The sequence below is a fragment of the Arthrobacter sp. YAF34 genome, from assembly GCF_052113245.1.
In the GTDB taxonomy this organism is placed as follows: domain Bacteria; phylum Actinomycetota; class Actinomycetes; order Actinomycetales; family Micrococcaceae; genus Arthrobacter.
The window spans coordinates 393,880-451,550 of the sequence record NZ_JBFRCV010000001.1; the positions used below are offsets into that span (position 1 = coordinate 393,880).

Here is a 57,671-nt window from a genome sequence, read left to right on the forward strand (position 1 = left end):
CGGCTGGGCTGAGGGCGCGCCGATGCGGGCCTTTTCAGTAGTGATGTCAGTCATTAACCGACCGATCCTTCCATCTGCAGTTCAATCAGGCGGTTCAGCTCGAGGGCGTATTCCATCGGCAGTTCGCGGGCAATCGGCTCGATGAAGCCGCGGACGATCATCGCCATGGCCTCGTCTTCGCGCATGCCGCGGGACATCAGGTAGAACAGCTGTTCTTCGCTGACGCGCGAGACCGTGGCCTCGTGGCCCATGGTGACGTCGTCTTCGCGGATGTCGATGTACGGGTAGGTGTCCGAGCGGCTGATCGTGTCCACCAGGAGGGCGTCACAACGGACCGTGTTGGCCGAGTGCTTGGCGCCTTCGCGGACCTGGACCAGGCCCCGGTAGGCGGCGCGGCCGCCGCCGCGGGCCACCGACTTGGAAACAATCGAGCTCTTGGTGTTGGGCGCGATGTGGACCATCTTGGAGCCGGTGTCCTGGTGCTGGCCTTCGCCGGCGAATGCGATGGACAGGGTCTCACCCTTGGCACCTTCACCGACGAGGTAGACGGCCGGGTACTTCATGGTGACCTTGGAGCCGATGTTGCCATCGATCCACTCCATGGTGGCGCCCTCTTCGCAGATGGCGCGCTTGGTGACCAGGTTGTACACGTTCGTGGACCAGTTCTGGATGGTCGTGTAGCGGACGCGGGCGCCCTTCTTCACGATGATCTCCACGACGGCGGAGTGCAGCGAGTCCGAGGTATAGATCGGCGCGGTGCAGCCTTCGATGTAGTGGACGTAAGAGTCCTCGTCGGCGATGATCAGGGTGCGCTCGAACTGGCCCATGTTTTCCGTGTTGATACGGAAGTAGGCCTGCAGCGGGATGTCCACGTGGACGCCCTTGGGCACGTACACGAAGGACCCGCCGGACCAGACGGCCGTGTTGAGCGAGGCGAACTTGTTATCGCCCACCGGGATGATGGTGCCGAAGTACTCCTGGAAGATCTCCGGGTGTTCGCGCAAAGCGGTGTCGGTGTCCAGGAAGATGACGCCCTGGGCTTCGAGGTCCTCGCGGATCTGGTGGTACACCACCTCGGACTCGTACTGGGCCGCCACGCCGGAAACCAGGCGGCTGCGCTCGGCTTCCGGGATGCCCAGCTTCTCGTACGTGTTACGGATGTCCTCGGGAAGGTCCTCCCACGTGGCGGCCTGCTTCTCGGTGGACCGCACGAAGTACTTGATGTTGTCGAAGTCGATGCCGGAGAGGTCCGCACCCCAGGTGGGCATGGGCTTGCGGTCGAAGTACTTCAGGCCCTTGAGACGGAGGTCCAGCATCCATTCCGGCTCGCTCTTCTTGGCCGAGATGTCGCGGACAACGTCCTCGTCGATGCCCCGGCGGGCGTTGGCGCCGACGTCGTTCTTGTCGGCCCAGCCGTACTCGTAGGTGCCGATTCCGTGGAGCTCGGGATTCTTCTCGAGAATCTCCGAAATCACAGTAGAGTCAGCAACCTTCTTCTCTGATAGTTGGTCCGTCATCACGGCCTTTCTTGCAGATGGTTGGATACTTCGTCCGGGTTGCCCGGGGCTGCGGGACGGGGAGTCCCGACGGCCGGACGGCCCGTAGGTATGTGGGTGGTGCAGACATGGCCGCCGCGGGCGAGGGTGGACAGCCGGCGCACGTCGACGCCCACCAGCCGGGAGAAAACTTCCGTCTCCACCTCGCAGAACACCGGGAACTGGGCGGCCAGGTGCTGGATGGGGCAGTGGCCTTGGCAGAGCTGGACGCTGGAGAGCGCGGCCGGAAGCAGCGCCTTGGCTTCAATCGACTGCGCCGAGGCGACGAAGCCGTCGCGGCTTAGCGCCTCGGACAGGACCTGCGCCCGGGCCGCGATGTCCGGTCCGGCCTGCTCGATCTCGGGCGCGTAGCGGCGTTCCATGTCGGCGAACCGCTCGACGGCGAACTGCCGGACCGCCTCGGCGCCGGCCGCCTCGCCCAGGCGGCGCAACGCGACGGTGGCGATGTCGAGATAGTCGTTGCCCAGGGTCGACTGACCCTGGGAGCTGAGGACGTAGCGGCGGGCCGGGCGTCCGGCGCCGGCGCCGGCGCGGGCGGCGCGCTTGACCTCGATCACGCCGGTGCGTGAGAGGTGGTCGAGGTGGCGGCGGACGGCAGCCGGGGTGAAGCCGAGAAGGTCGCCGAGTTCGGCGGCGCTGATGGGTCCATGCTCCAGAACGGCGTTGAGGACGCGGTCACGGGTGCGTTCCTCGGCGTCTTGGGGGTGGCTGCCACCGGGGGCGGGAACGACGGCGGGAACCTCATCCGGCACGAGGGCCACGTGCGCCCGGGGCGACCCGACGCGCGCGGAACCGCGGCCGGAGCGGGCAGCGGAGGCAGCGGCACCAGGCACAGCAGCACCAGACACAAGGGGGCTCATGGAATACACAACACAATCATGTCGTAATTTACTCCGCCGATCCAGTAAGGCATGGCTTTCCTGCGGGCGCGGCCCGCACCGGGGGAACGCCGTACTACATCGCGTAGAATGCTGTGGTGCGATCTCCCGAATCCCCCGTTCTGACCATCAGCGGGCTCGTCAAGGATGTTGGTCCACTGCCCACCCTCGACGGCAAGATGCTGCGGGTGGTCAGTGGACTGTCCCTCGTTGCCGAACGCGGCCAGGTCACCGCCCTGCTGGGTGCCAACGGCGCCGGCAAGACCACCACCATCGAATGCGCCCAGGGCCTGCAGAGGCGCACCGCCGGCAGCATCAGCCTGCTGGGCCAGGATCCCGACTCGGCCGGGGCTGAGCTCCGGGCGCGCGTCGGAGTCATGCTGCAGGACGGAGGCCTGCCGCCGTCGGCCCGTCCCATCCCCCTGCTGCGGCACATCGCCGGCATGTACCAGGACCCGTGGCCGGTGGATGAGCTGATTGCGCGCCTGGGCATTGACTCGTTCAGCCGGACCTCGGTGCGGCGCCTCTCCGGCGGGCAGAAACAGCGCCTGGCCCTGGCCGCCGCCTTGGTCGGCAACCCGGAGGTGCTCTTCCTGGACGAGCCGAGCGCCGGTCTGGACCCCCAGTCCCGCCAGATGGTCTTCGACCTCATCTCCGAGCTGCGCAACGGCGGGATGGGAATCATCCTGACCACCCACCTGATGGACGACGCCCAGCGCCTGGCCGACTACGTCTACATCATCGACGCCGGCCGCAATGTCGCCGAGGGCACCGTAGCCCAGCTCCTCCGGCACGAGCTTCCCGCCGGCGACGAGGGACAGCACGTCCGCACCCTGCTGTTCGAGACCGAGCCGGGGCTGGACTTCACCGGCGTGCTGCCCGACGGCGTCGACGTCACCGAGGCGCGGGCCGGCAGCTACGCCGTCACCGGCGCCCTCACCCCCGCCGACCTCGCCGCGATCACCGCGTGGTGGGCCGCCCGGGGGATCATGCCCAGCTCACTGAGCCTGGAGGCACGCAGCCTCGAGGACGTCTTCCTGGACATCTCCGGAAGGGAGATCCGATGACCCGCGTTTCCGGCAGCGCACCCCTGGGCAGCGCAGCGCCTACGCCGGGCGGCAGCGCACCGGCTCCGCTGCTGCGCCGAATCATGCTGCAGGGGCAGTACGAAACCATCACCATGCTCCGCAACGGCGAGCAGCTGATCCTCGCGATCGTGCTGCCGCTGCTGGCCATGGTCGGCCTGACCGTGACCCCGCTGCTGGACGGACTCGGCTCAAGCCGGATCAACGTCGCCGTCCCCGGCATCCTGGCCCTGTGCGCCATGTCCACCGCCTTCACCGGGCAGGGCATCGCCACCGGCTTCGACCGCCGATACGGTGTCCTGCGTTTCCTGTCCACCACTCCCCTGGGCCGCACCGGACTCATTGCCGGGAAGATCCTGGCCGTCCTGGCCGTCCTGTTCCTGCAGGTGCTCGTGGTGACCGCCGTGGCCCTGATGCTCGGCTGGCAGCCCAACCCCGCCGGCTGGCTCCCCGGCCTGGCCATCCTGGTCCTCGGGGCCGCATGCTTCACCGCGCTGGGACTGCTGGTCGCCGGCACGGTCCGGCCGGAGGCGACCCTGGCCATCACCAACCTGCTCTGGATCCTGCTCGGCGCGCTGGGCGGGATCGTCATCCCGGCCGAACGGCTCCCTGCCCTGGCACAGGCTGTGGTGCATTTCCTTCCCTCCGGCGCGCTGGGCCAGGCGCTGCGGGATGCTTTCCTGTACGGCAGCGTCAACGCTGACGCCGTCCTTGTCCTGCTGCTCTGGACGGCGATCGCCGGCGGCGCAGCAATCCGTTGGTTCAAGTGGAATTGAGAAAACTGTGAGCACGGCGTCACGCACTCCCCGGATCATCTCCGGGTTCACCTCCCGGCTGCCCGTCACGGTCGACAAGAGGATCCGGCGGCTGGCCGTCTTGTCCCTCGTCGGCCAGATCGTCCTGGTGGTGACCGGCGGCGCCGTCCGGCTGACGGCGTCGGGTCTCGGCTGCCCCACCTGGCCGCGCTGCACGGAGGGGTCCCTCGCGACGACGCCGGAAATGGGTTACCACGGCATCATCGAATTCGGCAACCGGCTCCTGACGTTCGCGCTGGCCGCCGTCGCCGTGATGATGCTCGTCTACCTCTGGAACCTCCGCAAGGAACGCCGCGACCTCTTCCTGCTGGCCCTCGGCCTGCTCGCGAGTATTCCGGCGCAGGCCATCATCGGCGGCATCACGGTGCTCACTCAGCTGAACCCGTGGGTCGTGGGCCTGCACTTCCTCGTGTCGATGGCCCTCGTGGTCCTCTCGACCCTCCTGGTGAACCGCGCCTACGGCCGCACCGGCAAAGCCAGGACGGTGCAGCTCCCCGTCCTGCCCGGCGCCGCCCGCCCGGTGATGGCCGCCGTCGCATTCTTCTCCGCCCTGGCCGTCTGCCTGGGCGTGGTGGTCACCGGAGCCGGCCCGCACGCCGGCGACGCCAATGCCCCGCGGAATAACCTCGACTGGGACCTCTTCGCGCACATCCACGCCATGCCCGCCTACCTCGTGACCGCCGGCGCCCTGTTCGGCGTGTTCCTCGTGGTCCGCGGACGGATCCCGGGGCCGTTCCGCTCCGCAGTGTTCATGCTGCTGGGTGTCACAGTGCTCCAGGCGGTCATCGGCTTCACGCAGTACTACAACGGCATCCCGGCGCTGCTGGTCGGCGCGCACATGCTGGCGGCTGCCCTGCTCATGAGCGCGGCCACCAACGCCGCGGACCTGGCCCGCTCCAGCCCGGTGGAGTAACACCAGGCCCCCATTAGCTCCGCCAAGTAGCAACGCGGGGTCATTTACCGCCCATGCCGGAGCTTCGGATGGGCTGTAAGTGACCCCGCGTTGTGGTTTGCGCGCCGGGCTGGCCTTGACGGGGCCACCGGGAGGACTATGAGATGGCATGGAGATGGATCGTCTCGGCAGTGGACTTCTCGTTCGCTCCGTAACGCCGACCGGAAGGCCTTCGCAGATGCAAGAGATCGAACCGGCATCGCCCCATTCCGCCTCCGCCCGCCAGCGCGCGGCGAGCCTCAAAGAGCGCGTCTACATCATTTTTACGAGCCTGGCGGTCGTGTTGGCGCTGCGGAGCCACGCGGACGAGACGACGCCCGCGGCTGCCGCGGCCACGCTCAGCATTGTGGTGATCGGGTCCCTGCTGGGGATCTTCGTTGCCGACATGCTGAGCCACCTGACGGTTCATTCGCAGCTCCCCACCGGGGAAGAACTGCACCATATGATCGCGGTCAGCGCCGAAGGCCTCGGCGTCCTGGTGACCCCGCTACTCCTGCTCGCGGCCGCCGGCCTCGGGATCTGGTCCACAGCTGTTGCCCTCGGGTGGGCGGTCGTCGTCCTAGTGGTCTCCCTCGCCGTCGTCGGCTTCCTCGCCATCCGAAACCTGGAGATCCCGCTCCGCCACAAGGCCGCCATCATGTTCGCGGAAGTGGTCCTGAGCCTGCTGGTGATCGGGCTCGAACTTGTCGCTCACAACCTCTGACCAGGACGCGAGACTTCCCCCACATTCGCGAACGGGTTACCGCCCGGCCGCTTGTCCAAACGGGAAGGTCTTCGCAATACTGGGAGGCGTAGCCCCTTTCGGGCCCGCCCCTGCCCGGGCAGCCGCACAGCCGGCGTCAGGATTCGTCCAGCCAAGGCGGGGATACTGGGATACGGCGCCGGACAGGCGCCGCAATCGCATCCATGGACAGAAGGACGGCTCGGTTTTGCCTTGATGCAGCTGGAATCGGAACCGTCCAGACAGAGGCACCGGAGGATATGTGGCGTTACTAGTCGGCGAAAGGCCCGCAACAACGGCCCCCCACACTGAAAAGCGCCAACGGCTCGATGGCCTGGACGTTCTTCGTGGCGCCGCCGTTGGCGCGGTCCTGCTGGGACATTCGTGGCCGGGGATCTTTCAGGGTGCCGGCATTGTCGGCGTGATCGTCTTCTTCGTGCTGAGCGGGTACCTGATCACCAACGTGCTGGTCCGGGACATCGAACGGCACCGAAAGATCCGGTATGGGCGGTTTTATGCGCATCGGGCGTTCCGGCTGGTCCCGGCGCTCATCTCGCTTTTGGGCGTCTACGCCGCCGTTGAAATGGCCACGGACGTCCTCGGGGACCGGTCCAAGGGAATCGTCGGTTACACCATCCTCGCGGGGCTCGGCTACCTCAAAGACCTTCCCCTGCCTTTTGACGTCAGCATGGCCATCGGTCCGCTGTGGACGCTGGCGGTGGAAGAACAGTTCTATCTGCTCTGGCCCGCGCTGCTGGTGTTCGCCCTGCGCCGCAGCCGCCAAGGGCGGCTGATTGGCTGGTCCACCGCCGTCGCCCTGTTCCTCATGTCGGCCAGTGTGCTGGCCATGATGACCATGGCGCCGCAACTTCACGCCCTGGTCTACGCGCTGCCGACCACGTGGGGGCTGGGCCTGATCATCGGCTCGGCCCTGCGCCTGTACCGGCTCCGGGTGTTCCGCTGGTTCTCCGACCGCCGGCTCCGGCAGGCGGCCCTGCTCGCGTCGGTGGGGATCCTGGCGGGCCTGATCTATTTCCCGAAAGCCAACGAAACTCCCTCCTTCATGTTTATTGGCGGCCCGCTGGCCATGCTCGCCTCCGCCGTCCTGGTCACCCTGGCCGCCTCCCGCACCGCAGTGATGCCGCATTGGACACGCCCGCTACAGCTGCTCGGGGGCGTTTCCTACGCCGCGTACCTCTGGAACTACGTCGTCATTCTCTGGCTCAACGGCGGGTCGACGGCCGACCTGCCGCCGCTCGTGGCCGTGTCGGCGATCGTGCTGACCCTGGTCATCGCGGCCGTCAGCTGGCACACGGTCGAGCGGCTGGGACGCATCGCGCGGGCCCGCTTCGACGAGCGCTATCCGGACCGGCGCCCGGCTGCCGGCAAGGTTGATGCCGGGGTTCAGTCCGCAGCGTGATCTCTGGCCGGCCTGACCCGGTTCCGTTAAACTGCGAACGCTCCCCCACCACAGGTGAGGGAGCGTTCGGAGCAAGATCCGGCAGTCGTCAGCCGCCCATGACGGCGGAGCCGACGAACGGGTCCACTGCCAGGGCAATGAAGAGCAGCGTCAGGTAGCTGATGGAGCCGTGGAAGACCTTCATGGCCCCCTTGTTGGAGACGTCGCCGGCCTGGGCGCGGTTGTAGAGGGCGTGCGACTCGTACAGGAACCACGCGCCGGCTGCGACGGCGGTCACCGTGTAGACCCAGCCCGCACCGCCGGCAGGGATCATCAGCAGCGAACACGCCACCATGGCCCACGCGTACAGCACCACCTGTACCGAGACCACCTTGGCGCCGGCGATCGCCCCCAGCATCGGCACGTTCGCGTTGCGGTAGTCCTCGCCGTAGCGCATGGACAGCGGCCAGTAGTGCGGCGGAGTCCAGAGGAAGATCACCATGAACAGCACGACGGCGGGCCACTGGACCGTGTTGGTGACGGCGGCCCAAGCGATCAGGACGGGAAAGCAGCCGGCGGCGCCGCCCCAGACAATGTTCTGGGCCGTACGCCGTTTGAGGATCATGGTGTAGATCACGACGTAGAAGACGATGGCGCCGAGCCCCAGCCATGCCGAGAGCGGGTTGGCCCCGAACCAGAGGATGGCGATCGCGGCAGCGCCGAGCAGCCAGGAGAAGATGAGTGCCTCGCGAGGGGTGACCTCGCCGGTAACCAGCGGCCGGTTCTCCGTGCGGTGCATGAGCTTGTCAATGTCACGGTCGATGTAACAGTTGAACGCACCCGCGGAGCCTGCCGCGAAGGCCCCGCCCACCAGCGTCGCCAGGATCAGGCCGATCGACGGGAATCCCCGTTCGGCGTAGATCATGGTGGGCAGCGTGCTGACGAGCAGGAGCTCGATGACACGGGGTTTCGTGAGCGCCAGGTAGGCCTTCGCTTTGCGGCCGAAGCCCATTCTTCCCGAGGCCCGGGAGGCGTTCAGCGGCGTATTTGTTGTGCTCACGGTGGCAGTCACTCTGTTCTGTCTGGCTGGGCAGTTCTGTCTGGCTGGGCAGCCCCGGGTGCATTTCGCAATGCGTATTGCTGCGGAGCTCTTGCTGCGGAACGGGCTTCGCGGTCAGCGCAGACCCGTGTCCTTGCCCGGTCGAAGGCCACCACCCATCATACCGTGACGCTGCCGGCGGCCGGGCCGCCGCGGGGTCCGCATGATTCCAGGGCGTTAACGCGTGCTCACAGAGCCGACGGCGGACGGTGATTCATCTAAGCGAAATCAAGTCCATTTGGTGAGATATACGCTGACCACCAACTGGAATGGGACTAGGCTGTCTTTAGATCAGCGCACACGGGCACGCCACCGGCAGTTGCCGAAAAGCCGCCCCGCACCTGCGTCTGAATGATAGATCAACGTTTCGATGGTGAACGGCTGGTACGAACCGCAGCGGGCACCACACTGTGCCCGAGGCAGAACCGAGCGTACCGCCGGCCGTCAGCACAGAGAGGGGCCCGGTTTTCGTGCCACATTTGGAAGAGCAAGAACTGTCATGGACTACCTTGGATCAGCGTGCCGTGGACACTGTCCGCGTGCTGGCCGCGGACGCGGTGGAGAAGGTCGGCAACGGCCACCCCGGTACCGCGATGAGCCTGGCGCCGGCTGCCTACCTTCTCTTCCAGAAGCTGATGCGCCACGACCCGAAGAATCCGGACTGGCTGGGCCGTGACCGGTTCGTCCTGTCCCCGGGCCACACCTCCCTGACCCTGTACATCCAGCTGTTCCTGTCCGGTTACGGCCTCGAGCTGAAGGACCTGGAGGCGCTGCGCACCTGGGGCTCCCTGACCCCGGGCCACCCGGAGTACAAGCACACCGCCGGCGTGGAAATCACCACCGGCCCCCTGGGCCAGGGCCTGGCTTCCGCTGTGGGCTTTGCCTACTCGCAGCGACGGATGCGCGGCCTCTTCGACGCGGACGCCCCGGCCGGGACCAGCCCGTTCGACCACACCGTCTGGGTCATCGCGTCCGACGGCGACCTCCAGGAAGGCGTCACCTCCGAGGCGTCCTCGCTCGCCGGACACCAGGAGCTCGGCAACCTCGTGGTGATCTACGACGAGAACCACATCTCGATCGAAGACGACACCGACGTCGCCTTCACCGAAAACGTCCTGGGCCGCTACGAGGCCTACGGCTGGCACACCCAGCGGGTCGACTGGACCCGCACCGGCGACTACGTCGAAGACGTGCAGGAGCTGCATGCCGCGTTGCTCGCCGCGAAGGCTGAAACCACCAAGCCGTCGATCATTTCGCTGCGCACCATCATCGGCTACCCGGCGCCGAAGAAGCAGAACACCGGCAAGATCCACGGTTCGGCCCTGGGCGCCGAGGAAGTCGCGGCCCTGAAAAAGATCCTCGGCTTCGACCCGGAGCGCGCCTTCCAGGTCGACGAGGACGTCCTCTCCCACACCCGCGAGGCTCAGGCCCGCGGCGCCGAGGCCCGCACCGCCTGGCAGAGCAGCTTCGAGGCGTGGCAGTCGGCCAACCCGGAAAAGGCGTCGCTGCTCGAGCGCGTCGAAGCCAAGAAGCTCCCCGTGGAACTCGACGCCGCCCTGCCCGTCTTCGAAGCCGGGAAGGACGTCTCCACCCGCGCCGCATCCGGCAAGGTCCTGAACGCGATCGGCCCGGTCATGCCCGAGCTCTGGGGCGGCTCCGCCGACCTGGCCGAGTCCAACAACACCACGATCGAAGGCTCGCCCTCCTTCATCCCGACCTCCCGCTCCACCGCGGCCTGGAAGGGCAACCCGTACGGACGGGTCCTGCACTTCGGCATCCGCGAACACGCCGCCGCCTCGATCGTGAACGGCATCTCCCTGCACGGCCGGACCCGGGCGTTCTCCGGCACCTTCCTGATCTTCTCGGACTACCAGCGCCCCGCGATCCGCCTCGGCGCCCTCATGGGCGTCCCGTCCCTGTACGTGTGGACGCACGACTCGATCGGCCTCGGCGAGGACGGTCCCACCCACCAGCCCGTGGAACAGCTCGCTTCCCTGCGCGCCATTCCGGGACTGGACGTGGTCCGCCCGGGAGATGCGAACGAGGTTGCCGCGGCCTGGAAGGTCATGCTGGAGAACCATGACAACCCGGCCGGGATCGTGCTGACCCGCCAGAACATCCCCACCTGGGAGCGCGGCGACGGCGACGCCGCCGGCGACACGTTCGGCTCCACCGCCGGCGTCGCGAAGGGCGGCTACGTCCTGGCCGAAGCCTCGAAGGACGGCGCCACCGTCCCGGCGCAGGTCATCCTGATCGGCACCGGCTCCGAGGTCCAGCTGGCCGTGGCCGCCCGCGAAGCCCTGCAGGCCGACGGCATCCCCACCCGGGTCGTGTCCATGCCGTGCGTGGAATGGTTCAACAAGCAGGAAGCCGCCTACCGCGAAGCCGTGCTCCCCGCCGCGGTAAAGGCCCGCGTTTCTGTCGAGGCCGGGCTTGCCCTGGGCTGGAAGGAATTCGTTGGCGACGCCGGGCGTTCCATCAGCCTCGAGCACTTCGGCGCCTCGGCGGACTACAAGCGCCTCTTCCAGGAGTTCGGCATCACCGCGGAAGCCGTCACCGCCGCCGCGAAGGACTCCCTCGCCAGCGTCACAAACTGACCCACCCCCGCGGTTCCGGGGACTTCGCGCCCCCGGAACCCCTCATTTCCAGGAGTTATGACATGACTACCCCCACCCAGCAGCTGTCCGACGCCGGCGTCTCAATCTGGCTCGACGACCTTTCCCGCGGCCGCCTGCAGACCGGCACCCTGCGTAAGCTCATCGAAGAGAAGAACGTCGTTGGCGTCACCACTAACCCGTCCATCTTCCACGCGGCCATCACCGCGGGCACGGACTACGACGCCGTCATCGCGGCCCAGGCCGCGGCCGGCGCCACCGTTGAAGAGACGGTCTTCGAAATCACCACCACCGACGTCGCCGACGCCTGCGACCTCTTCGCCCCGGTTGCCGCCGCCACCAAGGGCGTCGACGGCCGCGTGTCCATCGAGGTAGATCCCCGCCTCGCCTGGGACACCGCCGGCACCATCGCCGAAGCGAAGCACCTGTACAAGAAGGTCAACAAGGACAACGTCCTGATCAAGATCCCGGCAACCCTCGAAGGCCTCGAGGCCATCACGGCCACCCTGGCCGAGGGCATCAGCGTCAACGTGACCCTGATCTTCTCGCTGGAACGCTACCGCGCCGTCATCAACGCCTTCCAGTCCGGACTCGAGCAGGCCAAGGGCAACGGCCACGACCTCTCGACGATCCACTCCGTGGCGTCCTTCTTCGTCTCCCGCGTCGACGCAGAAATCGACAAGCGCCTCGACGCCATCGGCACCGACGAAGCCAAGGCACTCAAGGGCAAGGCTGGCCTGGCCAACGCCCGCCTGGCCTACCAGGTCTACGAGGAGCTGTTCGCCACCGAACGCTGGGCGCTTCTGGCCGAGGCCGGCGCCCTGCCGCAGCGCCCGCTGTGGGCCTCCACCGGCGTGAAGGACCCGGCCTACCCGGACACCCTCTACGTCACCGAACTCGTCGCGCCGGGCGTGGTCAACACCATGCCGGAAAAGACCCTCGACGCCACGTTCGACCACGGCGCGATCACGGGTGACACCGTCACCCGCGGCTACGACGACGCCAACGCGACGCTGAACTCCCTCGACGCGCTGGGGATCTCCTACAACGATGTCGTGGCCCTGCTTGAGTCCGAGGGCCTGGACAAGTTCGTGTCCAGCTGGAAGGAACTGCTCGGGGACGTCGAGGGCGCCCTGGCCTCTGCACGGAAGGCTTCCTAACCCATCATGAGCACACTTAGCTACGACGCCACCGGCGCAGCCCGCCAGGCACACGATCAGCACCTGCCCGCACTGCTCGAAGACCGCATCGCGTCCCGGATCTTCGCGAAGGACCCCACACTCTGGGGTCCCGACGCCGAGGCCGAATCCGCTGTCCGCCTGGGCTGGGTCGAGGCGGCCACCGTCTCCCAGCCGCTGGTGGGCGGCATCCTGGAACTCCGCGACGCGCTGAGGGCCGACGGCGTGACGCGCATCGTCCTGTGCGGCATGGGCGGGTCCTCCCTGGCACCTGAAGTCATTGCGGGCACCGCTGGCGTCGAGCTGACTGTGCTTGACAGCACCGATCCGGAACAGGTCGGCGCGGCCCTGGCGGACCGCCTGGCCGAAACGGCCATCGTGGTGTCGTCGAAGTCCGGCTCCACCGTCGAGACCGATTCGCAGCGCCGGATCTTCGAGCAGGCGTTCACCGACGCCGGCATCGACGCGAAGAGCCGGATCATCATCGTCACCGACCCGGGTTCGCCGCTGGACAAGGCCGCGCGTGAGGCCGGCTACCGCGCCGTCTTCAACGCCGATCCGAACGTCGGCGGCCGGTTCTCGGCGCTGACCGCGTTCGGGCTGGTCCCGTGCGGACTGGCCGGCGTGGACATCCAGGCTTTCCTGGACGAGGCCGAGGAAGCCGCCGAAATCCTCAATGACGACTCGGAAGACAACATCGGACTGGCCCTGGGCAGCGCCCTGGGCGGCACCAGCCCGCTGCGCAACAAGATCGTCATCGCCGAGGACGGCTCCGGGATCGCCGGCTTCGCCGACTGGGCCGAACAGCTCATCGCCGAGTCCACGGGCAAGCTGGGCACCGGCGTGCTGCCGGTGGTGGCCGGGCCCGCCTCCCCGGAAGCGACACTTGGGGCTCCGGATGTCCTGGTGGTCCGGCTCGTCGCGGCTGACGCCGACGACGTGCAGCTCGGCGCCAACGAGGTCGCCATCGCCGGCGGCCTCCCGACCCAGATGATGGTCTGGGAATTCGCCACCGCCGTGGCCGGCCGGCTGTTGGGCATCAACCCGTTTGACCAGCCCGACGTCGAGGCCGCCAAGGTGGCCGCACGCGGCCTGCTGGACGCGCAGCCCGAGCCGACGCCGGCCAACTTCACCGACGGCGCCATCGAGGTCCGCGGCGGTGCGTGGCTTGGCACCGCAGCCACCGCGGCTGAGGCCTTCAGCGCCCTGCTGGCCGAGCTGGGCCCGGACAGCTACCTCAGCGTCCAGGCCTATTTCGACCGGATCGCCTACGCAGGCTTCGAAGGCGTCCGGGACCAACTGGCTGCGGTAAGCCGCCGCCCGGTCACGTTCGGCTGGGGCCCGCGCTTCCTGCACTCCACGGGCCAGTTCCACAAGGGCGGACCCGCGATCGGTGTCTTCCTGCAGGTCACGGCCGCCTCCGCCACGGACCTCGCCATCCCGGACCGCCCGTTTTCGTTCGGCGAGCTGATCTCGGCGCAGGCCGCGGGTGACGCCCAGGTCCTGTCCGAGCACGGCCGTCCGGTCCTCCGGCTGCACCTGACCGACCGCGCTGCAGGTGTGCTGCAGCTGCAGGAGCTCGTCACCTCTCTTGCCGGCCAGCCAGCATCCTCTACTGAAAGCTAAGGCACCCAAGCAACCATGCCAGAAACCTACATCGGCGGCAGGAACACGGCCGGCCGGGGGCGCAATCCGCTCCGGGACCCCCGTGACCGCCGTCTGAACCGTATTGCCGGACCGTCATCGCTGGTCCTGTTCGGCGTGACCGGGGATCTCGCCCGCAAGAAGCTCATGCCGGCCGTGTATGACCTCGCCAACCGGGGCCTGCTGCCGCCGAGTTTCGCCCTTGTGGGTTTTGCCCGCCGTCAATGGGAGAACGAGGACTTCGCCGCGGAAGTCAAGGAATCGGTCAAGACCTACGCCCGGACCCCCTTCGATGAAACGGTCTGGAAGCAGCTCTCGGAGGGCATCCGGTTCGTGCAGGGCGAGTTCGACGACGACGAGGCGTTCAAGCGGCTCAGCGACACGATCGACGAGCTCGACGAGCAGCGCGGGACGCGGGGCAACCACGCGTTCTACCTTTCCATCCCGCCGAAGGCCTTCGAGCAGGTCTGCCGCCAGCTCTCCAAGCACGGACTGGCCCAGGCCGAGGGCGACAAATGGCGCCGCGTCGTGATCGAAAAGCCGTTCGGGCACGACCTTGAATCGGCGCGGCAGCTCAACGACATTGTGGAGTCGGTCTTCCCGCCGGACGCGGTCTTCCGGATTGATCACTACCTGGGCAAGGAGACGGTGCAGAACATCCTGGCGCTGCGCTTCGCCAACCAGCTCTTCGAGCCGCTCTGGAACGCCAACTACGTCGACCACGTCCAAATCACCATGGCCGAGGACATCGGCACCGGCGGCCGGGCAGGCTACTACGACGGCGTCGGCGCGGCCCGCGACGTCATTCAGAACCACCTGCTGCAGCTCCTGGCCCTGACGGCCATGGAGGAACCGATCTCCTTTAACGCCGATGACCTGCGGGCCGAGAAGGAAAAGGTCCTCGCCGCCGTGCGGCTCCCCGAGGACCTCTCCACCCACTCCGCCCGCGGACAGTTCACCGGCGGTTGGCAGGGCGGCGAGGAAGTCCTGGGCTACCTGGAGGAAGAGGGCATCCCGGCCGATTCGAAGACCGAGACGTTCGCGGCGATCCGGGTGGACATCAACACCCGGCGCTGGTCCGGAGCGCCGTTCTACCTGCGCGCCGGCAAGCGGCTGGGCCGCAGGGTGACGGAAATCGCCGTCGTGTTCAAGCGTGCGCCGAACCTGCTGTTCACCGACCACGGCGAGGACGACTTCGGCCAGAACGCCGTGGTCATCCGGGTCCAGCCCGACGAGGGCGCCACCATCCGGTTCGGATCCAAGGTCCCGGGCACCCAGATGGAGGTCCGCGACGTCACCATGGACTTCGGCTACGGACACTCCTTCACCGAGTCCAGCCCCGAAGCCTACGAACGCCTCATCCTCGACGTGCTCCTGGGGGAACCCCCGCTGTTCCCCCGGCACGCCGAAGTCGAACTCTCCTGGAAGATCCTTGACCCCTTCGAGGACTACTGGGCGGGCCTGGCCGAACAGCCCGAGCCCTATGCGCCCGGCAGCTGGGGCCCCGCCTCAGCCGACGAACTCCTTGCCCGCGACGGACGAACCTGGAGAAGGCCATGATCGTAGATCTTCCCGACACCACCACCTCCAAGATTTCCAAGAAGATCATGGCACTGCGTGAGCAGGGCGGCGTGATCGCCCTCGGCCGGGTGCTGACCCTCGTGGTGGTTACCCGCTCCGGGCTTGAAGAGGAGGCCATCGAGGCCGCCAACGAGGCCAGCCGGGAACACCCGTGCCGGATCATTGTCCTCGCCGACGCCGGGGCCTCCGCCCCGACCCGGTTGGACGCCCAGATCCGGGTCGGCGGCGACGCCGGTGCCTCCGAAGTCATTCTGCTGCGCGGCTACGGTGAACTCGCCGAGGAAAGCGAGTCCCTCGTTGCGGCGCTGCTGCTCCCGGATGCCCCGATCGTGGCCTGGTGGCCGCACGGCGCCCCGAGAAACGCCTGCCAGACCTCGATCGGCGGCATCGCGCACCGGCGGATCACCGACTCGGCCAACGAGGCGGACCCGGTGGCGGCGCTGGAGAACATCCGTCGCACCTACAAGGCCGGAGACACCGACCTCGCCTGGACCCGTCTGACCAACTGGCGCATCCAGCTGGCCGCGGTTCTGGACCAGGTGGACGATGCGCCGGTGACGGCCGTCGCCGTCGAAGGCGCCTCGGACTCCCCCAGCACCATCCTGCTCGCGGCGTGGCTCACCCTGGCCCTGGAAGTCCCCGTGACGATCGTCGCGGACCCGGCCGGCACCGGCATCCGCCGGGTCCGCATGACTCGGGCCAGCGGTGACATCCAGCTCTTCCGGCCGGGGCTGACCGTCGCGGAGCTGACCCAGCCGGGCCAGCCCGCGCAGCGGATCTCCCTCCCCCGGCGCAGCCTCAAGGACTGCCTGGCCGAAGAGCTCCGCCGCCTGGATCCCGACGAAGTCTTCGGCGAAGTGATTACTATGGGACTGCCACGTACCAACCTAAGGAGTGTCCGTCCCAGTGAGCGCTGACCCCAGAGTAAGCATCCATCCTGACTCGACTGTCCTGATGGCTGCAATCGCCGCCCGCCTGATCACCAAGCTGGTCGATATCCAGGACCGGCACGGCGAGGCAACGGTGGTGCTTACCGGGGGCACGATGGGCATCGGCTCGCTCAAGGCCGTGGCCGAATCGCCGGCTGCGCCTGCAGTCGACTGGTCCAAGGTCAACTTCTGGTGGGGAGACGAGCGGTTCCTGCCGGCGGACGACGCCGAGCGCAACGCCCGCCAGGCCCATGAGGCTTTGCTGTCCCGCATTGCCGTCGATCCGGCGCGTGTCCACGTGCCGGGTTCCTCCGATGACTTTGGCAGTCCCGATGAGGCTGCGGCCGACTACGCGCGCCGGCTGGCCGTTGCGGCCGCTGCCGAGCACGCCGCGGACATGTCCGATGACCGGCCGGAACGCCCGGGGCAACTCCCCCGCCTGGACATCGTCCTGCTCGGCGTCGGCCCGGACGCGCACATCGCCTCGCTCTTCCCGGAGCAGGCCGGCATTCGGGAGAAGGAACTGACTGTCGTGGGGGTGCGCAACTCCCCGAAGCCGCCGCCGGGCCGGGTGTCCCTGACCTTGCCGGCCATCAATACGGCCTCTGAGGTGTGGATGGTGGTGGCCGGTGAGGACAAGGCCGGCGCCGTCGGCCTGGCCCTGGCGGGCGCCAATCCGGTGCAGGTTCCCGCGGCCGGGCCTCGCGGCCGCCGCCAGACCCTTTGGCTGATTGACGAAAACGCAGCCTCACGGGTCCCGGAGCAGCTCGTCCGGAAGGGCCCGTCGGGCGCGTAGCCGTTCGAGCGCTCCGGCCAGGACGTCTTCGGCGTCCTGGCTGGAGCGCCGCTCTTTAACGTATTCCAGGTGCGTCTTGAACCCTTCGGCCGGCACGTCCTCCAAAGCGAACTTTGATTCGTCACGGGTGGCGGTGCCGCCGCAGCGCCGGCAGTCCCAGACTCCCGGGATTTGTTCCTCGGGCAGTTGCGCGAACACGAGCGGGGTTTCATGGCCCTTGGCGCACCGGTAGGAAACACGAATACGGGGCTGGCGTACGCCGGCCCCGTTGAGTGGTTCGTGGCGGGGCGTGGCCCCTTCGGTAGCGCCCACACGGATTCCCTTGAATCCGGAAGCAGAATGCAGCATCGGGAACTCCTGGCTACTCAGCTGGTGGAATGGTGCCTGCCTCCAGCAGTGTAGTTCGTGAGTTCCCGATGCCGGGAGGGCCGCATGGCCCCTTATGAAGTTGTCGAAAAGGACGTATTTAGGAGTCGGCTCCGGTGCTGAACCGCATCAGCAGGCCCAGGGCGATGATCACGACGCCCCAGGTGATCCCGAGGATGATGGTGAAGCGGTTGAGGTTCCGTTCCGCGACGCCGGAGGAACTAAGTCCAGAACTCATGCCGCCGCCGAACATGTCCGACAGGCCGCCTCCGCGTCCTTTGTGGAGCAGGATGAGCAACGTCAGCAGGAGGCTGGTGATGCCCAGGAGGACCTGCAGAATGACATGAAGAACGTCCACGACGGCCTTTCAGAAGATTTGGATTGCGGGGGTCAAAGCTGTGTCCGGACTAATCCGTCAACAGGTGACTCTCGAACCTGACAATATTAGCAAACTCGGCAGCGTCCAGGCTGGCACCGCCGACCAGCAAGCCGTCCACGTCGCGCTCGTTCAGGATCGAGGCCGCGTTGTTCGCCTTGACCGAGCCGCCGTAGAGCAGCCGGGTCTTGGCGGCGACGTCTGCTCCGAAGAGCGTGGACAGTTCGGCGCGGATGGCTGCGCACATTTCCTGCGCATCGTCCGGACCGGCGACCTCGCCGGTGCCAATGGCCCAGACGGGCTCGTAGGCGACGACGAGCTCGGCGGCCTGCTCCGGCGTCAGACCTTCGACGCCGGCGCGAAGCTGTGCCAGCGTGTGGTCGACGTGGGTGCCGGCCTGCCGGACCTCGAGTCCTTCACCGACGCACAGGACGGGGGTGATGCCGTGCCGGAAGGCGGCCTTGGTCTTGGCATTGAGTACAGAATCCGACTCGTTGTGGATGGTGCGGCGTTCACTGTGGCCGACCAGCACATAGCTGCAGCCGAGCTTGGCCAGGAACTGCCCGGAGATATCCCCGGTGTAGGCGCCGGAATCGAACTGGGAGAGGTCCTGGCCGCCATATGCGACGGCGAGTTCGTCGCCCTGGACGAGGGTTTGGACGCCCCGGAGGTCCGTGAACGGCGGGAAGACGGCAACCTCCACCCGGCTGAAGTCGTGCTTGGCGTCGGACAGGGTCCACGCAAGCTTCTGCAGGAGGGTGATGCCCTGGACGTGGTCCATGTTCATCTTCCAGTTGCCGGCGATGAAGGGCTTGCGGTCGAATTTTCCGTTGGTTGACGTGGTCACGTGAACTCCAAGTGCTTGTCGTGTGGACGGCGGGCAGGGCGCCCGAATCCTTGCGGAGGGGCACCCTGCCGGCTGAAGGTTTTAGCGGTCGAGGACGCTGAGGCCCGGAAGTTCCTTGCCTTCAAGGTATTCCAGGCTCGCCCCGCCGCCGGTGGAGATGTGGCCGAACTGGTCATCGGCGAAGCCGAGCGTCCGGACCGCGGCGGCGGAATCTCCGCCGCCCACCACCGTGAAGGCATCGGTCTCGGTCAGTGCCTGGGCGATGGCCCGGGTACCGGCGGCGAAGGCCGCGAATTCGAACACGCCCATGGGGCCGTTCCAGAACACCGTCTTGGCGCCTTTGATCCGTTCCGCGAACGCCGCTGAAGATTCCGGTCCGATGTCCAGGCCGATGCCCTGGGTTCCGAAGCTGCTGGACTCGATCGCGTCTGCGGCGACGGTCTCGTGCTCGGCATCGGCGGCGAACTTGCTGGCCACCACAACGTCGGTGGGCACAACAAAATCCGTGCCGGCGTCCGCGGCCCGCTTCAGGTAGTCCTGCACGACCGGGATCTGGTCCTCTTCGAGCAGGCTCCCCGCGACCTTGTGGCCCGCGGCGGCGAGGAAGGTGAACAGCATGCCGCCGCCCACCAGGATCGTGTCTGCCTTGCCGATGAGGTTGTCGATGACGGCGAGCTTGTCGGAGACTTTGGAGCCGCCGAGGACGACGACGTAGGGCCGCTGGGTGTCGGTGGTGAGCTTGCGCAGCACCTCGACCTCCGTGCGGACGAGGTCGCCCTGGTAGGACGGCAGCCGCGTGGCCACGTCGTACACGCTCGCGTGCTTGCGGTGCACGGCACCGAAGGCATCGTCGACGAAGGCACCGTTGCCGCCGGTGAGGGCGACGAGCTCGTCCGCGAAGGCGCCGCGTTCGGCGTCGTCCTTGGACGTCTCGCGGGCGTCGAAGCGCACGTTTTCCAGCACCAGCACTTCGCCGTCCTGGAGCGCCGAGGCCAGCTCCTTGGCGGACGCGCCGACCGTGTCGGCGGCCAGCGAGACCTTGAACCCGGCAAGCTCGGCCAGCCGTGTGGCGGCGGGCTTGAGCGAGTACTTGTCCTCGGGGGCGCCCTTCGGGCGGCCCAAGTGTGCTGTGACCAGCACGCGGGCACCGGCGTCCGTGAGCTTCGCCAGCACTGGCAGGGAGGCCTTGATCCGGCCGTCGTCAGTCACTGTAGAGCCGTCGAGCGGCACGTTCAGGTCACTTCTGACCAGAACGTACCGCCCGCGGACACCATCAGCGATCAGTTCGTTGAGGGTGTGAAATGTCATGAGTCTTACCCTAGCCCAGCTTGGACGCGACAAGCTCCGTGAGGTCCACGAGGCGGTTGGAGTAGCCCCACTCGTTGTCATACCAGGACACAACCTTGACCTGGTTGCCGATCACCTTGGTCAGGCCGGAGTCGAAGATGGATGACGCCGGGTCGCCGACGATGTCCGAGGACACGATCGGCTCATCGGTGTAGGTCAGCAGGCCCTTGAGCTCCTCGCTCTCCGAGGCTGCCTTGAGGGCCGCGTTGACTTCCTCGACTGTGGTCTCGCGCGAAACCGTGACGGTCAGGTCCGTGGCGGAGCCGGTGGGGACCGGGACGCGGATGGCGTAGCCGTCGAGCTTGCCCTTGAGCTCCGGCAGGACCAGGCCGATTGCCTTGGCCGCACCCGTGGAGGTCGGGACCATGTTGATGGCGGCGGCGCGGGCGCGGCGGAGGTCCTTGTGCGGGCCGTCCTGCAGATTCTGGTCGGCGGTGTACGCGTGGATGGTGGTCATCAGGCCGCGCTCGATGCCGAAGGCCTCATTGACAACCTTGGCCAGCGGGCCGAGGCAGTTGGTGGTGCAGGAGGCGTTGGAGATGATGTGGTGCGAGGCGTTGTCGTACAGCCCGTCGTTGACCCCCATCACGATCGTGATGTCCTCGTTGGAGGCCGGGGCGGAGATCAGGACCTTCTTGGCGCCGGCGTCGATGTGCTTCTGCGCGTCGGCCGCCTTCGTGAAGAAGCCGGTGGACTCGATGACGATGTCCACGCCGAGCTCGCCCCAGGGCAGCTTGGCGGGGTCGCGCTCGGCGAGGACCTTGACGGTCTTGCCGTCGACGATGATGTTGCCGTCCTTGACCTCGATGGATTCCGCCAGGCGGCCGCCCACGGAGTCGTACTTGAAGAGGTGTGCGAGGGCTTCCGGGCTCGTGAGGTCGTTGACCGCAACGATTTCAAGGTCTGCGCCCTGTGCGAGGGCGGCGCGGAAGTAGTTGCGGCCGATGCGGCCAAAGCCGTTGATGCCAATACGGGTCGTCACGTTTTCAGTCTCCTTGGTGCTCTTGCGAGCACGACTAGTTGAGAAGGCGTTCAAGCCAACTAACAGATCCCGCACGCCATTGGGCAGAGATAATTACCAGATCGGAGGACGACCAGCCACGTTGCTGAAGGCTAACCGCCTTCCGTGATCCATCTTACGTTTAACTGGGACTGCCCCCGCAAGTGCGGGGGCAGTCCGTCCACATTTCGGGCCGAACGGCCCGTAATGTGAGGTTTGTTACAACCAAGAGACGGTCAGCTCACCCTTAGAGGGTGATGAGACCCGTCGCGTTCTTCCGGGCGGCGTCGAAGCGCTTGGCGACGTCGGCCCAGTTCACGATGTTCCAGAACGCCTTGACGTAGTCGGCCTTGACGTTGACGTAGTCCAGGTAGAAGGCGTGCTCCCACATGTCCAGCATCAGCAGCGGGGTGGTGCCGAGTGCGACGTTGCCCTGCTGGTCGTAGAGCTGCTCGATGACCAGGTTGCCGCCGATCGGCTCGTAGGCCAGGAAACCCCAGCCGGAACCCTGCAGGCCGAGTGCCGCCGCACTGAACTGCGCGCGGAATGCGTCGAACGAGCCGAACGCGTCGTCGATGGCTGCCGCGAGCTCACCCTCGGGCTTGTCGCCGCCGTCCGGGGAGAGGTTCTTCCAGAAGACGGAGTGGTTGATGTGGCCGCCGGTGTGGAACGCGAGGTCCTTGGAGAGGCGGTTGATGTTGGCGAAGTCGCCCTTCTCGCGCGCCTCGGCCAGCTGGGCGAGGGCGTTGTTGGCGCCGGCCACGTAGGCGGCATGGTGCTTGCTGTGGTGCAGCTCCATGATCTTCGCGGAGATGTGCGGCTCCAGTGCTGCGTAGTCATAGTCGAGCTGGGGCAGTACGTACTCGGTCACAAAATCCTCCAATGTCGTGGACAGTTTGTCCGGTTCGGTAACTCTCGGATTGTGCATCCGGATGCGGGACATCCGGAAGATTGCGGGATCCAACGGCGACAACCCGCCGCTGCTCCCGGATATTTCATGCCCGGCTTTCGGGGGTGGCCTAGTCGTCGAGCATTTCGGGTGTCACATTCGCTTCCGTACCCGGAATGCCGAGGTCCTGGGCCCGTTTGTCGGCCATGGCCAGGAGCCGGCGGATCCTGCCGGCGATGGCGTCCTTGGTCATGACGGGCTCGGCGAGGCGGCCCAGCTCGTCCAGGCTGGCCTGCTTGTGCGCGACCCGTAGCTCGCCGGCGTACTTGAGGTGGTCCGGAACGTCGTCGCCGAGGATTTCCAGGGCACGGTCCACCCGGGCACCGGCGGCTACGGCAGCCTGGGCGGAGCGGCGGAGATTGGCGTCGTCGAAGTTCGCCAGCCGGTTGGCCGTGGCACGGACCTCCTTGCGCATGCGGCGTTCCTCCCAGACCATGAGCGCGTCGTGGGCGCCCATCCGGGTCAGCAGCGCGGCGATCGTGTCGCCGTCGCGGATCACCACACGGTCCACCCCCCTGACCTCGCGGGCCTTGGCCTGGATGCCGAGGCGGCGCGCCGCGCCGACGAGGGCCAGGGCCGACTCCGGGCCGGGGCACGTGACTTCCATGGCGGAGGAGCGGCCGGGCTCGGTGAGCGATCCGTGGGCCAGGAAGGCGCCGCGCCAGACGGCTTCGGCGTCGGCGGCGGATCCGTTGACCACCACGGAGGGCAGGCCCCGGACGGGCCGGCCGCGGGCGTCCAGGAGACCGGTCTGGCGGGCCAGCGCCTCACCGTCGCGGACCACACGCACCACATAGCGGCTGCCGCGGCGCAGGCCCCCGCCGGAGACGACAATGATCTCGCTCTGGTGGCCGTAGACCTCGGCAATTGCGGCACGGAGCCGCCGGGCGGTGGAGGCGAGGTCGACCTCGGCCTCGATCACAATCCGGCCCGAGATGATGTGCAGGCCGCCGGCGAAGCGGAGCATGGCCGACACCTCGGCCTTGCGGACCGAGGACTTCTTGATATCCAGACGGGAAAGTTCTTCCTTGACTGATGCTGTCAGTGCCATGGCACCTTTCCTAACTGTTCCCGAAAATATCGTGGTACGCCGTCGCCAGCCGCAACGGATCATGGACCGGACGGCGACCAGACGCCCCCACTTTACCCAAGACCACCTCGGCACCGAGCATTCCGGCCGCCTGCTCGAAGTCGGCCACGTCCTGAACCGATGCCGGATCGGCCAGGACGACGTCGATCGTGAAGTCCGGCGCGTACTCGCGCAGCGCCCGAAGGTGGTCCGCGGCGGTCATGCCGGCGGTCTCCTTGGTGTCCGTGGCGAGGTTCATGGTCAGGCAGCGGCGGGCCGCCGTGTTGCACAGGGCCTCGCGCATTTCCGGCAGCAGCAGGTGTGGCAGGACGGACGTGTACCAGGAACCCGGCCCCAGGATCACCCAGTCGGCCAGCTCGATCGCGGTCAGCGCCTCGATGCACCCGGGCGCGTTCTCGGGCAACAGCCGGACCCGCTCGAGGGACCCCGCCACGGCGCACTTGGCCTGGCCGGTCAGGGTCTGCAGGGCCGTGGTGCCGTCCGGGGCCGTGACCCGGACCTGGCCTTCAATGGTGAGCGGGACGCTGGACATCGGCAGGACCTCGCCGCGCGCGCCGAGCAGGGCGCCGGCCCACTTGAGCCCGGCGACCGTGTCGCCCAGGAGTTCCCAAAGGGTGACGATCAGGAGGTTGCCCATGGCGTGTTCGTCGAGGGATCCGCCGCGGCCCTTGCCTGGGGCGAAGCGGTGCTGCATGACGTCGCGCCAGGTCCGGCCCCAGTCGGTGTCGTCGCAGAGCGCGGACAGGGCCATGCGGAGATCGCCGGGCGGCAGGACACCGTATTCCTCACGGAGCCGGCCGGAGGAACCGCCGTCGTCCGCGACCGTGACGATCGCGGTGAGCTCGGAGGTGAGCAGGCGCAGCGCGGACAGCGAGGCGGACAGGCCGTGGCCGCCGCCGAGCGCCACGACGGACGGGCCCTTGTCCTGCTGGCTGGCGAAGGCCGCGCTGGCGGGCGGGACGAGGGGCAGTGGCCCGGTCAGCAGTGCCATTACTCGCGGCCCAGGTCCCGGTGCGTGGTCGTGACGGTCACGCGCGGGTATTGCGCCAGCCGCCGTGACAGTTCGACCGCAACGGCCACGGAGCGGTGCTTGCCGCCGGTGCAGCCCACGGCGATGGTGGCGTAGTGCTTGTTCTCGCGCCGGTAGCCGTCCAGGACCGGTTCGAGGGCCAGGACGTAGCGTTCCACGAAGTCGCTGACGCCTTGGGCCTCCAGCACGTAATCGCTGACGTCCTTGTCCAGGCCGGTGTGCGGGCGCAGCTGCGGCACCCAGTGCGGGTTCGGGATGAAGCGGGCGTCCGCCACGAAGTTGGCATCGACCGGCAGCCCGTACTTGAAGCCGAAGCTCATGACATTCAGCCGCAGCGCCACCGGCCCCGTCTCGCTGAAGAGTTCCGTGATGGCCGTGGCGAGGCCATGGACGTTGAGGGCGGACGTGTCCAGGACGATGTCCGCGGTGTCCTTCAATTCACGGACCAGCTCCCGTTCGGCGGCAATGCCGTCCAGGATCCGGCCGCCGCCCTGGAGCGGGTGGGGCCTGCGGCCCTGCTCGAAGCGGCGGACCAGGACGTCGTCGTTGGCGTCGAGGAACAACACGCGGAACGTGAGGCCGGTCGCCTCCAGGGCGCGGAGCGCCGCGCGCATGTCGGCGAAGAGTTCCTTGCTCCGGACGTCCATCACGACGGCGAGCTTGGACATGGAGTGCGGTGTCCGCGAGACCAGTTCCGCGAGCGTGCCCAGCATCTGCGGCGGGAGGTTCTCCACGACGTACCAGCCATGGTCCTCAAGGGCGTCCGAGGCGGTGCTCCGGCCCGCTCCGGACATGCCGGTCACTACGAGCAGTTCCGCCTCGACGGGTTTGACGGGTGTCATGCCGTCCGTATCCGTCCCGGATCCTGCCGTCGACTCTGCCATCAGTGAAGTCCCATCTTTGCCTGTGCGATCTGCTGCTGTGCTGAAGGTATGCCCGGGCCGCAGTGATGCCGCCCGGGCCGTTACCCAAGTCTTTACCCTAGCTAAGTTTCGCGGTGCTAGCTAAGCGTCAAGGATTTCACCCGTGGTCATGTTGACGGCCGGAACCGCGGCGGCTGCCTCGCCGGCGTCGCCCGTGAAGTGCCGGACGATTGCGGCGGCCAGCGCAGGGCCGATCCCCTTGGCGCCGGTGAGCTCATCCTGTGTCGCGGCTTTGATGCCCTTGACGGACCCGAACTCGGCCAGGAGGGCTTTGCGTTTTGACTCCCCCAGCCCGGGGACACCGTCCAGCGCGGACGCCGTCATGGCCTTGCCGCGCTTTTGCCGGTGGAAGGTGATGGCAAAGCGGTGCGCCTCGTCGCGGATCCGCTGCAGCAGGTACAGGCCGGCGGAGGCGCGCGGCAGGATCACCGGGAAATCGCTGTCCGGCAGCCACACCTCTTCGAGCCGTTTGGCCAGGCCGACGACGTACACGTCCTTGATGCCGAGCTCCGCCAGTGCCCGGGCCGCGGCGTTGACCTGCGGTTTTCCGCCGTCGACGACGACGAGGTTGGGCGGGTAGGCGAACTTGCTGCGCGGCGCCGGCGTGGTCGAGTCGGCGACCGCCGCCGCCGTTGCCGCATCCAGGGACGCCTGGTGCGCCGGTTTGGCTGCGGCTGCGGCCTGCTCGCTTTGCTCGTCGAGATAGTGCCGGAACCGGCGGGTCAGGACATCGTGCATGGCAGCGGTGTCGTCGTTGGCCGCGGCTCCGGTCACGCCGAACTTGCGGTAGTCGGACTTCTTGGGCAGGCCGTCCTCCACCACCACCATGGAGCCGACCACGTTAGTGCCCTGGACATGCGAGATGTCGAAGCATTCGATCCGGAGCAGCGCGACCGGGAGCTCGAGGGCCTCTTGGAGTTCCTGGAGGGCCTGGGAGCGCATGGTGAGGTCCCCGGCACGCCGGGACTTGTGGAGTTTGAGGGCGTGCTCGGCGTTCTCACGGACGGTGGACATGAGCGCGGCCTTCTCTCCGCGCTGGGGAACCCGGACATCCACCCGGGCCCCGCGCAGCCCGCTGAGCCATTGCGTGAGTTCCGCTGCGTTGCTGGGTTCGGTCGGTACCAGGACTTCCCGGGGCAGCCTGCCCTGCAGTCCGGCTTCCTCGCCATAGACCTGCTGCAGGAGGTGTTCGACGAGTTCCGGGGTGGTGGAGTCCTCAACCTTTTCCACCACCCAGCCGCGCTGGCCGCGGATCCGGCCGCCGCGGACGTGGAAGACCTGGACGGCGGCCTCAAGTTCGTCTTCGTGCAGGGCGAAGACGTCCGCGTCGGTGCCCTCGGCGAGGACCACGGCGTTGCGTTCGAAGACCTTCTTCAGCGCCACGATGTCGTCCCGGAGCCGTGCCGCGCGTTCGTAGTCGAGCTCGGCGACCGCGGCGGCCATTTCCCGTTCCAGCCGGTTGACGAACGGCTTGGCCTCGCCGCCCATGAAGGTGCAGAAGTCCTCGGCAAGGGCGCGGTGGTCCTCGGCGGAGATGCGTCCGACGCAGGGGGCGGAGCATTTGTCGATGTAGCCCAGCAGGCAGGGCCGGCCGCTGGCTTCGGCGCGTTTGAGCACGCCCGCGCTGCAGCTCCGCACCGGGAAGACCCGCAGCAGGGTGTCCATGGTGTCCCGGATCGCGCCGGCGGTGTACGGGCCGAAATACCGGGTTCCCTTGCGCCGGTCACCGCGCATGACTTGGACGCGCGGGTACTTCTCGCCCATCGTCACGGCCAGGTACGGGTAGGTCTTGTCGTCGCGGAACATCACGTTGAACCGCGGCGTGAATTCCTTGATCCAGGTGTATTCCAGCTGCAGGGACTCGAGCTCGCTGCCCACCACGGTCCATTCGACACTGCTGGCCGTGTGTACCATCGCGTAGGTCTTCGGCAGGAGCCCGGCCGGGTTGGCGAAGTAGGAGTTCAGCCGCGACCGCAGGTTCTTGGCCTTGCCGACGTAAATAACCCGGCCGTGCGGGTCGCGGAAGCGGTACACGCCCGGATTGGTCGGAATTTCACCCGTCTGGGGTCGGTAACTCGCTGGATCTGCCACGGTACAAGTCTACTGAGCCCCGGCTGGTGCCGTGGCACCTGCCCGGCGCGGCCCGGCCTGCCGGGCCGCGCCGGTCGGCCGGGCGGGACTATTCGACCGACTTGCTCTGGTTGTAGCTCGTGGAGCGTTCCTGGCCGCTGAGTTCCGCGATTGCGTCCATGATGCGGTCCGTGACCTGGCGGCGTGCCGGCAGGGAGTGGTCCGGCCCGGTCTTCTCGAAATAGAGCGGCGCGCCGACCTTCATGGTGAAGTGCTGTGGCTTGACGGATTTGCTGTCCGCCGGCTGCAGGTGTTCCGTACCGATCAGGCCTACCGGGATCACCGGCGCGCCCGTGGTGAGGGCCAGCCAGCCCACGCCGGTGCGGCCGCGGTAGAGCACACCGTCGCGCGAGCGCGTGCCTTCGGGGTAGATACCGATGCCACGGCCGGCGTCGAGGATTTCCAGCAGCGTCTTCAGGGCCTGGACGCTGGCCGCCTGCTCGCCGCGCTCGACCGGAATGGACCCCACGGCTTCGAAGAAGGACTTCATGACCTTGCCCTTGACACCGCCGGTGGTGAAGTACTCGGCCTTCGCAAAGAACGCGACGGGCCGCGGCATGAGGGCCTGGACGATCACGCTGTCCAGGAACGAAAGGTGGTTCGGGGCGACAATGAACGGCCCGTCCTTGGGCACGTTTTCCAGGCCGATCACCGTGGGACGGCACGTGGAAGATATGAGCCGGCGCGTGGTCCAACGGATGACGTCAAACATTTCCATCGGTGTGCACCTCCTTCAGGGCTGTGGTCCCCGGGCGTTCGGAGAGTCTGGCGATTGTCGCGTGAAGCGCCGCGGCGGTGTGCACGATCTCGACGGCCCCGGCCGCCTGCAGTTCGCCGTCGGGCGCAAAGCCCCAGCCTACGCCGATGCAGTCCAGTCCGTTCGCAGCGGCCCCGGCCACGTCCTGAGCCCGGTCCCCCACCATCACGGCCGGGCGGGGCGCCTCGGCGGAGCCCGCGGCCAGGTCCGAGAGCGCGGCCGCGACGATGCCGGCCTTACCTTCGGGGACAGAGCCTCCGGGGGCCGAATCTTCTGGGACAGAGCCTCCGGGGAAAGAGCCCGTTTGCGGGCCGCCGGCGGCCTCGTCTGCGGCGGAGCCGCGGATGCTGTGGAAGAGTCCGGCGATGCCGTGATGGGCCAGCACGGTGCGGGCCAGTCCCTCCGGTTTCTGGGTGGCGACGGCGATGGGGCGCCCGGCGGCCATCAGGTCCTCGAGGAGGCCGCGGATGCCGGGGTAGAGCCGGCCCTGCGCTATGCCCGTGGAAACGTAGTGCGCGCGATAGATCCGGATAGCGTCCGCCAGTAGGGCCTCGGGAACGCCGGCGATGTCCGTGAGGGAGTGGCTCAGCTTGGGGCCGATCATGGCGTCCATCCGGGACTTGTCCGCGACCGGCAGGCCGAGTTCGGTGAGGGCAGCCGCGATTCCGCCCGTTATCCCCCCGGCCGGATCGACAAGAGTGCCGTCCAGGTCGAAGATCACAGGCACTGTTGTATGCGTCACCGGCTTAGTTTCTCACGAGTGCGCGGATGCCAGAAATTCGCATGCGCCTTCGGGAATACATTAGGCAATGCGTCGGGAATACTTCAGGCGAACGTCAGAGGAACACCATGCGTCGTGGGAGGGGGCGCGTTTCAATTGCACCCGTCCCCTCCCGCCAGCTCCTCCAGGAGCCGGGCCTCAGGCCAGGAGATCGGCGAGGAACGCCGCAGTATGGCTTTCAGTGGATTTGGCCACCTGTTCCGGGGTTCCCGAGGCGACCACCCGCCCGCCGCCCGAACCGCCGTCCGGGCCAAGGTCCACGATCCAGTCCGCGCTCTTGATGACATCGAGGTTGTGCTCGATGGTGATCACCGTGTTGCCCTTCTCCACGAGCCCCTGCAGCACCATGAGGAGCTTGCGGATGTCCTCGAAGTGCAGGCCCGTGGTGGGTTCGTCCAGAACGTAGACGCTCCGCCCGTTGGAACGCTTCTGCAGCTCGGCCGCGAGCTTGACGCGCTGCGCCTCGCCGCCCGAAAGCGTGGTGGCCGGCTGGCCCAGCCGGACGTAGCCGAGACCGACGTCCACCAGCGTGGTGAGATGCCGCGCGATCGGCGAGAAGGCCGCGAAGAACTCGGCCCCCTCCTCGATGGGCATGTTCAACACGTCCGCGATGGTCTTGCCCTTGTAGTGGACCTCCAGGGTTTCCCGGTTGTACCGGGCCCCGTGGCAGACCTCGCAGGGGACGTAGACATCCGGCAGGAAGTTCATCTCAATCTTCAGGGTGCCATCGCCGGAGCAGGCCTCGCAGCGGCCGCCCTTGACGTTGAAGGAGAACCGGCCCGGCAGGTAGCCGCGGACCTTGGCCTCGGTGGTTTCGGCGAAGAGCTTGCGGATGTGGTCGAAGACGCCTGTGTAGGTGGCCGGGTTGGACCTCGGGGTGCGCCCGATGGGGCTCTGGTCGACGTGCACCACCTTGTCCAGGTGTTCGAGGCCCTGGACCGACTTGTGCCGGCCGGCTACCTGCTTCGCGCCGTTGAGCTTGTTGGCGAGCACTTTGTAGAGGATCTCATTGACCAGTGTGGACTTGCCGGAGCCGCTGACTCCGGTGACGGCGGTGAAGAGGCCCAGCGGGAAGCTGGCATCGACGTTGAGGAGGTTGTTCTCCTTCGCGCCCACCACCTTGAGTTCGCGCTTCTTGTCGTATTTGCGCCGCTTCTTCGGGATCTCGATTTTCTTGCGGCCCGCGAGGTAGTCGCCGGTGAGCGACTCGGTGTTGTCCAGCAGCGCCTGGTAGGAACCGGAGTGGACCACCATGCCGCCGTGCTCGCCGGCGCCGGGTCCGATGTCCACCACCCAGTCGGCCTCCTGGATGGTGTCCTCGTCATGCTCGACGACAATCAGCGTGTTGCCGAGGTCACGGAGCCGGGTGAGGGTTTCGATCAGGCGGCGGTTGTCGCGCTGGTGCAGGCCGATGGAGGGTTCGTCCAGGACGTAGAGCACGCCCACCAGGCCGGAACCGATCTGGGTGGCCAGCCGGATCCGCTGGGCCTCCCCGCCGGACAGGGTCCCGGAGGGACGTTCGAGGTTCAGGTACTCGAGCCCGACGTCGAGGAGGAACGTCAGCCGGGCCTGGATTTCCTTGAGGACCTGGTTCGCGATCTGGGCTTCGCGGCCGGTGAGGACGAGGTTGTCCAGGAAGTGCGCGCATTCGCGCATGGGCAGTGCCGCGACCTCGGCGATGTTCTTGCCGTTGATCAGCACCGAAAGGGACGCAGGGTTCAGCCGGGCACCGTTGCAGGCCGGGCACGGGACCTGGCGCATGTATTCCTCGTAGCGGTCGCGCGCCGAGTCCGAATCGGTCTCGCCGTGCTTGCGGTGGACGTACTGCACGACGCCCTCAAAGCCGGTGCTGTACTTGCGTTCCCGGCCGAAGCGGTTGCGGTACTGCACCACCACCTTGTGGTCCTTGCCGTGCAGCACCGTTTGCCGGACGTCGGCGCCGAGCTTCTCCCACGCGGTGGTCATGGAGAAGCCGAGCTCCTTGGCGAGGCCGCCCAGGAGCCGGTTCCAGTACTCCGTGGTGGCGGTGCCCAGCGACCACGGCGCAATGGCCCCCTCGGAGAGGGAGAGTTCCGGGTTCGGGATGATGAGTTCCTCGTCGACTTCGAGCTTGGTGCCGATGCCGCTGCAGGCGCTGCAGGCGCCGAAGGGGTTGTTGAAGGAGAAGGAACGCGGCTCGATCTCGTCGATGGCGAGCGGGTGTTCGTTGGGGCAGGCGAGGTGTTCGGAGAACGCCCTGATCCGCTCGGGGTCATCTGCTTCGAGGTCGACGAATTCGGCGAGGACCCGGCCCTCGGCCAGTCCGAGGGCGGTTTCGACGGAGTCGGTCAGGCGCTGGCTGATGCCTTCCTTGACCACAAGACGGTCCACCACCACTTCGATGGTGTGTTTGAACTGCTTTCCCAGCTTCGGCGGATCGCTCAGCTGGACGAGCTCGCCGTCCACACGGGCCCGCGAGTAGCCTTTGGCGGTGAGTTCCTTGAACAGGTCAACGAATTCGCCCTTGCGGCCGCGGACCACGGGTGCCAGGACCTGGAAGCGGGTGCCGTCCGGGAGCTCAAGCAGCTGGTCCACAATCTGCTGCGGGGTCTGCTTCGCCACGGGTTCCCCGCAGACGGGGCAGTGCGGCCGGCCCACGCGGGCCCAGAGCAGGCGCATGTAGTCGTAAATCTCGGTGATGGTGCCCACCGTGGACCGCGGGTTCTTGCTCGTTGACTTCTGGTCGATCGACACCGCCGGTGACAGGCCTTCGATGAAGTCGACGTCGGGTTTATCCACCTGGCCGAGGAACTGCCGGGCGTAGGCGGAGAGCGATTCGACGTAGCGGCGCTGGCCCTCGGCGAAGATGGTGTCGAACGCAAGGGAGGACTTACCGGAGCCGGACAGGCCGGTGAACACGATCATGGCATCGCGCGGCAGGTCGAGGTCGACGTTGCGCAGGTTGTGCTCGCGCGCGCCCTTGACCACCAGGCGGGTCATGTCCGGGCGTTTTAGCTCGGGGCGGGACGGGACGGCATCCCGGACTGCCGGCGGTTCGACGACGGACTGGACTTCAACGGCTGGATCTTCAGCTACAGCTTTAGGCACGAATCTAATGCTAATCGAAAACTTCTTCGAAGAACTATTCCGGGCGCCGCGGGCACCGCAGGATGTGCTAGTGGCGGTCGTAGGCGGCGGCCAGCAGCTGCACGGCCTCGGCGAAGCTCGCGCCCTGGGCCTTAGCGGCCGCCGCGAACTCGGCGGCGGCGGTTGAGAGTGAGCTCCAGGCGGCGTCGCGGGCGCAGACGACGGTGCCGTTCCGGCCCCGTGTCACCACCACGCCGGCGGCCTCAAGTTCCTTGTAGGCGCGCGCCACGGTGTGCGGTGCCACGCCGAGTTCGCCGGCAAGGCTCCGCACGGCCGGCAGCCTGGTACCCGGCGCCAGCGAGCCGTTGTCGGCGCGTTCGATCACGTGCAGCCGGAGCTGTTCGAAGAGGGGCACGGAGCTGGCCGGATTGGTCCGCCAGGCGCCGGGGAACCGCTCCCCCGCGGTGTCGGCGGTGCTCACAGTTCCGGCTCACGGACGGCCGTGACTTGTTCGCGGCCGGCGAACTGTGCCTCGTACAAATCCGTGTAGAGCCCGCTCCTGGCCATCAGCTGCTGATGGGTCCCGTGTTCAACGATCCGTCCGTGGTCCATGACAAGAATTAGATCAGCGTCCCGGACCGTGGACAAACGGTGCGCGATCACGAAGCTCGTGTGACCTCGCCGCAGCCGCTCCATGGCGTGGCGGATCTGCACCTCGGTCCGGCTGTCAACGGAACTCGTCGCCTCGTCCAGCACCAGGATGCTCCGCCCGGCGAGCTGGGCCCGCGCGATCGAGACGAGCTGGCGCTGCCCCCGGCTCAGCGAGTCGCCGTCGTTGCCCAGCATGGTGGCGTAGCCGCCCGGCAGGGACCGGACAAAGTGGTCCACGTGGCTGGCCCTGGCCGCCTCGACGATCTCGGCGTCGGTGGCCCCGGGCCGGCCGTACTCGATGTTCTCCCTGATGCTGCCGGTAAACAGCCACGCATCCTGCATGACGGTGCCGAAGGTGGAGCGCAGCTCGTCCCGCGGGATTTCGGCGATGTCAGTTGAGTCCACCAAAATCCGGCCGGAGTCGAGCTCGTAGAAGCGCATCAGGAGGTTCACCACGGTGGTCTTGCCCGCCCCGGTGTGTCCCACGATTGCCACGGTCTGGCCCGGCTCCACCGTGAAGGAGAGGTCCTTCACCACGGGCGTGCCGGGGCTGTAGCTGAAGCTGACGTGCTCGAAGGTGACACTGCCCGCCACCGTGTCCGGGTTGTACGGGACACGGCCGGCGTGCCCGCCGGCGGCTGTACGCTCGTTAGACGATTTCCCCTGGACCGGTGACTTGCGCCGGACATGAATCCTTCCCGGAGCGCCGGGGCCGCGATGCTTGCCGGCGCCGTTGGCTGAACCTCCCTGCACGGGACTATTCTGCACGGCATTGACCACCTGTGCCGCATTGACCGGCGGCGCACTATCCTGCACGGCACTGTCCGGAGGGATTTCCGGGGCGTCGAGCAGCTCAAACACCCGCTCAGCGGAGGCCAGGCAGGACTGCAGGAGGGTCAGCATTCCGCCGATCTGGCCCACCGGCTGACTGAAGAGGCGCGAGAACTGGATGAAGGCCTGGATGCCGCCGATCGTCATGGCGCCGGCGGTAACCTGCAGGGCCCCCACAACAGCCACGGCCACGTAGTTGAGGTTGGCGACAAAGACCAGCAGCGGCTGGACGATGCCGGACAGGTACTGCGCGCGGGCGCTGGAACGCGTCAGCTTGTCGTTGCAGTCGCGGAAGCTCGACGCCGACGCCTCCTGCCGGCCGAAGGCTTTGACCACCTCATGCCCGGTGAAGAGTTCCTCAAGCTGCGCGTGCATGGCGCCTGTGCTGGTCCACTGCTGCGTGAAGTGCGCCTGGGAATGCCGGGCCACCATGACCGTGATGACCGTGGACAGCGGCACAGAGAGGACCGCGATCAAGGCCAGCAGGGGCGAGAGCCACAACATCATGGCGAGGGCGGCGGTGAGCATCAGGACGGACATGATGAGCTGGTTCAGGAGCTGGTTGAGGGCCTGGGAGATGTTGTCGACGTCGTTCGTGGCGCGGCTGAGCACCTCGCCGCGGCGCTGCTCCTCGAAGTGGCTCGACGGCAGGAGATGGAGTTTTTTCTCCACGGAGCCGCGGAGCCCGTAGCTCACCCGCTGCACCGCGGTGGCCGTCAGGGCGCCCTGGATCCAGCTGAACAGCGACGCCCCAACGTACATGGCGGACACCGCGAGCAGCCGTCCGGCCAGCGCCTGCTCGTCGAGGGAACCGCCGGTGAAGCCGGCGACGACGACGTCGGTGGCGTCACCCAGGACTTTGGGGGCCGCCACGTTGAGCGTGACGAAGGCACACGTCGCCGCGATGACACCGGCCATCCGCCATTTCAACGGCCGCAGCAGTCCGAGGAGCCGGGCGGCGGCCCGCCACTTGCTGCGTTTCGCCTCCGCGGCAGCGGCCCCGGCGGTCCCGGCAGCCCCGGCGCGGCTCACGGGGTCTCCTCCAGCACAAGCTGCGACGCGGCAATTTCCCGGTAGCTCGGCGAGGACTCCATGAGTTCACTGTGCGTGCCCTGCGCAACCAGGCGGCCGTCCTCCATGACGAGGATCAGCCCGGCATCCAGGATGGTTGCCACCCGTTCGGCCACGATCAGCACGGTCGCCGAACGCAGCAGCGGCTCGATCGCCGCACGGAGCCTGACATCCGTTCCATAGTCCAGGGCCGAGAAACTGTCATCGAAGAGGTAGACGGGGGCGTTTTTGAGCAGTGCCCGCGCAATGCACAGGCGCTGGCGTTCGCCGCCGGAAAAGTTGGTGCCGCCCTGGCTCACGGGCGCTCCGAGGCCGAGGGGCAGGGCACGGACAAAGTCGCCGGCCTGGGCGGTCCCGAGCGCCTGCCACAGGTCCTGGTCGCTGGCCTGTGCCGCGCCAAGCCGGAGGTTTTCCGCGACCGTGCCGGAAAACAGGTAGGACTGTTGCGGGACTATGCCGATGAGGCCGCGCAGGAGGTCCAGTGGCATGGCCCGCACGTCGCGTCCGCCGATGCTGATCTGGCCGACGGTCGCATCGAGGAACCTGGGCAGCAGGTTCAGGAGGGTCGTCTTGCCGCTGCCGGTCGCTCCAATGATGGCCGTCGTCGTCCCGGGGGCGGCGGTGAACGAGACGCCGTCGAGCACGGGCGCTTCCGCGCCGGGATACGCGAAGCCCACGTTGCGGAACTCGACGGCATTCCCGGAGCGTGCGGTGCCGCGGGGCACTGCCGTGGCTGCGTTCCCGGCGCCGGGCGGGGAGGTGGCGGTGCCTTCCCCGGCGGGGGCGGCCGGGTCCGCGATGGCCGGCACCGTGTCCAGCACCTCGCGGATCCGTTCCGCGCAGGCAGCCGCCCGCGGCGCGGTCATAAACACGTACATGGCCATCATGATGGCTATCAGGATCTGCAGGATGTAGGCGATGAACGCGGTGAGGGCGCCGATGCGCATTTCGCCTGCGTCGATCCGGTGGCCGCCGAACCAGACGACGCACACGGAGGAGAGGTTGACCACCAGCATGATCATCGGCATCATCCCTGCTACCAGCAGGGCGGACTGCAGGTTGTTCCGCGTGAGGTCCTTGTTGGCCGCGTCGAAGCGGCGCTCTTCGTGTTCTTGACGGACGAAGCCGCGGATGACGTTCGCGCCGATGATTTGCTCGCGCAGCACCCTGCTGATCCGGTCAAGGAGCCCCTGGCCTACGCGGTAGAGGGGTATCAGGCGGCGCACGATCACGGTCATGATCACGGTGAGGATCGGGATGACCGCGACCACGATCCAGGACAGTGCTGCGTCCTGGTGCACGGCCAGCGCGATCCCGCCAATGAAGATGGCGGGGGCGGCGATCAGCATGGTGAAGATCAGGACCGCGAGGTTTTGGATCTGGGCGACGTCGTTGGTGGCCCGGGTGACGAGGCTGGGGGCACCGAAGGTGCCGACTTCCTGCGAGGAAAAAGACTGGACCTTGGCGAAAAGCTCCCCGCGCAGCTGGCCGCCCAGCTCCATGGCGACGACGGCGCCCAGGTAACCGGCGGCGATGGCCGTCGCCACCTGAACGGCTGCGATCCCGGCCATCCAGCCGCCGAGATAGAGGATCTCCCCCGTGTCGCCGGCGACGATGCCGTCGTCGATGATCGCGGCGTTCAAGGTGGGCAGGAGCAGGGTAGCCGTGGTCTGCACGAGCTGGAGCACAACGATTGCCAGCACGCTCCCCTTGTGCGCGGACAGCAGCCGCGCCATCAGGCCTGTAAGCACCGAACCTCCATCGCTAGCCAGGGCCCGGATTTGGATGCAGCCTACGGCTGCCCCCATGCCGCCACGTCATTGTAAACCCCAATCCGGAGTGCTCCGTGTCACGCGCAGACACGCTGCTCAGCCGCCCTTTTGGGCCACCGCGAACGTGCGCCGGAACGGGAAGACCGTCCCGTGCCGGCCCGCGGGATACGCCTCGTCCAGCAGCGCCGAGTACTCGGCCTCGAACTCCCGCGCCGCGTCTTCCGGCAGTGCGGCCAGGACCGGTCTGAGCCCGGTGCCGAGGACCCACTCCAGAACGGGGTGGGCACCGGGGAGCAGTTGCAGGTAGGTAGTCTCCCAGGCGTCGGCGACGCAACCGGCGTCGAGCATGATCTGCAGGTACTCCGCAGCATCCCCGACGACGTCGTCGTGGCGCAGGACCCCGGCGAGCCGCCCGGCCCAGGCCGGCGACTCCGCCAGCTCCCGCATGAGGGTGTGGGAGGGGGCGTTGAAGTTCCCCGGCACCTGGAGCGCGAACCACGCGCCCGGCTTGAGGGCGTCAAGCCACGCCGGCAACAGCTGGCGGTGCTCCGGAACCCATTGCAGGGCGGCGTTGGTGACCACCACATCCGCGTCTCCGGAGGGCAGCCAGTGCCGGATATCGGCCAGCTCGTAGGAGAGGTTGGCCGCCGCGGCCGCATGGTCCTTTGACGCGACCAGCATCTCCGGCGACGAGTCCAGGCCCACCACCTGCGCCCCCGGCCAGCGGTCCGCCAGGGTTGCAGTCAGGTTCCCGGGGCCACAGCCGAGGTCCACGACGTGCCGCGGGGCTTCGGCACGAACGCGACCGGTCAGGTCAAAGAAGGGCCTGTCCCGGTAATCCCCAAACTGCACATATTTTTCGGGATCCCACTTCACGGCTACCTCCAGTACGCGGCACTGTTGTCCTCTTCGAAGCCTAGCCCCGCGTCTCTTTCCCAGCCAAGGAGTCAGCCAAGGAAGCACGCGTCCCGCCTGCGTGCGCACGGGCCGCCGGTGCCGCCGGCACTGGACGGGCACTAAGCTGGAAAGCAATGAAACTCGTTGATCAGCTCCCCGCCCCGGCCGCCCGAGTTCCCGGCAGGACGGGCCTGGACCCGGACGAGCTCTACACCCGTTTTGTCGAGTGGACCGAGACGCGCGGCCTCGCCCTCTACACCGCCCAGGACGAGGCGATCATGGAGCTGGCCGCCGGCTCCAACGTCATCCTGGCCACGCCGACCGGGTCGGGGAAGTCCCTGGTAGCCATTGCCGCGCACTTCCAGGCCATGGCCCGCGGAGCGCGCAGCTATTACACGGCTCCGATCAAGGCCCTGGTCTCCGAGAAGTTCTTCGCCCTGTGCGAGATCCTCGGAGCCGAGAACGTCGGCATGATCACCGGCGACTCCGGCGTTAACCAGGACGCCCCGATCATCTGCTGCACCGCGGAGATCCTGGCCAACATCGCCCTCCGTGAAGGCTCCGCCGCCGAGCTCGGCGCCGTCATCATGGACGAATTCCACTTCTACTCCGACCCGCAGCGCGGCTGGGCCTGGCAGGTGCCGCTGCTGGAGCTGCCCCAGGCCCAGTTCCTGCTGATGTCCGCGACCCTCGGCGATGTCAGCCGCTTCGAAGCCGGAATCACCGAGCTGACCGGCCGCCCGACCACCACCGTCAGTTCCGCCGAGCGCCCCATCCCGCTGCATTACTACTACGAACAGACCCCGGTCCACGAGACCCTTGAAGAGCTCCTCGCCACCAAGCAGGTCCCGGTCTACGTGGTCCACTTCAGCCAGGTCGAGGCGATCGACCGGGCCCAGAACCTGATGAGCATCAACGTCTGCACCCGCGAGGAAAAGGACAAGATTGCCGAGCTCATCGCCGGGTTCCGCTTCGCCGCGGGCTTCGGCAAGACCCTCAACCGGCTGGTCCGGCACGGGATCGGCGTCCACCACGCCGGCATGCTGCCGAAGTACCGCCGGCTCGTCGAGCAGCTCGCCCAGGCCGGGCTCCTCAAGGTCATCTGCGGCACCGACACCCTGGGGGTGGGCATCAACGTGCCCATCCGCACCGTGTTGCTCACGGCCCTGAGCAAGTACGACGGCGTCCGCACCCGGCTGCTGAACTCCCGCGAGTTCCACCAGATCGCGGGCCGTGCCGGACGGGCCGGCTACGACACGGCCGGCACCGTGGTGGTCCAAGCCCCTGAGCACGTGACCGAGAACGTCAAGGCGATGGCCAAGGCCACGGCCAAGTTCGGCGACGACCAGAAGAAGCTGCGCCAGGTGGTCAAGAAGAAGCCGCCGGAAGGCTTCGTGTCATGGGGTGAACCGACGTACAAACGGCTCGTGGACTCTGTCCCGGATCCGCTCACCTCGAGTTTCACCGTGACGCACGCGATGCTCATGAACCTGATGGAACGCCCCGGCGACCCGTTCCAGGCCGCCCGCCGCCTGCTCACGGAAAACCACGAGACCCGGTCTTCCCAGCTGCAGCTCATGAAGAAGGCCCTGGGCATCTACCGCGAACTCCTCGCTGCCGGCGTCGTGGAGCGCATCCCGCCGCAGGAGCAGGGAGCGGATGGCCGCACGGTCCGGCTTACGGTCCACCTGCAGGCGAACTTCGCCCTCAACCAGCCCCTGTCTCCGTTCGCCCTCGCGGCGCTGGAGCTGCTTGACCCGGAGTCGCCGTCGTATGCCCTCGACGTCGTGTCCGTGATCGAGGCGACCTTGGAGAAGCCGCGCCAGATCCTGTCCGCGCAGCAGAAGAAGGCGCGCGGCGAAGCGATCGCGGCGATGAAGGCCGACGGCATCGAGTACGACCAGCGGATGGCGATGCTCGAGGAGGTCACCTACCCGCAGCCGCTCGCGGAGATTCTCGGCGAGGCCTTCGACGTCTACCGCAAGGCAGCGCCGTGGGTCGGCGACTTTGAACTCGCGCCCAAGTCCGTAGTCCGGGACATGTACGAGCGCGCCATGAACTTCGGCGAATTCGTCCAGTTCTACGGCCTGGCGCGCTCCGAGGGGATTGTGCTGCGCTACCTCGCCGACGGTTTCAAGGCGCTGCGCCAGACTGTCCCGCAGGACGCGCTCCGGGAGGACCTCGAGGACCTCATCGCCTGGCTGGGCGAACTGGTCCGCCAGGTGGACTCGAGCCTGCTCGACGAGTGGGAGGAACTCACGTCCGGCGCGGCGCCCACGCCGCACGACGCGCCCCCGCCCCCGCCGCCGTCGCTGACGTCCAACATCCGGGCCTTCCGGGTGATGGTGCGCAATGAGATGTTCCGGCGCGTGGAGCTGTTCGCGGATGAGGCCGCCACCGCCCTGGGCGAGCTCGACGCCGGCTCCGGCTGGGACGCCGAGCGCTGGGAGGATGCACTGGATGACTACTTTGATGAACACAACGACATCGGCACCGGCCCGGATGCCCGCGGACCCGGGCTGCTGATCATCACCGAGGAACCCGGCGTCTGGAAGGTCCGGCAGATCTTTGCCGACCCGGCCGGACACCACGACTGGGGCATCTCCGCCGAGGTTGACTTGGAGGCTTCGGATGAGTCCGGGACCGCCGTCGTCCGCGTCACGGACGTCAACCGGCTCTAGCGGGCCGGGCGCCCCGAGTAAACTTGGACAATGAGTGTAATCCGGCCTGCCGCCCCGCGAGACGTCCCTGCCATCCTGCAGATGATCCACGATCTCGCCCTGTACGAGAAGGAACCGGACGCCGTCCGGAACACCCCCGAGATGCTCACCGAGGTCCTTTTCGGTGAGAATCCCCGGGTCTTCGCCACCATGGCGGAGAACCCGGCAGGCGAGGTGCGGGGCTTCGCGCTCTGGTTCCTGAACTACTCCACGTGGGAAGGGGTGCACGGGATTTACCTGGAGGACCTGTACGTCCGGCCCGAGGCGCGTGGCGAGGGCCACGGCAAGGCGCTGCTTCAGCACCTGGCCGCGACCGCCGTCGACCGCGGCTACGCGCGGGTCGAGTGGAGCGTGCTGGACTGGAACGAGCCCTCGATCAATTTCTACAAGAGGCTCGGTGCCGCCCCGATGGAGGAATGGTCCACGTTCCGCCTCACCGGCCCGGCACTGGAGGCCTTCGGCGGCTCCGGCACAGCACTGCACGGTTCCAGCAGCGTCCGCGAGGAGGCCGGCCGTGGTTGATCTTCCGCTGACGGGCCTCATGGGTGCAGCCCTTCTCGAGGCGGAGTCCAGCGTCGGGCGCAATGTCCGGCACAGCGTCCGGGCACGCCACACCTACCGCGGAATGCGAACCGCGGAACACTACTTCCAGGTTCCGCTGGACCACTTCAACGAGGCCGGGCGCCGCGGCGAGACCATCACGGTATTCGCCCGCGAGTACGTGTCCGCGGAGCACAGCGAGGAAGACGCGGCGGAGCTCCCTTGGCTGCTCTACCTGCAGGGCGGCCCCGGCGGACGCGGTAACCGGATCCCGTCCCTGGGCGGCTGGAGCAAGGCCGCCGCGCGGGACTTCCGGATCCTCATGCTGGACCAGCGCGGCACCGGCCTGTCCTCCGCAATTGACCGCAACACCCTGCCCCTGCGCGGCAGCCACGAGGACCAGGCCAGCTACCTGTCGCACTTCCGCGCCGACTCCATCGTCGCCGACGCTGAGGCCATCAGGGCGGCCCTGGGTTCGGCCCCCTGGACCATCTACGGCCAGAGTTATGGCGGGTTCTGTGCACTGAGCTACCTGTCCTTCGCCCCCGAAGGGCTCCGCGAGGTGCTCGTGACCGGCGGCCTCGCCCCGCTGTCCGGCTCCGCGGAGCGGGTATACCGGGCGACGTTCCAGCGGGTCGCGGCGCGGAACGCCGAATACTTCACCTGGTATCCCGAGGACCGTGAAGCAGTCACCCGGATCGCCCGGCATCTGCGGGACACGGAGGAGTTCCTACCCGACGGCGGCCGGCTCACCGTGGAACGGTTCCAGATGGTGGGCTCGTTCCTGGGCGGCAACACCAGGGTGGACACGCTGCACCACCTGTTGGAGGACGCCTTCGTGGCCACGCCCGACGGCGACCGGCTCTCCGACGCCTTCCTGGAGCAGGTCCGCGGCCTCGTTTCCAGGGCCGCCAACCCCCTCTACGCCCTGATGCACGAGTCCATTTACGGTCAGGCCGAGGCCACCAACTGGGCCGCCTGGCGGGTGTTGGACGAATTCCCGGAGTTCCGCCCGGACGCCGCGGAGCCGCTCCTGACCGGCGAAATGGTGTACCCCTGGTACTTCGAACAGGACCCGGCCCTGCGCCCGCTGCGGGACGTGGCCCGGCTCCTGGCCGAGAAGGACGACTGGGCGCCGCTCTACGACCCGGAGCGGCTGGCGCTGAACACGGTCCCCGTGGCGGCGGCCGTGTACACCGACGACATCTACGTGGACCGCGAGCTCTCCCTGGAAACCGCGGCCGCCGTCCGGGGCCTGCAGGTGTGGGAGTCCGACGAGTTCCACCATGACGGGATCGCGGACGACGGGGAGGCGATTTTCGGCCGCCTGCTGGGCATGGCCCGCTCCGCCCGCCGCTGACCGGCGGCGGGACCGGGCGGGTCCTCGCGCTTGGAACGGTCAGTGCAGTTACGCCGTCACGCCCGCCGCGCGGCGCCTCATTGCGGCCGGTGCGGCGACAGCCAGCACGGCGGCGGCGAAGGCCGCGGCCGCGAGGTTGAGGCCCTGGTAGCCGACCCCGCTCATCACCAGGCCGGAGAAGCCGGCGCCGAGCGCCCCGGCGGCGCCCATCAGGGTGTCCGAGACGCCTTGGACGAGCACCCGGTCGTCGGCGGCGACGCTCTCGGCGAGGAGTGTGGAGCCGGCGATGGTGGCGGCCGACCAGCCCAGGCCGAGCAGCACGAGTCCCGTCGTGACCAGGACCGGTTGCTGCTGACCGAACCCGGCGACACAGACGGCTGCCAGGATCAGCCCGTGGCCAAGGACGATCACGGGCAGCCGGCCGGTTTTGTCGGTGAGCCATCCCATAACCGGTGACAGTGCGTACATGCCGGCAATGTGCAGCGAGATGGTGAAGCCAATCAGGACCAGGACATCCGTGCTGGCGGCATGGACGTGCCCGGCCGGCATGTCGGCCATCGGCCCTTCGACGAGGAGCTGGAGATGGAGCGGCGTCATCGACATGACGGCCACCATGCAGCCGTGCGCGGCGACGATGGCGAACAGCGCCAGGCGGGCGCGCGGCGAGTTCCCGACGGCCCGGAGACCGGCGCGGAGGCCGTGCCGGCGTCGGACGCCCGCGGTGCCGTTCCCCGCCACCGGCTCACCGGCGGCCCTGAGCCGGACCGCCAGCAGCAGCGGATCCGGCCGCAAGCCAATCACCAGCAACAGGGCAGCCAGAGCCAGCCCGGCGGCGGAAAACACGAACGGGCCGGCCAGTGCCGGCAAACCGAGGGCCTCCCCCACCGCGGCCCCCGGACGGATCAGATTGGGTCCGGCGACGGCGCCGATCGTGACCGCCCACACGACGATCGCGAGGGAGCGTCCGCGGTGCCCGGCGTCGGACAGGTCGACGGCGGCGAAACGGGCCTGGAGGTTGGCAGCGGTCCCCAGGCCCAGGAGTGCCGCTCCCAGCAGCAGCACGGGCAAAGCCGCGGACACCGTTGACAGGATGATGAGCAGGGATCCGGCCAGGGCGCCCAGCTGCCCGGTCACGAGCGCTGCCCGGCGGCCCCGCCGTCCGGCCAGGCCGGCCAGAGGCAGGGCCGCGACGGCGGCGGTCAGCGTCACGGCCGTGGTGACTGATCCGGCCCAGGCGTTGGCGCCGGAGAGCTCCACGGCCAGGAGCGAGCCGACGGAAAGGCTGGCCCCGGTGCCGACGCTGCTCAAGAGCTGGGCGACGCTCAGGACGGAAACGGTGCGGCGCTGAACCCTGTTCAGGTCCAGCGCCGCACCGTCACGCGGTGCCGGGTAGAAGGTTTTCACGGTCCGAGCATAACGCTTATGGCGGCCGCCGGAGCCGCCCGGACGCTGCTGCCGGAATCCTCCACCCTGGACCCGTCAGACCGGAATCAGTCGACGTCGCTCAGGCTTTTCCGGGCGTCCTCTTCCAGCCGGGCATCCAGTTTGGACTTGGACGACTTGGAGCTGACCAGGCTCGCGATCACCGCGACGATGATGGTGCCGATGATCACGCCGAGCGAAACGTACGTGGGGATCTCGGGCGCCCATTCAATGTGCTGGCCGCCGTTGATGAAGGGCAGTTCGTTGACGTGCATGGCGTGCAGGACCAGCTTGACGCCGATGAACGCCAGGATGACGGACAGCGCGTGCTTGAGGTAGATGAGCCGGTTCATGAGGCCGCCGAGCAGGAAATAGAGCTGCCGCAGCCCCATGAGGGCGAAGATGTTCGCGGTGAAGACGATGAAGGCGCTCTGGGTGAGGCCGAAGATGGCCGGGATGGAGTCGACGGCGAACAGCAGGTCGGTCATGCCGATGGTCACGAAGACGATGAGCATCGGGGTGAAGACCTTTTTGCCCTCCACGACGGTGCGGAGCTTGCCGCCGTCGAACTTCTCGGACATCGGCAGGAACCTGCGGATCCGGGCGATCAGCGGGTTTTCCTTGTCTTCCTCGTCCTCGCCCTCGTCTTGGGCCTGTTTCCAAGCGGTCCAGAGCAGGAAGGCGCCGAAGATATAGAAGACCCAGCTGAACTGCTCGATGACGATCGCGCCGAGCATGATGAAGATGCCGCGGAGGATCAGGGCGATGATGATGCCCACCATGAGCACCTCCTGCTGGTACTTACGCGGTACCGAGAAGCGGGCCATGATGATGATGAAGACAAACAGGTTGTCGATGCTCAGGCTGTACTCCGTCACCCAACCGGCGATGAACTGACCGCCGTATTCCGGGCCGGTGAAGGCGAACATGGCGCCGGCGAACACCAGAGCCAGAGCCACGTAAAAGGTCACCCACAGCCCGGCTTCCTTCATGGAGGGTTCATGCGGGCGTTTGAGGACCATCAGCAGGTCAATGGCGAGGATGACGCCGAGGACGGCAAACGAGCCGATCTCGAACCACAGTGGAAGTTCGGGCACGGGGAAGCCTTTCGCAGGGTACAGCTCAGCGGTGTAAGTCTCTCCGACTGCCGGCGCGTGATGGCGCCTTGCTGCCCGCTACGCCCGGCCCGGCATCGTAGCCGTGCGTGTTGACGATCGTAGCGCTTGGGATACTCCCCTACGTCTGACCGAGTTTACCCTAGGCGTGCCCCGCCGACTGCATTTGGCGCAGCTCCTTCTTCAGGTCGCCTACCTCGTCGCGGAGCCGGGCCGCGAGTTCGAACTGCAGCTCCCCGGCCGCAGCGTGCATCTGTTCCGTCAGCTGTTCGATCAGGCCCACCAGGTCCTCCGCCGGGGCGGTCGCCAGACCGTCCTGCCGGATGACGGAAGCGCCCTTGCCCTTGCCGCGGTTCTTGCCGGCGGCGGCCAGCAGCTCGCGGGTGTCCGCGTCTTCCTTGGCGAGCTGGTCCGTGATGTCCGCGATCTTCTTCCGGAGCGGCTGGGGATCGATCCCCTTCTCCGTGTTGTAGGCAACCTGGATAGCACGCCGGCGGTTCGTCTCGTCGATGGCGTGGGCCATCGAGTCGGTGATCCGGTCCCCGTACATGTGCACCTGGCCGGAGACGTTACGCGCGGCACGTCCGATTGTCTGGATCAGCGAAGTCGAGGAGCGCAGGAACCCTTCCTTGTCCGCGTCGAGGATGCTGACCAGCGACACCTCGGGGAGGTCGAGACCCTCACGGAGGAGGTTGATACCGACGAGGACGTCGAAGACGCCCATCCGCAGCTCGCGCAGGAGTTCCACGCGGCGCAGCGTGTCGACGTCTGAGTGCAGGTACTCCACCTTCACGCCGTGGCCCAGCAAATAGTCGGTAAGGTCCTCGGCCATCCGTTTGGTCAAGGTGGTGACCAAGACTCGCTCGTTCTTCGCGGTGCGGGTGCGGATTTCGCCGAGCAGGTCATCAATCTGCCCCTTCGTGGGCTTGACGATGACCTCGGGGTCGATCAGACCGGTAGGCCGGATGATCTGCTGGACAAAGCCGTCAGACTTGCCGAGCTCGTACTTGCCCGGCGTGGCGGAGAGGTAGACGGTCTGGCCAACCCGCTCCTGGAACTCATCCCACTTCAGCGGGCGGTTGTCCATCGCCGAGGGCAGCCGGAAGCCGTGGTCCACCAGGTTCCGCTTGCGGGACATGTCGCCTTCGTACATGGCGCCGATCTGCGGGACGGTCACGTGGGATTCGTCGATCACCAGGAGGAAGTCGTCCGGGAAGTAATCGATGAGGCAGTGCGGCGCGGTCCCGCGGGCGCGGCCGTCGATGTGCGAGGAGTAGTTCTCGATGCCGTTGCAGAAGCCCATCTGCTGCATCATTTCCAGGTCGTAGGTGGTGCGCATCCGCAGCCGCTGCGCCTCGACGAGCTTGTTCTGGCTTTCGAGAACGGCGAGCCGCTCCGCCAGCTCGTCTTCGATCCGCTTAATCGCGCGGGCCATGCGTTCCGGGCCGGCGACGTAGTGCGACGCCGGGAAGACGTACATCTCGGTCTCGTCCCGGAGGACTTCTCCGGTCAGCGGGTGCAGCGTGTAGATGTTCTCGATCTCGTCGCCGAAGAACTCGATCCGGATGGCCAGTTCCTCATACATCGGGATGATTTCCACGGTGTCGCCGCGGACCCGGAAGGTGCCGCGGTGGAAGTCCATGTCGTTGCGGGCGTACTGCATGGAGACGAATTTCCGGAGCAAGTCATCCCGGTTCATTTCCGCACCCTTGCGCAGGGTCACCATGCCGGCGATGTACTCTTCCGGGGTGCCGAGGCCGTAGATGCAAGACACTGTGGCAACGACGATCACGTCGCGGCGGGTCAGCAGCGCGTTCGTGGCGGAGTGCCGGAGCCGTTCGACTTCCTCGTTGACGGAGGAGTCCTTCTCGATGAAGGTGTCCGTCTGCGCCACGTAGGCCTCGGGCTGGTAGTAGTCGTAGTAGGAGACGAAGTACTCCACCGCGTTGTTGGGCAGCAGCTCGCGGAATTCGTTGGCCAGCTGCGCGGCGAGGGTCTTGTTCTGCACCATCACCAAGGTGGGGCGCTGGACCTGCTCGATCAGCCACGCCGTGGTGGCGCTTTTACCGGTACCGGTGGCGCCGAGCAGCACCACGTCTTTCTCGCCGTTCTTGATGCGCTCGGTCAGCTCCGCGATGGCGGCGGGCTGGTCACCCGCGGGCTGGAACTCGCTGATGACCTCGAAGGGCGCCACGACACGGTTGATTTCCTGGGCAAGGCTCATGTAACTAATCTACCGCCGGGCTCCGACAGGATGCCCTGATTCAGCTTTGGGCAGTACCAGGGCCGATCCCGACGCCCTCGGGAGGTGCGGTGCCCGGAGCGCCGTCTATGGCGCCGGTGACGGTACCGGCGTCGGGCCTGGTTGCTCCGCCGGCGTCGTCAGCACCGTTCGACGGCGGCTGCCAGCCGGTGCGCTGCACCCACGCTTCCATCCGGGGCCAGGCGTAGTCGGTGAACCAGCCCTCCTTGTCCGCCGCGTACCCGGCGGTGGATTTGTCGACGTTGTGCAGCCCGGCAACCCGCCTCTTCTCGGCGACATAGTCCGCCCGGGCCCCGGCGTCGGCGCGAAGCCAGTCTCGGAAGCACAGGGCATACCGCCAGCCCGGCGAGCCGGCGGCGCGGATGTGCAGATTCACCGGCCGGCCGGGATCGGCGTTGGCGTGCAGCCGCTTGCCCCAGTCGGTCGGGTCCGGATGCGAGGGCTTGGGGTTGTCGGAAATGATGCCGGGCCAGCGAGGAAAGCCCGCCGCGGCCAGCAGCGGCGCAATCCGGTCCGCGGCGTCGAGGTCGCGGACGCTGAGCTGCAGGTCGATCACGTCCTTGGCGTCCAGCCCCGGCACGGCGGTGGACCCGATGTGGTCTATCGCAAGGACATCCTGCGCAACGGCGGCGCGGAGCCGGGCGATCAGCCGGCCAGCCTGGGCCGCCCAAGACGGATCGGCAGGGGCGAGGACCGGCCCTCCCGTCCGCGGTGCGATCCTGCGCTCTTGGAGGTTTAGGGCGAACGGCGCCAGCCGCCGATCCCACAGGGCGTCGACAGCGTCCCGGAGCGCTTGCGGCGTGCCCGAGTTGTCCAGCACGACGTCGGCGGCCGCCAGCCGGTCCGCGCGGCTTGCCTGGGCGGCCATCCTGGCGTGCGCTTCCTCGGCGCTCATGTGGCGATGCTCGGCCATGCGCCGGACCCGGACGTCATCGGGTGCGTCAACCACGACCACCAGATGGAAGTTCTGCCCTTGTCCGGTTTCCACCAGCAACGGGATGTCCTGAACCACCACGGCACCGGCCGGGGCGGAGGCGACCATCGCGGCGGCGCGCTCCCGCACCAGGGGATGGATGATGCCGTTCAGCACGCCGAGGCGTTCAGGGTTGCCGAAGACCAAGGCACCCAGCCGTGGCCGGTCCAGCCGCCCGTCCGGGGTCAGGACGGCGGCACTGAAAGCTTCGACCACCTTGGCCAGCCCGGGCGTGCCCGGTTCCACGACTTCGCGGGCCAGCGCGTCGGCGTCGACCAGCACCGCGCCGAGCTCGCGCAGGCGCGCGGCGGCCAAAGACTTTCCCGAGGCGATTCCGCCGGTCAACCCGATCTTCAACACCCCACCAGCCTAAACTGAACCGGTGGCAGATGAGACGGATTACCCGGAGAGCAGGACTTCCGTTTACACCACGCTTGCCGCGGGTCCCGGGTTCCGGCACGAAATAGAAGTCAAACGGTCCCGGTTCATCACCGTCCTGACGCGCACGGCCGACGAAGACGCCGCCCGCACCGCCCTGGCCGGCCTGCGCCGGGAATTCCACGACGCCCGGCACCACTGCTTCGCGTTCGTGCTCGGCCCAGACCGTGACGTGCAGCGGTCCAACGACGACGGCGAACCGTCCGGGACGGCCGGCATCCCCATGCTGGAGGCGCTCCTGAAGCGTGAAACTGCGCCCGGTGTCGCCGATTTGAGCGACGTCTCCGCGGTGGTCGTGCGCTACTTCGGCGGCATTCTGCTCGGCGCCGGCGGCCTGGTGCGCGCCTATTCGGAATCGGTGTCCGGGGCGCTAGAGCTCGCTCCGCTCGTGCGGCGCCGCCGTCTTCGCGTCTGCTCGGTGCCGGTGCGGCACGCCGCGGCCGGGCGGCTGGAGAATGACTTGCGCGCCGCGGGCTACGTCATGGCTGAAACCGGTTATGAGGCGCAGACTACTGTCCTGAGGCTTGCGCTGCCGGACAATCCGGCAGAACTGGCCCGGGCCGCGGACCGCGTGGCCGCCATGACTGCCGGCAGCGCTTCGCTGGTGCCCGGAGAAACGGAGTGGATCGATGTCCCCATCAGCTGATCCGGCGCCCGCTGTCGCCCTGCTCGACGTCACCGAGCCCGTGCTCGAACAACTCCTGGAGCTTGCGCTGCGGGACGCCGACGCCGACGAGGTCACCCCGCCGCTGGGCACGGCCGCCGGCTGGAACACGGACCGGATCAGCTGGTTCCGCGAATTCCACCGGGCTGCCGCGGCCGGGCTGGACGGGCCCGCACGGCAGAAGAGCTGGGCCATCAGCTGCGACGGGCAACTGGCGGGGTCCATTCGGCTGATGCGCTCGGAGGCGGGGCCCGCCCTGGAAACCGGCATCTGGTTGGGCCGGAGCTTCCGTGGCCGCGGTGTCGGCCGCGAGGCGTTGCGGCTGGTGAAGTCCTTGGCCGCCTCTGCCGGCGCCGAAGTCCTGGTGGCCGAGACCACCGCGGGAAATGTGGGTGCCCTCGCGCTGCTAAAGGCCGCGGGCGCCGAACTCGTCACCGGCGCTGACTCGGACACGGCCACCGTGCCGGTCAAGGGCAGGATCCAACTCAACTGATCCAACTCCACTGACGCAACTCCACTGATCCAACTCCACTGACGGATGCGCACCCAGGACTGGACATGCCCTCCCGCAGCCAACCGGCCACCACTGGACATGTCCCGCGCCCGTCCCGACCAATGCGCCCAGTCCCCCTATGCCCACCCCGCGAACCCAGCAAAGGACATGCCCTCCCGCAGCCAACCGGCCACCACTGGACATGTCCCGCGCCCGTCCCGACCAATGCGCCCAGTCCCCCTATGCCCACCCCGCGAACCCAGCAATGGACATGTCCTTCGCCTTCCTGGGCGCGGGCCACTTGCCCTCGAGGGCAGGAGGGATGCTGCGGGTATACCCCCGGATTAGGGCCCTGCACCACCTCCGCCCACCGGACATGTCCCCCGCCCAGGCTCAGCAATGGACACAATGCCCATATGCCCCACGGCCGCCGCCAGCAATGAGCATGTTCCCTCAAGGCGGGCTCCAAAAATGAGCATGTCCAGTGGAACTTGCCAGCACTGAGCATGTCCGGGGCAAGAGAAAAGGTGGCCGCCCCAGGGGGACGGCCACCTTTTCTGTGCACCGTGGCGGTGCCGCTTCAAGTTACAGACTTGAAGCTACAAACTGCCTGGCCTCAGGGAGCTGACTCCTTGAGGAACGAGGGCAATTAGTTGCCGGTCAGCTTCTCGCGCAGAGCGGCAAGAGCCTCGTCCGAAGCAAGCGTGCCTGCACCGGTCTCGGTTGCAGCCGGCTCGGAGGAGTAGCTCGTGGTGCCGGAGTCGCTCTCACCGGACGTTGCAGCCGCAGCGTCGTCGGCAGCGTGCTGGGCAACCTGCTTCTTGTGGGCTTCCCAGCGGGTCTGGGCGTCAGCGTACTGCTGCTCCCAGGCGGCGCGCTGGTTCTCGTAGCCTTCAAGCCACTCGTTGGACTCCGGGTCGAAGCCCTCCGGGTACTTGTAGTTGCCCTCTTCGTCGTACTCGGCGGCCATGCCGTAGAGTGCCGGATCGAATTCGGTGCTGTCGGCGTCGACGCCCTCGTTGGCCTGCTTGAGGGAGAGCGAGATGCGGCGGCGCTCGAGGTCGATGTCGATGACCTTGACGAACAGTTCGTCGCCAACGGAGACAACCTGCTCGGCCAGCTCAACGTGGCGCACGGCGAGCTCGGAGATGTGGACCAGGCCTTCGATGCCGTCTTCAACGCGAACGAACGCGCCGAACGGAACGAGCTTGGTGACCTTACCCGGAACAACCTGGCCGAGGGCGTGGGTGCGGGCGAAGGTCTGCCACGGATCTTCCTGCGTAGCCTTGAGCGACAGGGAGACGCGCTCGCGGTCCAGGTCGACCTCGAGAACCTCGACGGTGACTTCCTGGCCAACTTCGACAACCTCGGACGGGTGGTCGATGTGCTTCCAGGACAGCTCGGAAACGTGAACCAGGCCGTCTACGCCGCCCAGGTCCACGAAGGCACCGAAGTTGACGATGGAGGAAACGACGCCGGGACGAACCTGGCCCTTTTCCAGCTTGTTGAGGAACGTGGAGCGGACCTCGGACTGGGTCTGCTCGAGCCATGCACGGCGGGACAGCACAACGTTGTTGCGGTTCTTGTCCAGCTCGATGATCTTGGCTTCGATCTGCTGACCGATGTACGGAGCGAGGTCGCGCACACGGCGCATCTCGACGAGGGATGCGGGCAGGAAGCCGCGCAGACCGATGTCGAGGATAAGACCACCCTTGACAACCTCGATGACGGTACCGGTGACAACACCGTCTTCTTCCTTGACCTTCTCGATGTCGCCCCAGGCACGCTCGTACTGAGCGCGCTTCTTGGAGAGGATCAGGCGGCCTTCTTTGTCTTCCTTGGTGAGCACCAGGGCTTCGACCTGATCGCCGACGGAGACGACGTCTCCGGGGTCAACGTCGTGCTTGATGGAAAGCTCGCGGGAGGGAATGACACCTTCGGTTTTGTAACCGATGTCGAGCAGAACTTCGTCGCGGTCGACCTTGACGACGGTACCTTCGACGAGGTCTCCGTCGTTGAAGTACTTGATGGTGGCGTCGACAGCTGCGAGGAAGTCCTCAGCGGTACCGATGTCGTTAATGGCGACTACGGGGGTACCGGGCTTCTCGGTGGAGGTGATGGTCATGTAGTAGGGGCTCCGTTGTGGATAGTTAGTCGGTCAGGCAAACCGGTTCGCCCGCATTATGGAATGCAGGCGAAGAATACGGCTTCTCAGCAAGTGATCCGCCGGGTCATCCTGATTTTGTGGATTGTAGATGCGCGCACGTAGTACACGCCCGTTTAGTCTAGTCGTTTACGCCAACGCGGGTCAAAGCGCGCGGGGCCTGCCGAGCAACGCGTGCACCCGGGAATGCTGCAGGCAGCTTTCCCGGGTGCGGGCCGGCTAGAAGTGCGTGGGGCAGTGCGGTGAGCGTTCGACGGCGAACATGAGACGCGCCGCCAGCGCTGCCCCGGCCGTGTGTTCAGTGACCCGACCCGCGGCCTTGAGGGTCACGGGACAGACGGCGCCCAAATAGATCGAGCCGAGGTCGGCGACATCCATCGACAGGTCCGGCGCGGCCTCCGGGGCCGGCGTCACCGTGGCCTCTCCCCCGCTGACCTGCAGCGTGAAGGTTCCGGCCGCGAAGCCGAGGCTGTCCCGCACGGTGAGAACCAGGGCCCCGTCGGCCGAGTAACGCCGGGCGCCCAGAACCCGCACCGGGTCCAGGACGCGCAGCCACAACATATCCCGGTGGTCTGAGGCCTCGACGCAGCGCGGGTCCTCGAGGGCCCAGGCCAGAGGGTCGTCCACCGGCGCGTCCTGCCAGCTGATGCGTTCCACCAGGTCGATGCTGCCGAGGAATTGCCATAGCTCCAGGTACGCGGCGTCGGTTGCGGCCACGAGGTCCACGATCTCCATGGTGTACGGCTTGGTGTCCCACCCGGAGAACTTGTAGGACACGTATCCGTCCACGGTGCCCGCAGCGTCGTAGTGCAGGGCACACCGGATGGCCTCGTCTTCGCTGCCGTCGCGGCCGAGCATGCCCGAAGACCGCAGCCGGTAGGCCTCCTGCCGGGAGATCGATCCGGGCATGGCGCTGTGGAACCGGCCGAAAACCTCCGGGGCCAGTTCCAGCAGGACCTTCCGGTCCGCGATCTCCACGGAACCGGCAGGATCGTGGCGCAGGCGGAAGCGCGGCCCGGTGTCGACCTTGATGCTCCGCTCAAAGGTGGCCACACCGTAGCCGAACCGGCCGTAGATGGACGCTTCCGACGCCGTGAGTGCTGCCAGCGCGACGCCCTCGGCTTTGGCCGCCGCCAGGTCACCGGTCATCATGCGCCGCAGGAGTCCCTGCCGGCGGTGCGTTCCGCGCACCGTGACGGCGGTGACCAACTGCGCTTCGAGCTGCCGGCCGTAGCCGATGTTCAGGTCCTTGCGCAGGGTCGCGAAAGTGGCCACCGGGACGTCCGCTGCCAGGGAGTGGGCCGCCACGCCGTCGGTCTGGTAGACGCCGGTCATCTCACGGTTGTCCACGAGGTACATGGCCATGATCTTGTCCATAAAATCGTCTTTGCGCGGCTCGTCGTAGAAGCCGATCCCGACGCCCCGCAGCCATGCCGTACCCTGCGCATAGTCCGCCGAGTCCTTGCCAACCGCGCGGAACCGCCTGAGCTCGTACTTTTCTCCCACGTGCTTCTCCCCCTGAGAATCCTGCCAATCCTGCGGTGCCGGCGGCGCCGGAACCGGTAAACCGTTAGTGCCCCGCCTCGTACCAGCTGGAGCCGATGCCGATCTGGACGTCCAGCGGAACGCTGAGGTCCGCGGCCGCGCCCATTTGCTCGGTCACGAGCTTCTCGACGACTTCGCGCTCGCCCGTGGCGACTTCGAGGACCAGTTCATCATGGACCTGCAGCAGCATCCGCGATTTGAGGCCCTGCGCCGCCAGCGCGCCGGAGACGCCGAGCATGGCCCGTTTGATGATATCCGCGGCGGATCCCTGGATGGGCGAGTTCAGCGCGATGCGCTCGGCGTTCTCGCGAAGCTGGCGGTCCGTGCTGGTGAGGTCCGGGAGGTAGCGGCGGCGGCCCTCGATGGTGGCGGTGTACCCGTCGATCCGGGCCTGGTCCACCACCCCGCGGAGGTAGTCGCGCACGGCGCCGAACCGGTCGAAGTAGTCCTTCATGAGGGTCCGCGCCTCGTCGACGGAAATCTCCAGCTGCTTTGACAGGCCGAATGAGGTCAGCCCGTAGGCGAGGCCATAGGACATGGCCTTGACCTTGGATCGCATGGCACTGGTCACCTGGTCCGTGGGCACGTGGAAGATGTTGGAGCCCACGAACCGGTGGAGATCTTCGCCGTCCTTGTAGGCCTGGATCAGGCCGGCGTCCCCGGAGAGGTGCGCCATGATGCGCATTTCGATCTGCGAATAGTCCGCGGACAGCAGGCACTCGTAGCCCTCGCTGACCACGAAGATGCCGCGGACCCGCCGGCCTTCCTCGCTGCGGATGGGGATGTTCTGCAGATTGGGGTTGTTGGAGGAGATCCGGCCGGTGGCCGCTACGTTCTGCGCGTAGGTGGTGTGGATCCGGCCGTCTTCCGCTACGGACTTCTTGAGCGACTCGAGCATCTGGCGCAGTTTCGACGACTCGCGGTGCGCCATCAGCTGGACCAGGAATTCGTGCCCGGTCTTTTCCAGCAGGTTCTTCAGCGAGGCGGCGTCGGTGGTGTAGCCGGACTTGATCTTTTTGGTTTTCGGCAGCTGGAGTTCGTCGAACAGCACGGTCTGGAGCTGCTTCGGCGAACCAAGGTTGACCTCATGGCCGATCGCGGCGAAGGCCAGCTCCTGGGCGTTGTCGATCACCTTGGCGAGATCGGACAACTGTTCGTCCATCCGCGGCATATCGATGGCGATGCCCGCGAGTTCCATATCCGCGAGCACCCGGCTGACCGGCAGTTCCAGCGTGGTCAGCAGCTCCTGGGCTTTGCGTTCCTTCAGTTCCGATTCGAAGAACCGGCTCAAGGCCTGGACGACGGCGGCCACGTGGACCAGCGCGCCGGCAGCGGCCGCGTCGTCGCCGTCGAACGCCAGCTCAAGCTGGCCCGCCTTGGCGGCCTCGGTGGAGACCGCGATGTTGAGGTGATGCTGCGCCAACTCCGCGAGCTCATAGCTGCGGCGGTCGGGCTGGATCAGGTAGCCGGAGATGGAGGTGTCATCCACCACGCCCTCCAGTTCCAATCCGCGGGCGCTCAGCGCCTTCAGCGCAGCCTTGAAGCCGTGCATCACCTTAGGCGCTTCGGCATCACGCAGCCACGCCGCGAGGACGTTTTCGGCGGCAGCGTCCTGACCTGCAAGGTCGATGTACACGGCGGCGCCGTCGCGGACGATCGCCACCGCGGACGCGTCCTCGCCGATCCTGCCGGGCACAACATCGACCGCTACTGCGGAGCGCTTGCCGGCACCGGCAGCGAGGAAGGTACCCAGCTCGGCCGCGTCCGAGGGAACCACGAAGTCCGGGGTCTCGAGGCTTTCCCGCTCGGCTTCCGTGACTTCACTGCCATACAGGGCGAAGAGCCGGGTGCGGATGGTTTTGAATTCGAGCGCATCGAACAGTTCCTCGACGGCGGCCTGGTCCGGCCGCGGATCCGCGAGCTCGTCGAGCGTCACAGGCAGGTCCAGATCAGTGCGGAGCCTGTTCAGCCGCCGGTTGCGCTTGACGTCCTCAACATATTCGCGGAGGGCGTCCCCCACCTTCCCACCGATCGCGTCGATGTTCTCCAGGACCCCCTCGAGCCCGCCGTAGAGGTTGATCCATTTGGCGGCCGTCTTAGGTCCGACGCCGGGAACGCCCGGGAGGTTGTCCGCGGTCTCCCCCACGAGGGCGGCGAGGTCCGAGTACTGGGCGGGGCTGACGAAATACTTCGCCTGGATGGCGTCCGCGTCCATCCTGGGGATATCGCTGACACCCTTCCTGGGGTACAGCACAAACACGTTGTCCGTGATGAGCTGGAAGGCATCGCGGTCGCCCGAGACCAGCAGCACCTCGTAGCCGGCCTTTTCCCCCATGGCAGCGAGCGTGGCCAGAATGTCGTCGGCCTCCCAGCCCGGCATCTTGATGGTCTTGATGCCCCACGCGCCCATGACCTTGTCGATGAGATCGATCTGGCCGCTCATTTCCCGGGGTGTCTCGTTGCGTCCGCCCTTGTAGCCGTCGTATTCGGCCTTGCGGTGCGTGGTGTCGTCGGAGACGTCGAATGCCACCGCCACGTGGGTGGGCTTTTGTTCCTTGATCAGGTTGATCAGCATGGACGTGAAGCCATGTACGGCGTTCGTGTGCTGCCCCGTGGCGGTGGAGAACTTGTCCGCGGGCAGGGCGAAGAACGCCCGGAAAGCCATGGAGTGTCCATCCAGCACGAGGAGCCGCGGCTGGTCCGTGATCGGAATCACCGGCGCCTCGGTGGCGGAAACCGACCCCAGGGCCCCGCTGGATTTTGCGGCGGGCTTGGCCGCGGGCACTGGTTCCTGCTGGCTTGCCGGGAGAACGTCTGCTGTTGTGTCTGCAGAATGGGGGGCAGGATTCTCAAGGGCGGCGTTCTCGAGGGCAGTGTTCTCAAGGGCGGTGTTCTCAAGGGCGGTGTTCTCAAGGGCGGCGTTCTCGAGGGCAGGGGCCGGTTTGGTAGTTTCACTCACAGGTGCCAGCCTAGTTCCCATGATGGACAATTTCACGCCCGCCCCCTACGCCGCCGAGCTCGCGGCGGCCGGAGTTCCCGAAGACATGCACGATTGGCTGGGCCAGTACGGCGTCGGCACCCTCGTCGTGAAGATGGGAATCCACTTCCTTGAATTAAGTCCGGAGCGCACCGTGGCCACCATGCCGGTGGAAGGCAACACCCAGGTGGCCGGCATCCTGCACGGCGGGGCGCACGTGGTCCTCGCCGAAACCCTGGGTTCCTTCGCCGCCGGCATCCACGCGGGCCCCCACCGGCAGGCGCTGGGGATCGAGGTCGGGGCGACGCATCACCGCGCGATTTCCCACGGCACGGTCACCGGCACGTGCACGGCCATCCACCTCGGCCGGACCCTCACGACACACGAGATCGTCATGACGGACGAGCAGGGCCGCAGGCTGTCCACGGCCCGGATCACGAACCTCATCCGCGATATCGCGCACCAGGAAAGCTAACAGGCAACGCTAGGGGGTCCTGCCGGGGAACCGGTAGCGCAACTCCACGACGCCGCGCCCAATGGTGCGGGAAGATACCAACTCCAGCGGCGGCGTCGGACCCATCATGGGCAGCAGGGGCTTGCCGTTGCCCAGCCCACGGGAATGACGGACAGGATCAGTTCGTCCAGCAGTCCGGCGTCGGCGAATTGCGCGGCGAGGACACCCCCGCCCACGACCCAGATGTTCCGGCCGCCGGCTTCTTCCACGAGGTCGCCGACGAACTCCCGGACAGCTCCGCGAACGAACGTGACGTTGGCGCCCTTCGGGGCGGAGTGTTCGTGGTGGGTGAAGACCCAGCAGGGTGTGCCGGGATAGGGCCAGGTGTCCGGTTCGTGCTCCAGAAGCCAGGCGTAGGTCTCACCGCCCATGACGATGCAGCCGACGTCGGCGATGAATGCGTCATAGCTGTCCTGGCCGCCGTCAAAGCCGTCAAACTGCAGGAGCCACGCCAGATTGTCGTCGTTCGTGGCGATGAAGCCGTCGAGTGAGGATGCCACGAAGTACTGGAAGCTCGCCATGGCCCCAGCCTAGCCAATGCGTCCGCAGGTGCCCATCCCCGGGATCCCCTGGCTATCCGGACCCCGGCCGCTGCCTAAGCGTGGAAGTACGGAATGATCAGGTAGAGCCCGAAGAGAATGGCGGCGCCGCACAAAGCGAAGCACGTGTAGGCGAGCGGCCGGGTCCAGGCCGCCGGGGCGGTCCGGGTGTCCCCCGCGATGGCCGTGAGCCTGACGCCGAGGGAATAGAGAACCACCACGGTCACAGCGGCCACAAGCGTGGCACCCGCCACGCTGAATAGTTCCAGCCACTTCATCGCTGGGACCCCCCGTTCTTGATCGCCTTCGTGGCGGACTTCTTCTTGCGGAACTGCACGGCCTGGCCGACTTCCTCGATCTCGACGGCGTTGTTGCTGCCTACATGGGACTTCCGGGACCGGACAAACATGTAGGCCACCGCGGCGGTGCCGGCAGTTGCCGCGATGATCACGCCAACGACGCCGGTCTGCACGAGCAGGGCCGTGAGCGCGCCCACGATTCCAGCGGCCGGCAGCGTGAACAGCCAGCCGATAGCAATCCGGCCGGCGGTTCCCCACCGCACAGTCGTGCCGCGGCGTCCCATGCCGGAGCCCACAACCGAGCCGGAGGCCACCTGCGTGGTGGACAGGGCGAAGCCCAGATGCGAGGACGCCAGAATGGCCGTGGCGGTGCTGGTCTCGGCGGCGAAGCCCTGGGCGGGCTTAACCTCGGTAAGTCCCGAGCCCATGGTGCGGATGATCCGCCAGCCGCCGGAATACGTGCCGACCGCGATGGCGAAGGCACAGGCGGTGATAACCCACCACTGGGGACCG

General features: G+C 67.3%; 47 protein-coding genes and 2 pseudogenes (2 of these 49 only partly in view). 18 read left to right on the forward strand and 31 right to left on the reverse strand.

Annotation, left to right across the window (positions count from 1 at the left end):
• The 3 genes in view from sufD to AB4Y72_RS01890 are tightly spaced (each overlapping or abutting the next) and all read right to left on the reverse strand, a layout consistent with a single transcriptional unit that may run on beyond the window.
• Window positions 1-54 carry the beginning of a Fe-S cluster assembly protein SufD gene (sufD, locus tag AB4Y72_RS01880; protein ID WP_441424475.1) on the reverse strand. The gene continues 1,233 nt to the left of window position 1, outside the view, so the window shows 54 of its 1,287 coding nt (coding positions 1-54); the start codon lies at window positions 52-54; its stop codon lies off the left edge, out of view.
• On the reverse strand, window positions 54-1,517 hold the full coding sequence (sufB, locus tag AB4Y72_RS01885; protein WP_441424476.1) for a Fe-S cluster assembly protein SufB: 1,464 nt from the start codon (window positions 1,515-1,517) through the stop codon (window positions 54-56). The genes sufD and sufB overlap by 1 nt, the downstream gene beginning before the upstream one ends.
• The gene (locus AB4Y72_RS01890) at window positions 1,517-2,425 is read right to left on the reverse strand and encodes a helix-turn-helix transcriptional regulator (RefSeq protein WP_441424477.1); all 909 of its coding nucleotides are present in this window, start codon (window positions 2,423-2,425) and stop codon (window positions 1,517-1,519) included. The genes sufB and AB4Y72_RS01890 overlap by 1 nt, the downstream gene beginning before the upstream one ends.
• Before the next feature lie 107 nt (window positions 2,426-2,532).
• Here AB4Y72_RS01890 and AB4Y72_RS01895 point away from each other — a divergent pair, with 107 nt between their 5' ends.
• The 5 genes from AB4Y72_RS01895 to AB4Y72_RS01915 all read left to right on the forward strand — a co-directional run bounded on the left by AB4Y72_RS01895 (window position 2,533) and on the right by AB4Y72_RS01915 (window position 7,427).
• Window positions 2,533-3,501 carry an ABC transporter ATP-binding protein gene (locus AB4Y72_RS01895; protein ID WP_441424478.1) on the forward strand — a complete coding sequence of 323 codons (969 nt, stop codon included), beginning with the start codon at window positions 2,533-2,535 and terminating at the stop codon, window positions 3,499-3,501.
• On the forward strand, window positions 3,498-4,295 hold the full coding sequence (locus tag AB4Y72_RS01900) for an ABC transporter permease (RefSeq protein WP_441424479.1): 798 nt from the start codon (window positions 3,498-3,500) through the stop codon (window positions 4,293-4,295). The genes AB4Y72_RS01895 and AB4Y72_RS01900 overlap by 4 nt, the downstream gene beginning before the upstream one ends.
• A gap of 7 nt (window positions 4,296-4,302) precedes the next feature.
• On the forward strand, window positions 4,303-5,247 hold the full coding sequence (locus AB4Y72_RS01905; RefSeq protein WP_441424480.1) for a COX15/CtaA family protein: 945 nt from the start codon (window positions 4,303-4,305) through the stop codon (window positions 5,245-5,247).
• Between the two features lie 217 nt (window positions 5,248-5,464).
• Window positions 5,465-5,989, forward strand: coding sequence for a hypothetical protein (locus AB4Y72_RS01910; protein WP_441424481.1), 525 nt, complete (start codon window positions 5,465-5,467; stop codon window positions 5,987-5,989).
• Window positions 5,990-6,269: 280 nt separating this feature from the next.
• Window positions 6,270-7,427: an acyltransferase family protein gene (locus AB4Y72_RS01915; protein WP_441424482.1), complete on the forward strand. Its 1,158-nt coding sequence runs from the start codon at window positions 6,270-6,272 to the stop codon at window positions 7,425-7,427.
• An 88-nt stretch (window positions 7,428-7,515) separates the two neighbouring features.
• On the opposite strand, the gene AB4Y72_RS01920 is transcribed toward AB4Y72_RS01915, so the two are convergent.
• On the reverse strand, window positions 7,516-8,478 hold the full coding sequence (locus tag AB4Y72_RS01920) for a heme o synthase (RefSeq protein ID WP_441424483.1): 963 nt from the start codon (window positions 8,476-8,478) through the stop codon (window positions 7,516-7,518).
• Window positions 8,479-8,984: 506 nt separating this feature from the next.
• Between AB4Y72_RS01920 and tkt the strand changes: the two genes are divergently transcribed.
• The 6 genes from tkt to pgl all read left to right on the forward strand — a co-directional run bounded on the left by tkt (window position 8,985) and on the right by pgl (window position 17,248).
• Window positions 8,985-11,102 (forward strand): transketolase, encoded by a 2,118-nt coding sequence (gene tkt / locus AB4Y72_RS01925; protein WP_441424484.1) that lies wholly within the window; start codon window positions 8,985-8,987, stop codon window positions 11,100-11,102.
• Between the two features lie 62 nt (window positions 11,103-11,164).
• Entirely contained in the window at window positions 11,165-12,280 is a 1,116-nt protein-coding gene (tal, locus tag AB4Y72_RS01930; protein WP_441424485.1) for a transaldolase, read from the forward strand.
• Window positions 12,281-12,286: 6 nt separating this feature from the next.
• Window positions 12,287-13,924 carry a glucose-6-phosphate isomerase gene (locus AB4Y72_RS01935; protein ID WP_441424486.1) on the forward strand — a complete coding sequence of 546 codons (1,638 nt, stop codon included), beginning with the start codon at window positions 12,287-12,289 and terminating at the stop codon, window positions 13,922-13,924.
• A gap of 15 nt (window positions 13,925-13,939) precedes the next feature.
• Complete coding sequence (gene zwf, locus AB4Y72_RS01940) at window positions 13,940-15,502, forward strand: glucose-6-phosphate dehydrogenase (RefSeq protein WP_441424487.1); 1,563 nt, start codon at window positions 13,940-13,942, stop codon at window positions 15,500-15,502.
• On the forward strand, window positions 15,499-16,440 hold the full coding sequence (locus AB4Y72_RS01945) for a glucose-6-phosphate dehydrogenase assembly protein OpcA (RefSeq protein WP_441424488.1): 942 nt from the start codon (window positions 15,499-15,501) through the stop codon (window positions 16,438-16,440). Before zwf ends, AB4Y72_RS01945 begins: the two co-directional genes overlap by 4 nt.
• Window positions 16,430-17,248 (forward strand): 6-phosphogluconolactonase, encoded by an 819-nt coding sequence (gene pgl / locus AB4Y72_RS01950; protein ID WP_441424489.1) that lies wholly within the window; start codon window positions 16,430-16,432, stop codon window positions 17,246-17,248. Before AB4Y72_RS01945 ends, pgl begins: the two co-directional genes overlap by 11 nt.
• On the opposite strand, the gene AB4Y72_RS01955 is transcribed toward pgl, so the two are convergent.
• From AB4Y72_RS01955 to AB4Y72_RS02035, 17 genes are all read right to left on the reverse strand, one after another.
• Window positions 17,201-17,596, reverse strand: coding sequence for an RNA polymerase-binding protein RbpA (locus AB4Y72_RS01955; protein WP_441424490.1), 396 nt, complete (start codon window positions 17,594-17,596; stop codon window positions 17,201-17,203). The two genes, pgl and AB4Y72_RS01955, sit on opposite strands and share 48 nt — an antisense overlap.
• A 118-nt stretch (window positions 17,597-17,714) precedes the next feature.
• Window positions 17,715-17,972 carry a preprotein translocase subunit SecG gene (gene secG / locus AB4Y72_RS01960; protein WP_090956085.1) on the reverse strand — a complete coding sequence of 86 codons (258 nt, stop codon included), beginning with the start codon at window positions 17,970-17,972 and terminating at the stop codon, window positions 17,715-17,717.
• Window positions 17,973-18,021: 49 nt separating this feature from the next.
• Window positions 18,022-18,837, reverse strand: coding sequence for a triose-phosphate isomerase (gene tpiA / locus AB4Y72_RS01965; RefSeq protein WP_441424491.1), 816 nt, complete (start codon window positions 18,835-18,837; stop codon window positions 18,022-18,024).
• 81 nt (window positions 18,838-18,918) lie between these two features.
• Window positions 18,919-20,145, reverse strand: a complete 1,227-nt coding sequence (locus AB4Y72_RS01970; protein WP_441424492.1) for a phosphoglycerate kinase — start codon at window positions 20,143-20,145, stop codon at window positions 18,919-18,921.
• Between the two features lie 10 nt (window positions 20,146-20,155).
• Entirely contained in the window at window positions 20,156-21,166 is a 1,011-nt protein-coding gene (gene gap, locus AB4Y72_RS01975) for a type I glyceraldehyde-3-phosphate dehydrogenase (protein WP_441424493.1), read from the reverse strand.
• A 265-nt stretch (window positions 21,167-21,431) separates the two neighbouring features.
• Window positions 21,432-22,055: a superoxide dismutase gene (locus AB4Y72_RS01980; RefSeq protein WP_018772998.1), complete on the reverse strand. Its 624-nt coding sequence runs from the start codon at window positions 22,053-22,055 to the stop codon at window positions 21,432-21,434.
• Between the two features lie 148 nt (window positions 22,056-22,203).
• The gene (gene whiA, locus AB4Y72_RS01985; protein WP_441424494.1) at window positions 22,204-23,184 is read right to left on the reverse strand and encodes a DNA-binding protein WhiA; all 981 of its coding nucleotides are present in this window, start codon (window positions 23,182-23,184) and stop codon (window positions 22,204-22,206) included.
• A gap of 10 nt (window positions 23,185-23,194) precedes the next feature.
• Complete coding sequence (locus AB4Y72_RS01990; protein ID WP_441424495.1) at window positions 23,195-24,214, reverse strand: gluconeogenesis factor YvcK family protein; 1,020 nt, start codon at window positions 24,212-24,214, stop codon at window positions 23,195-23,197.
• Window positions 24,214-25,137, reverse strand: coding sequence for an RNase adapter RapZ (rapZ, locus tag AB4Y72_RS01995; protein WP_441424496.1), 924 nt, complete (start codon window positions 25,135-25,137; stop codon window positions 24,214-24,216). Before rapZ ends, AB4Y72_RS01990 begins: the two co-directional genes overlap by 1 nt.
• A gap of 120 nt (window positions 25,138-25,257) precedes the next feature.
• Entirely contained in the window at window positions 25,258-27,267 is a 2,010-nt protein-coding gene (gene uvrC, locus AB4Y72_RS02000) for an excinuclease ABC subunit UvrC (RefSeq protein ID WP_441424497.1), read from the reverse strand.
• A gap of 88 nt (window positions 27,268-27,355) precedes the next feature.
• Complete coding sequence (locus AB4Y72_RS02005; RefSeq protein WP_441424498.1) at window positions 27,356-28,024, reverse strand: lysophospholipid acyltransferase family protein; 669 nt, start codon at window positions 28,022-28,024, stop codon at window positions 27,356-27,358.
• Window positions 28,011-28,805 (reverse strand): HAD hydrolase-like protein, encoded by a 795-nt coding sequence (locus tag AB4Y72_RS02010; RefSeq protein ID WP_441424499.1) that lies wholly within the window; start codon window positions 28,803-28,805, stop codon window positions 28,011-28,013. The genes AB4Y72_RS02005 and AB4Y72_RS02010 overlap by 14 nt, the downstream gene beginning before the upstream one ends.
• 177 nt (window positions 28,806-28,982) lie before the next feature.
• Complete coding sequence (uvrA, locus tag AB4Y72_RS02015; protein ID WP_441424500.1) at window positions 28,983-31,931, reverse strand: excinuclease ABC subunit UvrA; 2,949 nt, start codon at window positions 31,929-31,931, stop codon at window positions 28,983-28,985.
• A 67-nt stretch (window positions 31,932-31,998) separates the two neighbouring features.
• Complete coding sequence (locus AB4Y72_RS02020; protein WP_441424501.1) at window positions 31,999-32,391, reverse strand: GntR family transcriptional regulator; 393 nt, start codon at window positions 32,389-32,391, stop codon at window positions 31,999-32,001.
• Entirely contained in the window at window positions 32,388-34,310 is a 1,923-nt protein-coding gene (locus AB4Y72_RS02025) for an ABC transporter ATP-binding protein (RefSeq protein ID WP_441424579.1), read from the reverse strand. Before AB4Y72_RS02025 ends, AB4Y72_RS02020 begins: the two co-directional genes overlap by 4 nt.
• Before the next feature lie 110 nt (window positions 34,311-34,420).
• On the reverse strand, window positions 34,421-36,199 hold the full coding sequence (locus tag AB4Y72_RS02030; protein ID WP_441424580.1) for an ABC transporter ATP-binding protein: 1,779 nt from the start codon (window positions 36,197-36,199) through the stop codon (window positions 34,421-34,423).
• 132 nt (window positions 36,200-36,331) lie between these two features.
• Complete coding sequence (locus AB4Y72_RS02035) at window positions 36,332-37,111, reverse strand: trans-aconitate 2-methyltransferase (protein ID WP_441424502.1); 780 nt, start codon at window positions 37,109-37,111, stop codon at window positions 36,332-36,334.
• A 155-nt stretch (window positions 37,112-37,266) separates the two neighbouring features.
• Here AB4Y72_RS02035 and AB4Y72_RS02040 point away from each other — a divergent pair, with 155 nt between their 5' ends.
• From AB4Y72_RS02040 to AB4Y72_RS02050, 3 genes are read left to right on the forward strand one after another with little or no spacing between them, the layout of a single operon-like run.
• A complete protein-coding gene (locus tag AB4Y72_RS02040; RefSeq protein ID WP_441424503.1) occupies window positions 37,267-39,813 on the forward strand; it encodes a DEAD/DEAH box helicase in 2,547 nt (848 codons plus the stop codon).
• A gap of 30 nt (window positions 39,814-39,843) precedes the next feature.
• Window positions 39,844-40,374: a GNAT family N-acetyltransferase gene (locus tag AB4Y72_RS02045; RefSeq protein ID WP_441424504.1), complete on the forward strand. Its 531-nt coding sequence runs from the start codon at window positions 39,844-39,846 to the stop codon at window positions 40,372-40,374.
• A 19-nt stretch (window positions 40,375-40,393) separates the two neighbouring features.
• Window positions 40,394-41,752 carry an alpha/beta fold hydrolase gene (locus AB4Y72_RS02050; RefSeq protein ID WP_441424581.1) on the forward strand — a complete coding sequence of 453 codons (1,359 nt, stop codon included), beginning with the start codon at window positions 40,394-40,396 and terminating at the stop codon, window positions 41,750-41,752.
• A 48-nt stretch (window positions 41,753-41,800) separates the two neighbouring features.
• Here AB4Y72_RS02050 and AB4Y72_RS02055 read toward each other — a convergent pair whose 3' ends face one another.
• From AB4Y72_RS02055 to coaE, 4 genes are all read right to left on the reverse strand, one after another.
• Window positions 41,801-43,156, reverse strand: coding sequence for an MFS transporter (locus tag AB4Y72_RS02055; RefSeq protein WP_441424505.1), 1,356 nt, complete (start codon window positions 43,154-43,156; stop codon window positions 41,801-41,803).
• 86 nt (window positions 43,157-43,242) lie between these two features.
• Window positions 43,243-44,271, reverse strand: a complete 1,029-nt coding sequence (locus AB4Y72_RS02060) for a TerC family protein (protein WP_441424506.1) — start codon at window positions 44,269-44,271, stop codon at window positions 43,243-43,245.
• Window positions 44,272-44,431: 160 nt separating this feature from the next.
• Window positions 44,432-46,513, reverse strand: a complete 2,082-nt coding sequence (gene uvrB / locus AB4Y72_RS02065; RefSeq protein WP_441424507.1) for an excinuclease ABC subunit UvrB — start codon at window positions 46,511-46,513, stop codon at window positions 44,432-44,434.
• A gap of 40 nt (window positions 46,514-46,553) precedes the next feature.
• On the reverse strand, window positions 46,554-47,885 hold the full coding sequence (coaE, locus tag AB4Y72_RS02070) for a dephospho-CoA kinase (RefSeq protein ID WP_441424508.1): 1,332 nt from the start codon (window positions 47,883-47,885) through the stop codon (window positions 46,554-46,556).
• Between the two features lie 22 nt (window positions 47,886-47,907).
• On the opposite strand from coaE, the gene AB4Y72_RS02075 reads away from it, so the two are divergent.
• The gene (locus AB4Y72_RS02075; RefSeq protein ID WP_441424509.1) at window positions 47,908-48,609 is read left to right on the forward strand and encodes an IMPACT family protein; all 702 of its coding nucleotides are present in this window, start codon (window positions 47,908-47,910) and stop codon (window positions 48,607-48,609) included.
• Window positions 48,593-49,120 carry a GNAT family N-acetyltransferase gene (locus tag AB4Y72_RS02080; protein ID WP_441424510.1) on the forward strand — a complete coding sequence of 176 codons (528 nt, stop codon included), beginning with the start codon at window positions 48,593-48,595 and terminating at the stop codon, window positions 49,118-49,120. The genes AB4Y72_RS02075 and AB4Y72_RS02080 overlap by 17 nt, the downstream gene beginning before the upstream one ends.
• A 649-nt stretch (window positions 49,121-49,769) precedes the next feature.
• Here the strand turns inward: AB4Y72_RS02080 and rpsA are convergent.
• The 3 genes from rpsA to polA form a co-directional block, all read right to left on the reverse strand.
• The gene (gene rpsA, locus AB4Y72_RS02085; protein WP_026537355.1) at window positions 49,770-51,245 is read right to left on the reverse strand and encodes a 30S ribosomal protein S1; all 1,476 of its coding nucleotides are present in this window, start codon (window positions 51,243-51,245) and stop codon (window positions 49,770-49,772) included.
• 258 nt (window positions 51,246-51,503) lie between these two features.
• On the reverse strand, window positions 51,504-52,790 hold the full coding sequence (locus AB4Y72_RS02090) for a GNAT family N-acetyltransferase (RefSeq protein WP_441424511.1): 1,287 nt from the start codon (window positions 52,788-52,790) through the stop codon (window positions 51,504-51,506).
• Between the two features lie 64 nt (window positions 52,791-52,854).
• A complete protein-coding gene (polA, locus tag AB4Y72_RS02095; protein ID WP_441424512.1) occupies window positions 52,855-55,494 on the reverse strand; it encodes a DNA polymerase I in 2,640 nt (879 codons plus the stop codon).
• On the opposite strand from polA, the pseudogene AB4Y72_RS02100 reads away from it, so the two are divergent.
• Window positions 55,493-55,723, forward strand: a pseudogene (locus AB4Y72_RS02100) (hypothetical protein); the annotation flags it as partial. The gene polA and the pseudogene AB4Y72_RS02100 overlap by 2 nt on opposite strands.
• Before the next feature lie 84 nt (window positions 55,724-55,807).
• A complete protein-coding gene (locus tag AB4Y72_RS02105) occupies window positions 55,808-56,281 on the forward strand; it encodes a hotdog fold thioesterase (protein WP_441424582.1) in 474 nt (157 codons plus the stop codon).
• 9 nt (window positions 56,282-56,290) lie between these two features.
• On the opposite strand, the pseudogene AB4Y72_RS02110 reads toward AB4Y72_RS02105, so the two are convergent.
• The 3 genes and pseudogenes from AB4Y72_RS02110 to AB4Y72_RS02120 all read right to left on the reverse strand — a co-directional run.
• Window positions 56,291-56,841: pseudogene (locus AB4Y72_RS02110) on the reverse strand (dihydrofolate reductase family protein).
• Window positions 56,842-56,915: 74 nt separating this feature from the next.
• The gene (locus AB4Y72_RS02115) at window positions 56,916-57,137 is read right to left on the reverse strand and encodes a hypothetical protein (protein ID WP_441424513.1); all 222 of its coding nucleotides are present in this window, start codon (window positions 57,135-57,137) and stop codon (window positions 56,916-56,918) included.
• On the reverse strand, window positions 57,134-57,671 hold the final stretch of the coding sequence (locus AB4Y72_RS02120) for an anion permease (RefSeq protein WP_441424514.1). 668 nt of this gene lie beyond the right edge of the window; 538 of the gene's 1,206 nt are visible here — the last part of the coding sequence; its start codon lies off the right edge, out of view — the gene reads right to left on this strand; its stop codon occupies window positions 57,134-57,136. The genes AB4Y72_RS02115 and AB4Y72_RS02120 overlap by 4 nt, the downstream gene beginning before the upstream one ends.

Bases quoted from the DNA above. Each gene is read 5' to 3' on its own strand.
- sufB (WP_441424476.1), bottom strand. From the start codon at position 1,517: ATGACGGACCAACTATCAGAGAAGAAGGTTGCTGACTCTACTGTGATT.
- AB4Y72_RS01900 (WP_441424479.1), top strand. From the start codon at position 3,498: ATGACCCGCGTTTCCGGCAGCGCACCCCTGGGCAGCGCAGCGCCTACG.
- AB4Y72_RS01910 (WP_441424481.1), top strand. From the start codon at position 5,465: ATGCAAGAGATCGAACCGGCATCGCCCCATTCCGCCTCCGCCCGCCAG.
- tal (WP_441424485.1), top strand. From the start codon at position 11,165: ATGACTACCCCCACCCAGCAGCTGTCCGACGCCGGCGTCTCAATCTGG.
- AB4Y72_RS01935 (WP_441424486.1), top strand. From the start codon at position 12,287: ATGAGCACACTTAGCTACGACGCCACCGGCGCAGCCCGCCAGGCACAC.
- zwf (WP_441424487.1), top strand. From the start codon at position 13,940: ATGCCAGAAACCTACATCGGCGGCAGGAACACGGCCGGCCGGGGGCGC.
- AB4Y72_RS01945 (WP_441424488.1), top strand. From the start codon at position 15,499: ATGATCGTAGATCTTCCCGACACCACCACCTCCAAGATTTCCAAGAAG.
- AB4Y72_RS01955 (WP_441424490.1), bottom strand. From the start codon at position 17,596: ATGCTGCATTCTGCTTCCGGATTCAAGGGAATCCGTGTGGGCGCTACC.
- AB4Y72_RS01970 (WP_441424492.1), bottom strand. From the start codon at position 20,145: ATGACATTTCACACCCTCAACGAACTGATCGCTGATGGTGTCCGCGGG.
- whiA (WP_441424494.1), bottom strand. From the start codon at position 23,184: ATGGCACTGACAGCATCAGTCAAGGAAGAACTTTCCCGTCTGGATATC.
- AB4Y72_RS01990 (WP_441424495.1), bottom strand. From the start codon at position 24,214: ATGGCACTGCTGACCGGGCCACTGCCCCTCGTCCCGCCCGCCAGCGCG.
- rapZ (WP_441424496.1), bottom strand. From the start codon at position 25,137: ATGGCAGAGTCGACGGCAGGATCCGGGACGGATACGGACGGCATGACA.
- AB4Y72_RS02005 (WP_441424498.1), bottom strand. From the start codon at position 28,024: ATGGAAATGTTTGACGTCATCCGTTGGACCACGCGCCGGCTCATATCT.
- AB4Y72_RS02025 (WP_441424579.1), bottom strand. From the start codon at position 34,310: ATGGCCGGTGTCATCGCGGCGACGTGTGCCTTCGTCACGCTCAACGTG.
- AB4Y72_RS02030 (WP_441424580.1), bottom strand. From the start codon at position 36,199: ATGGCGCGGCTGCTGTCCGCGCACAAGGGGAGCGTGCTGGCAATCGTT.
- AB4Y72_RS02040 (WP_441424503.1), top strand. From the start codon at position 37,267: ATGAAACTCGTTGATCAGCTCCCCGCCCCGGCCGCCCGAGTTCCCGGC.
- AB4Y72_RS02045 (WP_441424504.1), top strand. From the start codon at position 39,844: ATGAGTGTAATCCGGCCTGCCGCCCCGCGAGACGTCCCTGCCATCCTG.
- AB4Y72_RS02050 (WP_441424581.1), top strand. From the start codon at position 40,394: ATGGGTGCAGCCCTTCTCGAGGCGGAGTCCAGCGTCGGGCGCAATGTC.
- uvrB (WP_441424507.1), bottom strand. From the start codon at position 46,513: ATGAGCCTTGCCCAGGAAATCAACCGTGTCGTGGCGCCCTTCGAGGTC.
- AB4Y72_RS02080 (WP_441424510.1), top strand. From the start codon at position 48,593: ATGTCCCCATCAGCTGATCCGGCGCCCGCTGTCGCCCTGCTCGACGTC.
- rpsA (WP_026537355.1), bottom strand. From the start codon at position 51,245: ATGACCATCACCTCCACCGAGAAGCCCGGTACCCCCGTAGTCGCCATT.
- polA (WP_441424512.1), bottom strand. From the start codon at position 55,494: ATGGCTTTCCGGGCGTTCTTCGCCCTGCCCGCGGACAAGTTCTCCACC.
- AB4Y72_RS02105 (WP_441424582.1), top strand. From the start codon at position 55,808: ATGATGGACAATTTCACGCCCGCCCCCTACGCCGCCGAGCTCGCGGCG.
- AB4Y72_RS02115 (WP_441424513.1), bottom strand. From the start codon at position 57,137: ATGAAGTGGCTGGAACTATTCAGCGTGGCGGGTGCCACGCTTGTGGCC.